This window comes from Streptococcus jiangjianxini (genome assembly GCF_040225085.1).
In the GTDB taxonomy this organism is placed as follows: domain Bacteria; phylum Bacillota; class Bacilli; order Lactobacillales; family Streptococcaceae; genus Streptococcus; species Streptococcus jiangjianxini.
Window position 1 is genome coordinate 57,672 of sequence record NZ_JBEHGL010000003.1, and the last position, 57,671, is coordinate 115,342.

At 40.1% G+C, this 57,671-nt stretch carries 52 protein-coding genes, 1 tRNA gene and 1 pseudogene (2 of these 54 cut by a window edge); 9 read left to right on the forward strand and 45 right to left on the reverse strand.

Features of this window, described 5'->3' with window-relative positions:
• From tkt to ABP870_RS02385, 3 genes are all read right to left on the reverse strand, one after another.
• On the reverse strand, positions 1-1,537 hold the 5' portion of the coding sequence (gene tkt, locus ABP870_RS02375; RefSeq protein ID WP_350013898.1) for a transketolase. The gene continues 449 nt to the left of window position 1, outside the view; only the first 1,537 of its 1,986 coding nucleotides appear in the window; it begins with the start codon at positions 1,535-1,537; the stop codon falls past the left edge of the window.
• A gap of 96 nt (positions 1,538-1,633) precedes the next feature.
• On the reverse strand, positions 1,634-1,843 hold the full coding sequence (locus tag ABP870_RS02380) for an HAD family hydrolase (RefSeq protein WP_350014005.1): 210 nt from the start codon (positions 1,841-1,843) through the stop codon (positions 1,634-1,636).
• A gap of 389 nt (positions 1,844-2,232) precedes the next feature.
• Entirely contained in the window at positions 2,233-2,661 is a 429-nt protein-coding gene (locus tag ABP870_RS02385; protein WP_350013899.1) for a hypothetical protein, read from the reverse strand.
• Positions 2,662-2,837: 176 nt separating this feature from the next.
• On the opposite strand from ABP870_RS02385, the gene ABP870_RS02390 reads away from it, so the two are divergent.
• Positions 2,838-3,023, forward strand: a complete 186-nt coding sequence (locus tag ABP870_RS02390; protein WP_350013900.1) for a hypothetical protein — start codon at positions 2,838-2,840, stop codon at positions 3,021-3,023.
• A gap of 224 nt (positions 3,024-3,247) precedes the next feature.
• Here ABP870_RS02390 and ABP870_RS02395 read toward each other — a convergent pair whose 3' ends face one another.
• The 8 genes from ABP870_RS02395 to ABP870_RS02430 form a co-directional block, all read right to left on the reverse strand.
• On the reverse strand, positions 3,248-3,520 hold the full coding sequence (locus ABP870_RS02395) for a hypothetical protein (RefSeq protein ID WP_405054520.1): 273 nt from the start codon (positions 3,518-3,520) through the stop codon (positions 3,248-3,250).
• A 34-nt stretch (positions 3,521-3,554) separates the two neighbouring features.
• Positions 3,555-5,087 (reverse strand): glycerol kinase GlpK, encoded by a 1,533-nt coding sequence (gene glpK / locus ABP870_RS02400; RefSeq protein ID WP_350013901.1) that lies wholly within the window; start codon positions 5,085-5,087, stop codon positions 3,555-3,557.
• Positions 5,088-5,679: 592 nt separating this feature from the next.
• A complete protein-coding gene (locus tag ABP870_RS02405) occupies positions 5,680-5,937 on the reverse strand; it encodes a DUF896 family protein (RefSeq protein WP_350013902.1) in 258 nt (85 codons plus the stop codon).
• A gap of 171 nt (positions 5,938-6,108) precedes the next feature.
• Entirely contained in the window at positions 6,109-8,145 is a 2,037-nt protein-coding gene (glyS, locus tag ABP870_RS02410) for a glycine--tRNA ligase subunit beta (protein ID WP_350013903.1), read from the reverse strand.
• A 252-nt stretch (positions 8,146-8,397) separates the two neighbouring features.
• Positions 8,398-9,315, reverse strand: coding sequence for a glycine--tRNA ligase subunit alpha (glyQ, locus tag ABP870_RS02415; RefSeq protein WP_350014007.1), 918 nt, complete (start codon positions 9,313-9,315; stop codon positions 8,398-8,400).
• Positions 9,316-9,676: 361 nt separating this feature from the next.
• A complete protein-coding gene (locus ABP870_RS02420; RefSeq protein ID WP_350013904.1) occupies positions 9,677-9,832 on the reverse strand; it encodes a hypothetical protein in 156 nt (51 codons plus the stop codon).
• Between the two features lie 830 nt (positions 9,833-10,662).
• Entirely contained in the window at positions 10,663-11,811 is a 1,149-nt protein-coding gene (gene nagA / locus ABP870_RS02425; protein WP_350014008.1) for an N-acetylglucosamine-6-phosphate deacetylase, read from the reverse strand.
• Between the two features lie 477 nt (positions 11,812-12,288).
• A complete protein-coding gene (locus tag ABP870_RS02430; protein ID WP_350013905.1) occupies positions 12,289-13,920 on the reverse strand; it encodes a Na/Pi cotransporter family protein in 1,632 nt (543 codons plus the stop codon).
• Between the two features lie 168 nt (positions 13,921-14,088).
• Between ABP870_RS02430 and ABP870_RS02435 the strand changes: the two genes are divergently transcribed.
• The gene (locus ABP870_RS02435) at positions 14,089-14,823 is read left to right on the forward strand and encodes a hypothetical protein (RefSeq protein WP_350013906.1); all 735 of its coding nucleotides are present in this window, start codon (positions 14,089-14,091) and stop codon (positions 14,821-14,823) included.
• A 50-nt stretch (positions 14,824-14,873) separates the two neighbouring features.
• On the opposite strand, the gene ABP870_RS02440 is transcribed toward ABP870_RS02435, so the two are convergent.
• Positions 14,874-15,719, reverse strand: a complete 846-nt coding sequence (locus ABP870_RS02440) for a DegV family protein (RefSeq protein WP_350013907.1) — start codon at positions 15,717-15,719, stop codon at positions 14,874-14,876.
• A gap of 118 nt (positions 15,720-15,837) precedes the next feature.
• Here ABP870_RS02440 and ABP870_RS02445 point away from each other — a divergent pair, with 118 nt between their 5' ends.
• Positions 15,838-16,395 (forward strand): TetR/AcrR family transcriptional regulator, encoded by a 558-nt coding sequence (locus tag ABP870_RS02445; RefSeq protein ID WP_350013908.1) that lies wholly within the window; start codon positions 15,838-15,840, stop codon positions 16,393-16,395.
• A 40-nt stretch (positions 16,396-16,435) separates the two neighbouring features.
• On the opposite strand, the gene ABP870_RS02450 is transcribed toward ABP870_RS02445, so the two are convergent.
• The 10 genes from ABP870_RS02450 to ABP870_RS02495 all read right to left on the reverse strand — a co-directional run bounded on the left by ABP870_RS02450 (position 16,436) and on the right by ABP870_RS02495 (position 30,111).
• Complete coding sequence (locus ABP870_RS02450) at positions 16,436-17,272, reverse strand: Cof-type HAD-IIB family hydrolase (RefSeq protein WP_350013909.1); 837 nt, start codon at positions 17,270-17,272, stop codon at positions 16,436-16,438.
• Positions 17,241-18,056, reverse strand: coding sequence for a Cof-type HAD-IIB family hydrolase (locus ABP870_RS02455; protein WP_350013910.1), 816 nt, complete (start codon positions 18,054-18,056; stop codon positions 17,241-17,243). Before ABP870_RS02455 ends, ABP870_RS02450 begins: the two co-directional genes overlap by 32 nt.
• Positions 18,057-18,457: 401 nt before the next feature.
• Entirely contained in the window at positions 18,458-20,473 is a 2,016-nt protein-coding gene (gene recG, locus ABP870_RS02460; protein WP_350013911.1) for an ATP-dependent DNA helicase RecG, read from the reverse strand.
• A gap of 368 nt (positions 20,474-20,841) precedes the next feature.
• Positions 20,842-21,942, reverse strand: coding sequence for an alanine racemase (gene alr, locus ABP870_RS02465; protein WP_350013912.1), 1,101 nt, complete (start codon positions 21,940-21,942; stop codon positions 20,842-20,844).
• 33 nt (positions 21,943-21,975) lie between these two features.
• Positions 21,976-22,326, reverse strand: a complete 351-nt coding sequence (gene acpS / locus ABP870_RS02470) for a holo-ACP synthase (protein ID WP_350013913.1) — start codon at positions 22,324-22,326, stop codon at positions 21,976-21,978.
• 94 nt (positions 22,327-22,420) lie between these two features.
• Entirely contained in the window at positions 22,421-24,955 is a 2,535-nt protein-coding gene (gene secA, locus ABP870_RS02475) for a preprotein translocase subunit SecA (protein WP_350013914.1), read from the reverse strand.
• A gap of 758 nt (positions 24,956-25,713) precedes the next feature.
• Entirely contained in the window at positions 25,714-26,052 is a 339-nt protein-coding gene (locus ABP870_RS02480; RefSeq protein ID WP_350013915.1) for a hypothetical protein, read from the reverse strand.
• On the reverse strand, positions 26,042-27,001 hold the full coding sequence (gene manA / locus ABP870_RS02485; protein ID WP_350013916.1) for a mannose-6-phosphate isomerase, class I: 960 nt from the start codon (positions 26,999-27,001) through the stop codon (positions 26,042-26,044). The genes ABP870_RS02480 and manA overlap by 11 nt, the downstream gene beginning before the upstream one ends.
• A 157-nt stretch (positions 27,002-27,158) precedes the next feature.
• On the reverse strand, positions 27,159-28,061 hold the full coding sequence (gene scrK / locus ABP870_RS02490) for a fructokinase ScrK (RefSeq protein WP_350013917.1): 903 nt from the start codon (positions 28,059-28,061) through the stop codon (positions 27,159-27,161).
• A gap of 136 nt (positions 28,062-28,197) precedes the next feature.
• Positions 28,198-30,111, reverse strand: coding sequence for a sucrose-specific PTS transporter subunit IIBC (locus ABP870_RS02495; RefSeq protein ID WP_350013918.1), 1,914 nt, complete (start codon positions 30,109-30,111; stop codon positions 28,198-28,200).
• A 296-nt stretch (positions 30,112-30,407) separates the two neighbouring features.
• On the opposite strand from ABP870_RS02495, the gene ABP870_RS02500 reads away from it, so the two are divergent.
• Together ABP870_RS02500 and ABP870_RS02505 are read left to right on the forward strand one after the other, a co-directional pair.
• A complete protein-coding gene (locus tag ABP870_RS02500; protein ID WP_350013919.1) occupies positions 30,408-31,847 on the forward strand; it encodes a sucrose-6-phosphate hydrolase in 1,440 nt (479 codons plus the stop codon).
• 1 nt (position 31,848) lies between these two features.
• Entirely contained in the window at positions 31,849-32,814 is a 966-nt protein-coding gene (locus ABP870_RS02505; protein ID WP_350013920.1) for a LacI family DNA-binding transcriptional regulator, read from the forward strand.
• 179 nt (positions 32,815-32,993) lie between these two features.
• Here ABP870_RS02505 and ABP870_RS02510 read toward each other — a convergent pair whose 3' ends face one another.
• The 8 genes from ABP870_RS02510 to uvrA form a co-directional block, all read right to left on the reverse strand.
• Complete coding sequence (locus tag ABP870_RS02510; RefSeq protein ID WP_350013921.1) at positions 32,994-35,378, reverse strand: acyltransferase family protein; 2,385 nt, start codon at positions 35,376-35,378, stop codon at positions 32,994-32,996.
• On the reverse strand, positions 35,375-35,749 hold the full coding sequence (locus tag ABP870_RS02515; RefSeq protein ID WP_350013922.1) for a hypothetical protein: 375 nt from the start codon (positions 35,747-35,749) through the stop codon (positions 35,375-35,377). Before ABP870_RS02515 ends, ABP870_RS02510 begins: the two co-directional genes overlap by 4 nt.
• A 60-nt stretch (positions 35,750-35,809) precedes the next feature.
• On the reverse strand, positions 35,810-36,244 hold the full coding sequence (nusB, locus tag ABP870_RS02520; protein ID WP_350013923.1) for a transcription antitermination factor NusB: 435 nt from the start codon (positions 36,242-36,244) through the stop codon (positions 35,810-35,812).
• Positions 36,231-36,626: an Asp23/Gls24 family envelope stress response protein gene (locus ABP870_RS02525; protein ID WP_350013924.1), complete on the reverse strand. Its 396-nt coding sequence runs from the start codon at positions 36,624-36,626 to the stop codon at positions 36,231-36,233. Before ABP870_RS02525 ends, nusB begins: the two co-directional genes overlap by 14 nt.
• A gap of 80 nt (positions 36,627-36,706) precedes the next feature.
• Positions 36,707-37,267 (reverse strand): elongation factor P, encoded by a 561-nt coding sequence (efp, locus tag ABP870_RS02530; RefSeq protein WP_350013925.1) that lies wholly within the window; start codon positions 37,265-37,267, stop codon positions 36,707-36,709.
• 107 nt (positions 37,268-37,374) lie between these two features.
• Positions 37,375-37,827, reverse strand: a complete 453-nt coding sequence (locus ABP870_RS02535; protein ID WP_350013926.1) for a deoxycytidylate deaminase — start codon at positions 37,825-37,827, stop codon at positions 37,375-37,377.
• Between the two features lie 8 nt (positions 37,828-37,835).
• A complete protein-coding gene (locus ABP870_RS02540; RefSeq protein ID WP_350013927.1) occupies positions 37,836-38,900 on the reverse strand; it encodes a M24 family metallopeptidase in 1,065 nt (354 codons plus the stop codon).
• Positions 38,901-39,510: 610 nt separating this feature from the next.
• Positions 39,511-42,333: an excinuclease ABC subunit UvrA gene (gene uvrA, locus ABP870_RS02545; RefSeq protein WP_350014009.1), complete on the reverse strand. Its 2,823-nt coding sequence runs from the start codon at positions 42,331-42,333 to the stop codon at positions 39,511-39,513.
• 437 nt (positions 42,334-42,770) lie between these two features.
• On the opposite strand from uvrA, the gene ABP870_RS02550 reads away from it, so the two are divergent.
• Together ABP870_RS02550 and ABP870_RS02555 are read left to right on the forward strand one after the other, a co-directional pair.
• A complete protein-coding gene (locus ABP870_RS02550) occupies positions 42,771-43,715 on the forward strand; it encodes a magnesium transporter CorA family protein (protein WP_062711743.1) in 945 nt (314 codons plus the stop codon).
• 186 nt (positions 43,716-43,901) lie between these two features.
• A complete protein-coding gene (locus ABP870_RS02555; protein ID WP_350013928.1) occupies positions 43,902-44,573 on the forward strand; it encodes a DUF1129 domain-containing protein in 672 nt (223 codons plus the stop codon).
• A 525-nt stretch (positions 44,574-45,098) separates the two neighbouring features.
• On the opposite strand, the gene rpsR is transcribed toward ABP870_RS02555, so the two are convergent.
• The 4 genes from rpsR to ABP870_RS02575 all read right to left on the reverse strand — a co-directional run bounded on the left by rpsR (position 45,099) and on the right by ABP870_RS02575 (position 46,569).
• Positions 45,099-45,338: a 30S ribosomal protein S18 gene (gene rpsR, locus ABP870_RS02560; protein ID WP_000068665.1), complete on the reverse strand. Its 240-nt coding sequence runs from the start codon at positions 45,336-45,338 to the stop codon at positions 45,099-45,101.
• 36 nt (positions 45,339-45,374) lie between these two features.
• Positions 45,375-45,860, reverse strand: coding sequence for a single-stranded DNA-binding protein (locus ABP870_RS02565; RefSeq protein WP_350013929.1), 486 nt, complete (start codon positions 45,858-45,860; stop codon positions 45,375-45,377).
• Between the two features lie 11 nt (positions 45,861-45,871).
• Complete coding sequence (gene rpsF, locus ABP870_RS02570) at positions 45,872-46,162, reverse strand: 30S ribosomal protein S6 (protein WP_062711734.1); 291 nt, start codon at positions 46,160-46,162, stop codon at positions 45,872-45,874.
• Positions 46,163-46,496: 334 nt separating this feature from the next.
• Positions 46,497-46,569: transfer RNA gene (locus ABP870_RS02575), tRNA-Thr, on the reverse strand.
• A 1,496-nt stretch (positions 46,570-48,065) separates the two neighbouring features.
• On the opposite strand from ABP870_RS02575, the gene mutY reads away from it, so the two are divergent.
• Positions 48,066-49,214, forward strand: coding sequence for an A/G-specific adenine glycosylase (gene mutY / locus ABP870_RS02580; protein WP_350013930.1), 1,149 nt, complete (start codon positions 48,066-48,068; stop codon positions 49,212-49,214).
• 39 nt (positions 49,215-49,253) lie between these two features.
• Here the strand turns inward: mutY and ABP870_RS02585 are convergent, their stop codons facing one another.
• From ABP870_RS02585 to ABP870_RS02620, 8 genes are all read right to left on the reverse strand, one after another.
• Positions 49,254-49,895 (reverse strand): HAD family hydrolase, encoded by a 642-nt coding sequence (locus ABP870_RS02585; protein WP_350013931.1) that lies wholly within the window; start codon positions 49,893-49,895, stop codon positions 49,254-49,256.
• Positions 49,896-50,020: 125 nt separating this feature from the next.
• Positions 50,021-51,064, reverse strand: a complete 1,044-nt coding sequence (locus tag ABP870_RS02590; protein ID WP_350014010.1) for a zinc-binding dehydrogenase — start codon at positions 51,062-51,064, stop codon at positions 50,021-50,023.
• Between the two features lie 318 nt (positions 51,065-51,382).
• Complete coding sequence (locus ABP870_RS02595) at positions 51,383-52,399, reverse strand: alpha/beta hydrolase (RefSeq protein ID WP_350013932.1); 1,017 nt, start codon at positions 52,397-52,399, stop codon at positions 51,383-51,385.
• A 112-nt stretch (positions 52,400-52,511) separates the two neighbouring features.
• Positions 52,512-52,967, reverse strand: coding sequence for a cyclophilin-like fold protein (locus tag ABP870_RS02600; RefSeq protein ID WP_350013933.1), 456 nt, complete (start codon positions 52,965-52,967; stop codon positions 52,512-52,514).
• Positions 52,964-53,338, reverse strand: coding sequence for a stress response transcriptional regulator NmlR (nmlR, locus tag ABP870_RS02605; protein WP_350013934.1), 375 nt, complete (start codon positions 53,336-53,338; stop codon positions 52,964-52,966). The genes ABP870_RS02600 and nmlR overlap by 4 nt, the downstream gene beginning before the upstream one ends.
• 249 nt (positions 53,339-53,587) lie before the next feature.
• Positions 53,588-53,914 carry a carboxymuconolactone decarboxylase family protein gene (locus ABP870_RS02610; protein WP_350013935.1) on the reverse strand — a complete coding sequence of 109 codons (327 nt, stop codon included), beginning with the start codon at positions 53,912-53,914 and terminating at the stop codon, positions 53,588-53,590.
• A gap of 35 nt (positions 53,915-53,949) precedes the next feature.
• Entirely contained in the window at positions 53,950-54,351 is a 402-nt protein-coding gene (locus tag ABP870_RS02615) for a cupin domain-containing protein (RefSeq protein WP_350013936.1), read from the reverse strand.
• A gap of 56 nt (positions 54,352-54,407) precedes the next feature.
• The gene (locus tag ABP870_RS02620; protein WP_350013937.1) at positions 54,408-54,971 is read right to left on the reverse strand and encodes a DapH/DapD/GlmU-related protein; all 564 of its coding nucleotides are present in this window, start codon (positions 54,969-54,971) and stop codon (positions 54,408-54,410) included.
• 136 nt (positions 54,972-55,107) lie between these two features.
• Between ABP870_RS02620 and ABP870_RS02625 the strand changes: the two genes are divergently transcribed.
• Complete coding sequence (locus tag ABP870_RS02625; RefSeq protein WP_350013938.1) at positions 55,108-55,995, forward strand: LysR family transcriptional regulator; 888 nt, start codon at positions 55,108-55,110, stop codon at positions 55,993-55,995.
• A gap of 286 nt (positions 55,996-56,281) precedes the next feature.
• Here the strand turns inward: ABP870_RS02625 and ABP870_RS02630 are convergent.
• The 3 genes and pseudogenes from ABP870_RS02630 to ABP870_RS02640 form a co-directional block, all read right to left on the reverse strand.
• Positions 56,282-57,103: pseudogene (locus ABP870_RS02630) on the reverse strand (SDR family oxidoreductase).
• Between the two features lie 21 nt (positions 57,104-57,124).
• Positions 57,125-57,643 (reverse strand): DinB family protein, encoded by a 519-nt coding sequence (locus ABP870_RS02635; protein WP_350013939.1) that lies wholly within the window; start codon positions 57,641-57,643, stop codon positions 57,125-57,127.
• A 9-nt stretch (positions 57,644-57,652) separates the two neighbouring features.
• Positions 57,653-57,671 carry the 3' end of an ABC transporter permease/substrate-binding protein gene (locus tag ABP870_RS02640; protein WP_350013940.1) on the reverse strand. Its footprint extends 1,508 nt past the window's final position, so the window shows 19 of its 1,527 coding nt (coding positions 1,509-1,527); its start codon lies off the right edge, out of view — the gene reads right to left on this strand; it ends in the stop codon at positions 57,653-57,655.

Below are 57,671 nucleotides of genomic sequence, written 5' to 3' on the forward strand. Positions count from 1 at the left end.
TGGTTGGCGTTTTAGTTTCGCGAAGGGCACGTTTCCAAGCGGCATTAACCTCGTTACCATCAGCTGGACGAATAACGTTAAGGTTTGGCATTGAACGAACACTTGCCAATTGCTCGATTGGTTCGTGAGTTGGTCCGTCTTCTCCAACAGCAACTGAGTCATGAGTCATGACATAGACAGTTGGCAATTCAGCTAGAGCTGCCATACGAACAGCTGGGAGTAGGTAATTTGAGAAGACGAAGAATGTTCCACCATAAATCCGGCTACCACCGTGAAGAGCTATACCGTTCATCGCTGCAGCCATGGCAAATTCACGAACGCCAAACCAGATGTTACGACCTTTGTAATTATCTGCTTGGAAGTCCGTTTCAACCTTGACCATAGTGTTGTTTGAACCTGAAAGGTCTGCAGAACCACCCCAGAAGTATGATACCTGCTCAGAAATTTGTTGGATGGCTGCTTGACTAGTAACGCGGCTGGCAGAACTTTGGCCAACTTCATGGGCATCAAGTTCTACTTCTACCGGTTTCAATTCAAAGGCTGCTTTATAGTCTGCGGCTAATTCAGGATATTCAGCTTCATACTTAGCAAAGAGTTCGTTCCAAGCTGCTTCTGCTTTTTCACCACGTGCTTGTAGTCCTGTCGCAAATCGCTCAGCTACTTCTTCAGGCACTGTAAAAGCAGGATAGTCATAACCGTAAACTTCTTTAGCGTGTGCAATCCCTTCATCACCAAGTGGGGCACCGTGAACCGCAGATGTTCCTTGATTTTTAGCGCCATAACCAATAATAGTTTTAATTTCGATAATGGTAGGCTTATCTGACTCTGCTTTTGCTTCTTCGATAGCTTTAGCAATAGCTTCTAAATCATTGCCATCTTCGACCAAAAGATGTTGCCAGCCGTAAGCCTCAAAGCGTCCTTTAACGTCTTCTGTGAAAGCCATTGACGTTGGACCGTCAAGTGAAATGTCATTTGAATCATAAAGGAGCACCAATTTACCTAATTTCAAGTGTCCTGCGAGACTAGCAGCTTCTTGAGAAACCCCTTCCATCAAATCACCATCACCATTGAGAGCGAAAGTATAGTGATCGACAATATTAAAATCAGGTTTATTGTATTTAGCAGCCAAGTGCGCTTCAGCCATTGCCATACCGACAGCGTTCGCAATCCCTTGTCCAAGTGGTCCTGTTGTCGCTTCGACACCATCAGTATGGTTTACTTCAGGGTGACCTGGTGTTTTTGAGCCAAACTGACGAAAGTTTTTGATATCTTCCATCGTGACGTCATAACCTGACAAGTGAAGTAAACTATAAATCAAGGCACTTCCATGACCCGCTGATAGGACAAAACGATCACGGTTAGTCCACGAACGGTTTGTTTTAGGGTTTATATTCAAAAATTGATTCCAAAGCACATAGGCCATTGGCGCTGCACCCATAGGAAGCCCTGGATGACCTGAATTGGCTTTTTGGATCATATCCATTGAAAGTGAGCGGATGGTATTTACCGCTAATTGATCAACTGTATCAAAAGTCATAATTCCTCCTTTATGACAAGAAATGGTTTCAGCCATTTCACAAAAATAAGTCTGTAATCGTTTTTATTATACCATAAAAACATCGTTTTTTTCTATCTAATTGATAAAATCTAGCAGCAATTTGCACAAATCATCTAGTGTAGTCACCTGATAATCTGGGAAATACTGAGAAGAAGCCAGGGGTTTATTTCGACGATTAAACCAGATGACATGCCAACCTGCTGACTTTGCACCAACAACATCATTATCAAAGGAATCACCAATATAAAGGCATTCTTTCGGAGAATAAGCATAGGGTTCATTTATTCACCTTTAACATGCTGTAAACCTTGATTTTATAGGCTTTATACTTTTTTGATAGATTTAAAAACTCTTTAATTAGTTAGTAAAAGTTAGCAAATTAGTAAGCAAATTTTAGACGAGTTCAGCAAGCAAGAACTGCGTAGTCACCAGCTACGCTTTTTTTATTATATCATGTTACCGTCTTGCGCGTGAGTAAGAAAAGCCAAGCGAAAGGCTAGGTTTTTCACCTTTTTACCCGTCAAAACCGCATAAAATCAGCGTTCTACTAGTTTCCAAAAATTTCAAAAAGGGAATTTTTTGCACGGAAAGGGGCGGCGTTCTCAAAACCCGAACATTCCTACCCACGATAAAAAAAGATGGGGGTATATCCGAATGATACATGCCCCCCTGCTTTAGTATCGCCCGTTATCTCGGCTCTGATTCACCAACACTTTATCTAATTCAGCCATTGCCTCTTTCTTCAGCCGAAAGAACTTTGAGCGACTTATATCAAGATGTTCTTGTGCTTCAGTCAAGGTTTCAGTGTTCACTATTGCAAACAACACCATCACCAATTCCAAGTCTTTAATCTGTTGAAGAATGTTCAGCAATTGTTTTCGCTCATTGTGTAACTGTTCAATCTGTTTCATCAGATAATTAGATTGGTCTAAATAAGCTACTGTTTTGCTCTCTACTGCATTTGTTTTGCTTATCTGCACTCTTGTATCAGAATAACTTTGAGAACCATAGACAATGCTTAAAGTCGCTTCTCTGTCTTCTTCCAATGTTTGAATCAATTTAGGAATAGACTTTAATTGATTGATTAGTTGTTTAGCGTCCACTTCTGCCCCTCCGTGTATGGTATAATAAGATTGCTAATACTTATTAACACGAGGCTGGCGAGTGCTGGTCTTTTTATCAGATACTTTCTTATATTTTACCACCCTTAGCGTATTAAATTAAGAAACAAAAAGATGAACTCAATAAGGGAATTTTTCCATATTCAAAGGAGTAGAGAATGTCATTTGCTGATTTTTTGAATAAAAAACAAGAGGAATGGAATAAATCTTATCCACTTCCTGACTTTGCTGCAATGTCTGACGAAGAATTGCTAAAACAACCTATGAGCGATGCTTTTGTAGATTATGAATTTGCAAAAAAATTAAGCGAGGAACTCAAAAAACGGCATTTGTGGCCAAAGTAAGAAGTTCAAAACCAGACGGAAAGCTAAGGCTGACCGTCTTTTTTTGTATCATAAAAAGCATAGACGCTCCCACCGCCTCCGCAACAAAACTGCTTCATGGGCGTTAAAAGGTCTATGCTTAGTTGGTAGAGAAACCGCGCTCCAGTGGGTGCTCGACCTCTCTACCTTAGATATATTATATCTCATCCCGTAAAGGATAGCAATAAAATGGCGTTATGTTTTAGTCACCGGTGACTATTCTCCCATTCCTCAACCTCGCTAGGAAAAATATCCCAAAAAATAATTTCAACCCCATCCATTTTTTCCGTATACTCACGAGCTTCTTTTTCCGAGTCAAATTCAGCAAGTAAATGCTTTTCTATAAATTTAGGTGTATATTCTTGCTTCTTTATTTGAAATTTCCCGTCATGGAATTGAACAAACGCAAAAGCAAGATGACTATCTAGATCAGACTTATCTCTTAACTTCAATAATCTTTTCTTTAAAGCATTAGACACTATAATCATGAAACAGATTACCGATCCAGTCACCTTACAACTCTTTTCCTCTTACCTCCTCTTTATCTTCAGCTGCATAGACTTGTGTCGCTCTAACAGCACGCTTCCATCCTTTGTAAAGTTTCTCTCTGCGTGAAGAAGGCATGTGCGCTTGGAACCGTTGACCCGCTTCGTTAAGTTTCTTAATCTCTTCAATGTCTTTCCAATAGCCTACTGCCAATCCTGCTAAGAAGGCTGCACCAAGAGCCGTTGTTTCTAAATTCTTAGCTCGGGTGATGTCTATCCCAAGAATGTCTGCTTGGAATTGCATGAGGTAATTATTCATCGCAGCTCCACCATCCACACGCAATTCAGGAATAGCAATTCCTGAGTCTAGTCGCATGGTATCAATCACATCGCGTACCTGATAAGCAATGGATTGTAGCGTTGCTTTTACAAAATCTTCCTTGCTGCTACCGCGCGTCAAGCCAAAAACTGACCCCCTAGCATCAGAATCCCAATAAGGTGCTCCTAGCCCCGTGAAAGCAGGAACCACGTAAATGTCATCTTCTGCCGTCGACTGTAAAGCCAGCATTTCAGAATCTGCTGACTGTTCAATCATACGAAGTCCATCGCGAAGCCATTGAACAGCAGAACCAGCAATAAAAATAGAACCCTCTAAGGCATAGTAAATATTGCCATTGATGCCATACCCAATCGTCGTCAACAAGTTATTCTGGGATAGTTGCATCTCTTCACCGGTATTCATAATAATGAAAGAGCCAGTTCCGTAAGTATTTTTAATCTTCCCTTTTTCAAAGGCTAACTGTCCAAATAAAGCAGCTTGTTGGTCCCCAGCCATCCCTGAAATTGGAACACTGCCGCCATAGAAATGAAAGGGTGCTGTCACACCATAAATTTCCGAATTGGATTTTACTTCTGGTAGCATAACCTTAGGAATATTAAGAAGGTCTAGAATCTCATCATCCCAGGTTAACTCTTTTATGTTATAAAGCATGGTACGAGCAGCGTTGGAATAATCTGTAATATGAGCCTGACCGTCTGTCAATTTCCAGACTAGCCAAGTGTCAATTGTACCAAATAATAATTCTCCTTTTTCAGCTCGTTCTTGTGCCCCGGGTACTTTGTCCAGAATCCAACGCACCTTTGTTGCAGAGAAATAAGCGTCAATCACCAAACCTGTTTTTTCATGAAACATATCCGTGTAACCGTCGTTTTTCAGCTGCTCTGCCAGAGCAGCTGTTTGACGTGATTGCCACACAATAGCATTATAAATCGGAAGACCAGTATGCTTATCCCACACAACTGTTGTTTCGCGCTGGTTCGTAATCCCAATTGCCTCTATTTGATCGGGTTTAATCCCCGATTCAATGAAAGAACTAGCTATCACTGATTGTACCGAATTCCAAATTTGATTAGCATCGTGTTCAACCCAACCAGCTTTCGGAAAAATCTGTGGAAATTCCTTCTGGCTTGTGCTGACACTCTGTCCTTTTTTATCAAAGATAATAGCCCTTGAACTTGTCGTTCCCTGATCAATAGCCATAATATATTTTTTTTGAGACATTCTCGTCCTCCTCTATTATAACAAGTAAGCGTTTTCCAACTCTTTTACTATATCAAAACTCTAGCAATTCTGCATTTATTTTGCTGCCGTATCGTCTGTTACTAATACTTAGTTAGTTTCAAAAAATAACTTTTTTGGATCTTTTCTTAGGTAGTGCGGACAAAAGCAATCCCCTTTCGGAGTTGCATTCCTAATTTTTGAGCCTAGGTCTCAAAAATTTCGTTATTAGTGACAGCAACACTATCACTAATAATATCACTACGGCGAAAATACCCTTTCAAGCTCACTTCGTTCGCTCTAAATTGCGGAATCTTATTTGGCTATTTAATGCATCGTGTTATTTTTTGATTTTAGATGAGTATATCTATACTACTTAATGTTAAAAAACCTAAAATCATTAATCTAAAGATTTTGATTTTAGGTTTTTTGTTTATTTTATAGCCTTTTGGATTAACTTTGATACATCATCACTCTCGACTTGCCGTAGGCGAGTACTGTCTGCGTCTTTTCTGTTTTTTTGTCTGAAAGCTAATTCATTTGACGATAACAGTCATCGACAAGATTTTAAGGATTTGAAGTTGCCTTTAAGCTATCAAGATTCAGGATCATCCAAACTGCGACCATGCAAGCCTTTTTCACGTTGAACTTGACGGAGTTTTTCTGGCGTTACATCATTACCATCTTCATCAACTAATTTGATGCCTTCGATATGATGACGAAGTGATCGGCGATAACCGTCAATATATTCGCGTCGAAGTTTGTCCTGCTCAACTTTTTCCTCATCAGTGAGGCCAACCGTTTTTTTCTTCTTTGCTAATTCATTAATGCGATTAATTTTAGCTTGGTCCATCTTAAGATATTAAGCCTATGCGTCCCAAGAAAGATAACTATTAAAGCGGATATATCCACATCCAACCAGTGGTTTTCTTTTCTTACGGAGACGTAGTGAGGGTGTTACCTCTGTGGCTTTCCTTTCTTTATTTATTTCAGAGAAACATGGCCCTTATCCGTATTCCTCGTCTTATTTACTATTCAACTGATTGAAAATAGCGACATAACTAGCCTTGTTCGCTAAATTTTTCAAGAGAGCCAGACGGTTAGCTTTGAGCGATTCATCCTCAGCCATAACCATGGTATTGTCAAAAAAGTCTGTAATAGCAGGTGCTAAAGCAAAGAGCGCTTCAACATTGGCAAGCATATCATGGCTAATCTCTAAATCTTCAACAGCTTTATTAAGGGCTTTTTCTTGCTCATTTTCAAAAAGACTAACCGTAATGGCGTTATTCTCAGCTTTTGCAGCTAAGTTGAAAACACGTGACAAACTTTCCACGGCTTCTTTGTAGCCAGCTTCTTTTGATTTTTGGAAAATAGCAGAGCTAGCAGCCAGCTGTTCTGTCACTACGTGGTTAGTGCTATCAAGAACAGCTATACGAATGTCTTTTGGAATAGCCTTATCCATCATTTTATCCACACGTGCACGGATAAAGGTCATAACATCAGCCTTATTTTGATAGTTCAAACTGTCAAATGACAAGGCATAGAGGTCATTGATCAATTCATCTAAGGGCATTTCCCAACCAAAGGCATTCAGGATACGCACAATACCAGCTGTGGCACGTCGAAGGGCATATGGGTCATTAGAGCCTGAAGGAATAAGGCCAACAGAGAAGAATGACAAAAGGGTATCCAACTTATCAGAAAGCGCAAGGACTGCCCCAATTTTCGTTTCTGGCAATTCTCCATCAGCTGAGTTTGGTAGATAGTGTTCACGAATCGCTGTCGCCACAGCAGCTTCCTCACCAGCTAGAAGAGCGTATTTTTCACCCATAAGCCCTTGAAGTTCATCAAATTCGCCAACCATACCAGTCAAAAGATCAAATTTATAAATCTCAGCGGCACGAGCGACTGCTTTACTTTCCTCAGCTGAAAGACCAGCTTTTTCGGTTAAATAGTTGGCGATAACACCACTGCGCTCCATATGTTCAGCCAAAGAACCAATTTTTTCATGGAAGGTAACATCAGCTAACTTAGCTACCAAGTCTTCAATTTTTAGTTTCTGGTCTTCACGCCAGAAGAACTCTCCATCTTCCAAACGCGCGACAAGTACTTTTTCATTGCCTTTAACCACATTTTCAATATGTTGATCATTCCCATTACGAACTGAGATAAAATTAGGTTTCAACTGACCATTTTGATCACGCACCACAAAATAGCGTTGGTGATTTTTCATTGAGGTTACCAATACTTCTTCAGGCACATCAAGGTATTTAGCGTCGAAAGCCCCCATGAAAGCTGTTGGATATTCAACCAAATTAAGCACTTCATTAAGAAGGTCTTCATCGATTTCTACTTGAACATCCTCCGCAGCTTCAATAGCTCTGATTTGGTCAACAATCATATGCTCACGCTCTTTGGCATCAGCGATAACAAATTGTGTACGCAAGTCATCTTCATAAGATGTTGCTGAAGCAATCTCCGTTTCTTGACCAAGAAAACGGTGCCCACGGCTCACTCGATCAGAATGGATATCCAAGAAGTCCATATCTAAAGCTTTATCGTCCAAAAGAACAGTCAAGGTATGAACCGGACGGATATATTCAAAACTATTGTTAGCCCAATGCATATTAACAGGGAAAGTCATCTGATGAAGAACTTTTGGAAGGTCAGCTAAAACCTCTTCTGCTGGTTTACCTGCTTCGTTTTTCGTGACATAGAGGTATTCAACACCCTTAACCTCACGAAACTCGATATCATCAGTGCTTAATCCTTTGCCACGAACGAAACCTTGAGCTGCTTTAGTATAATTTCCCTCATCATCAAGGGCAATTTTCTTAGCAGGACCTTTAAAATCCTCAGTCAAATCAGTTTGCTGATCAGCAAGACCTGTCACACGCGCTGCTAAACGGCGAGGCGTTGAAAACGTTTTGATGTCTTCAAATGAGAGACGATTGTCTTTAAGGAAAGCGGCAAGACGCTCTCCGAGTTGTTGTTCACTTGGTGTGACAACGTAGGCTGGAAGTTCCTCCAAACCAAGTTCCATTAAAAGATTTTTTGTCATTTTTCTTTCCTTTTTTCTTTTTGCCAGTTGTCTTACAAAGCTTAGCACACCAGCAAATCATTGATTTCCTGGCTCAACGAAAAAGCAGGATCCTTTCGTTTACGCCTATCATTTTCAAAATCAATGCTATTCTTGACATAACAACTGTGCTTCTGAAGCGACCCCAAGTCACTCTATACTTACTACGATTGCACTTTTTTGATCGCTTTTATACCTAAACCCACATCTGAAACTGTTTAATAGACTATTTTGCTATTCTGTATCTTCAGCGAGAAGCGCTGCTCTTGTTGCTTCATCCAGCAATGGAAAGCCAAGCTTTTTACGTTCTGCGACAAAGGTTTTCGCCACAAGACGAGCAAGCTTCCGGATACGGGCAATATAGCCAGCACGCTCGGTAACAGAAACGGCGCCACGCGCATCCAATAGATTGAAAGTGTGGGAACATTTGAGGACATAATCATAAGCTGGATGGACTAGACCTTCTTCTAAAGCACGGGCAGCTTCTGTCTCAAATTTCTCAAAATTTTCAAGTAGCATCTCTTGGTTTGAAAGCTCAAAAGAGTATTTTGAATGTTCATACTCGGGTTGCAAGAAGATTTCACCATATTTTACACCTGGAGCCCACTCAATATCATAAACAGAATCGACTTCTTGAATGTAGGAAGCCAATCGTTCCAATCCATAAGTAACCTCAGCAGTTACTGGTGACGTTGCCAGACCTCCCACTTGTTGGAAATAGGTAAACTGTGTGATTTCCATACCATCAAGCCATACTTCCCAACCAAGACCAGCTGAACCAGTTGATGGATTTTCCCAGTTGTCTTCAACGAAACGGATATCATGCTCCAAAGGATTGATGCCTAATTTTTCCAGAGACTCAAGATACAGTTCTTGGATATTTGATGGTGATGGCTTCATAACCACTTGGAATTGGTGGTGTTGGTAAAGGCGGTTAGGATTTTCACCGTAACGACCATCAGCTGGACGACGTGATGGTTCTACGTAAGCAGCATTCCAAGGCTCAGGCCCAATAGCGCGAAGGAAAGTATAAGGACTCATTGTCCCTGCCCCTTTTTCATTGTCATAAGCCTGCATCAGCATGCACCCTTGGTCATTCCAGTATTGTTGTAAGGTTAAAATAATTTCTTGAAATGTCAATTTTTTATTCAATTTCATTTCCTCTTTCTTTTTATAATCTTTTTATGGAAAGCGTGAGTTGAAAAAAGCGTTTTGCTTTCTATGAAAACCGATAGGATGTTCCTAATAATCATTTTCATACATCATAAGTGACTAAAGGTTAAGGTTCTTTCGCCAGTATTTCTTTTTGAATAAGTCAATCCAGTAAAGGTTGAGAATGATTTGTGCTTAGCCATTCTCGATAGCCCTTAAAAACAGCATCAACCGTTCCCATCGTCATGACTGATTCGTCAATAGTAAGGAAGTTTCTCCAATATTCATAAAAAACACTAGCATAATTGCCACCGTAAGTTGCTTGACCAAAATCATTTAATGAGTGTCAACTGCATTGACCTTAAAATAGGTCAACCAAATAGCGATTCACCTGCTTTTCAGCTTCACATTCCTCAGAAGTGAGAAAGTATTTGCGACTAATGTACGCTACCATCCCCTCTTCAAACCAAATAAAACTATCATAATCGTCAAAATCATCTTCGAATAATTCTGACAAATAAGCTAACTCATGACCAACTAGCTGGAGTAGGTAATTTACCCCAATATGTTGGTAATGATTAGTTAGTCACTCTTTAATGGAACTCTCCTCATAACTATCGTGTTGCTTCAAATAAATATCACGCCAAACTGACAGATCAGATGTCATTACGATTCGAGTCTCATTGGTATATGCTGGAGTGGGAATTTGTTTTAACATTTCTGTTGCAGATACTTTATCTGCTCAAATAATAGCTTTAGGTAATGCTTCAATGCAGTAGGTTCTTATCAAAAATGCGGTCTAGTCCTCTAACGCTCTTCCAAAAGTTTTTAAAAATCGCTGATAGGAAACTAATTATTTTTATCTCGAACAAGATAAAAATAATTCATTTTAACGCCTGTAATAACCTAAAAAACCACGTTTCTCCACTCCCATGCCAATCGACATAGGGGCGTTAAAACGCGGTTCCACCCTAATTTATTACTTACTTCATATGCAGTTCTGGTAAACACAACAGAAAGCGCCAAGTCTTTACTTTGTTCCACTTGGCTCTCACTACTCCAAGCTCGCTGTTAGAACGCCCTAAAGCTTTCTTTCTCTCCTAGAAGTATATCAAATTAGAATCTGATTGTCTATTTTTTAGATGACTTACTAGCATTTTAAAGTTAAGAAGCTAGTCAAGTGCTTTAAATCATCGATAACCTAATCCTATCATTCCTGATGATAACTCAAGATAAATTCCTTAGAAGCATTGATTTAGTTACCTTTCTGAGTTTTTTCTTTCTCCAAGGAGACTAAAAGGTTGAAGCAACTCTTTTTTCTTCAACCCAGTCTTTTTTATAGATTTTTTAAGCTTGGTATACTTTTTGACCATCCAGATAAGTTGCTACCAACTCCAAATCATTGTCCAAAACAATAAAATCAGCGGCGTAACCTTCTGTCAACTGACCACATACATCAGCAATACCAACAGATTTAGCTGCTACATAAGAGGCCATTTTAATGGCTTCTTCAGGTGTTGCAATCCCCCATTGGACGACGTTTTTAATCCCGTCTTTTAATTTAAGGATAGATCCAGCTAAACTGCCAGAGCCTTTCAAACGCGCTGTCCCTTTTTCTACGATAACTGGAAATTCACCCAACATATAATCACCATCAGGTTGACCCCCTGCACGCATACAGTCTGTAATTAAGGCAACATGATCATGTCCTTTTTCACGCATGAGAATTTCACTGGCTACTGGTGACACATGGTGACCATCAGTAATGAGTTCGGCATAAGTGTTTGAAATATTGTAGACCGCACCAACCATACCTGGTTCTCGGTGAGTGAGGCCTCTCATCCCATTATAAGCATGAACCCAAACAGAAGCGCCTGCATCCACTGCTGCTTTCGCTTCCTCATAGGTAGCATTAGAATGTCCTAGAGCCACCGTCACTCCTTGTTTGGTTACTGTTGAAACAAACTCTTCAACACCCTGACGTTCTGGAGCTAGGGCAATCTTTTTGATTCGTCCACCTGCTGCTTCTTGCCATTTAGCAAATTCATCTAAACTAGGATCAAACATATAGTCTGGGTTTTGGGCACCCTTGTACTCTTCTGTAAAATAAGGACCCTCGAAATAAATACCTTGAATTTTTGCACCTTTAACGTCATCAGCGACACTGGCAACAGCGGCAGATGCTTTTTCTAAAGCTTCTGATGAGGATGTTAGCGTCGTCGGTAAAAATGATGTCACTCCAGTTGACAAAAGCCCTTCGCTCATTGCATGAATGCCTTCAGGTGAACCATCCATGACGTCCCAGCCAGCAAAACCATGAATGTGAGTGTCTACTAAACCAGGAGCAATTTGATAACCTGAATAATCAAGAATATCACCTTCAGTTGGTTCCTGACTCTGCCAGCTGCCAAAGTGACCATCAATTAGTTGGAGATAGCCTCCTTCCTTTGTTTCATCTACAAAATAAAATCGATCTGCTTTTACATATTGTGTCATGTCTGTACTCGCTTTCATCCTTTTTCTCTTATTATACGCTCTTGAAAAAATTTTTCAACTGGTATATACCAAAAAAAACTTATTAGCTTAAAAAAATTCAAAGTCTTCAGCATCAAGAGGATAGCAAACTAAGATTCCGCAATCTAGAGCGAACGAAGTGAGCTTGAAAAGATATTTTCGTCGTAGCGGTATGATTAGTGACAGTGGTGCTGTCACTAATAACGGAATTTTTGAGCCTAAGCTCAAAAATTAGGGATGAAACCCCGAAGGAGGTTTCTTTTGTCCGCACTACTTAAGAAAAGATCAAAAAAAGTTATTTTATGAAATTAACTGGGTATTAGAAGTCGCTATTAGGTTCACCGGTAACGGATGCAACAGAGAACTGTCACGTCAGATGTACGACATGTCCGTCGTATTCAAAAAGACCTTAGAAAAGGAATTCTAAGATCTTTGTTTTCAGGTTCTATAAACGTTCTTTTAAATGACATCCTCAATCACTTTTTCAACTAAGTTGATGCCATGATCAGAGATACGTGTGTAATGAGATAAGATATCCACATAGCTGATACCTGCTTGCGCTGAACATTCGCCGCGGTTAAGGCGTTTAGTATGAACACGACGATACTTACGCTCTAACTTAACAATATCCTTATGGCGTTCTAAAAGTTCGCCAGCCAATACTTTATCATGGTCGACAACCACACGAATGCTGTCTAAAACCAAGCGATGCGCCATCGTATACATTTTCTTTAGCTCAGCCTGAGCTTCTTCTGAGAAAACGACATTTTTAGACAGTGTTTCTGTCGTCAATTGCGCTAACTCATTAGCATGATCAGCGATACGCTCGAGGTCACGAGAGGAGTCCAGCGAACTGGCAAGCACTTCATTTTCACTCTCATTAAGAGCCTCATTTGAAATAGCAATAAGATAGCTGGTCAATTCTTCATCAATTGTATTAACAGCGTTTTCATATTTTTCAACTTTAGCGGCATACTTACTATCAGATGAGGAAATATAAGCATAGGAAGCTTCCAACGCTTGAACAGAATAAGAAGCCAAATGGACTAATTCACGTTTAGCATTTCCAAGCGCAATAGACGGCGCTGACGTGATAAGACCTCGGTCAAGATAAAGGGCTTCATATTTGACCACTTCATCCTCACCTGGAATGATTTTCGTTACAATGTAAGCCAAGGCTCCGATAAATGGAAATTGAACCACGGTATTGGTAATGTTAAAAGTTCCGTGGGCAAAGGCAATCGTCATTTCTTTTGTCAAGCCCAATTGACCTTGGAACCATGCCACTAAATGTGTAAATGGCGCTAAGAGAATCAAGCAGATAACAGTTCCAATCACATTAAACAGGACGTGAGCACCAGCCACACGCTTGGCAGCAATATTAGCACCTAAAGCCGCTAAGACAGCTGTGATGGTTGTTCCAATATTATCACCAAAAAGGATTGGCAGAGCACCATTCAAATCAAGCAAACCACCCGCATAAAGACTTTGCAAAATACCAATTGTCGCTGATGATGACTGTATCAGAACTGTCAAAACAGTTCCGATGAACACACCTTGAAGTGGCTTATCGCTCAAACTGACCATATAATCGCGAAAGGCTTGAATGTCTTTCAATGGGGCCATGGCATCCCCCATAAGATTCAAGGCGAAGAAAAGACCACCAAGACCAAAGAGAATTTTTCCTAAATTATTGAGTTTTCGATTTTTCACAAATAGAAGCAATACCGCACCGACAAACAAAATAGGAAGTCCATAGTCTCCTAATTTGAAACCAATCAAAAAAGAAGTAACTGTCGTTCCAATATTGGCACCCATAACAATACCAATAGCTTGTCGCAGCCCAAGAAGACCTGCTGATACCAAACCAACCGCAATCGCAGTCACACCTGAACTCGATTGAATCAATCCAGTAATGATAATACCAATCAAGACTCCCAAGAAAGGATTGCTAGTGTATCTGTCAATATAGTCACGTAATTTATCCCCTGCAGCTTGTTGCAAGCCATCTCCCATATATTTAATACTAAAAAGGAAGAGACCTAGACCGCCTAGGAAGGTAAAGGCAATTTCTTGCCAGTTGATAGACATATGCTTATCCCCAAACTTTTTTATTTTGTCTACTAGACAACACTTCTATTTTAATAGAATATGATAAAGGGCACAAGGATTTTTTAAAAGAAATTATGGGTTTAGGTTGGCATTTTAACAATTGTCCTTTATAATAGTTAAAGAATAAGACGATATGAAGGAAATCAAATGTTAAAATCAAAAAGTGAAACGCTCTTTATGCTCTTGTCTGTATTGCTCCTCATCGTTATTGGGGGAATTTATATGCTAGCTAATAAGTCTACTCAAGAACAAAGCCCTAGCCAAGTAACAAGAACAAGCCAGTCGAGTTCATCTGAAACTATTAAAAATCAAGAAGCGGCCGAAAAAGCGGTTAAAGCATTAGAGGATAAGCCTAATGATGACCATTTAAAAAAAGCTAAAGAAGCTCTGGCTAAGCTGCCGAAAGGTGACTTGAAAGATAAACTTCAAAAACGTATCGATGCGGTTGAAGCTGTCTTAAAACAAGAAAAAGCTACCGAAAAAGCGGTTAAACAAGCTAGAGAAACGCTTTCGGCAACTGATATTGATCTTGCGCAAACAGAAATCGACAAATTAAAAGATAGCGATAAAAAGACAGCCTTGCAAAAGCAACTCGATGACATTCGCCAACGTTTAAATGCTGAATTACCAGGTGATCCGTCCCTTTCTACTGAAGAAATAGACCCGGAAACAGAAACTGAAGACAACGATAGTGCTAATCAGTCCGGAGCAGTTGAAGCTCCCCAAAGCCGACCTAACATCTATACACCAGTGACGCCAGCCCCAGCCGTTCCCGCTACTCCAGCGGCTCCATCAGCTGAGGCAAATCAACCTGAACCAGCAGCCCCTGCCTCATCTGATTCTGCATCAGCTGAACCTGCTGATAATGTTGATACCCCATAGATAGAGTCTATTAAAAAATCGGTAAGCTACAACTTTAGCTTACCGATTTTTTATTGGATTTCGTATCCCATGAGAATGCCACCATCTTCCGCATAAAAGCTACACAAACCAGAAGTGGGTACGACCTGAACGTCAGCGGCAGGATAATCTTTCTTAATAAAGTCATTCAGCTGCTGGCAAATCTTATCGTTATGACAATGGGCTATCAACACACGACCTCCTTGATAACCAGCTTTGACCATTTCTTGATAAGAAGCTGATACCGCTTTTTTTTGCCCCTTGGCCTTTTGCAAGAGCTCCAACTTTCCTTCTGAGCTGGCTTTACCAACCATACGAATGTTTAGCAGTCCGATAACCTTCCCAAGTACCTTATTCAAACGTCCATTTTTAACTAAATTATCCACCTTGGCAAGAACAAAAATCAATTTTGTCTTTTCTTGATAATCTGTTATTTGCGAAACAACATCATCAAATGATAATCCCGCTTCAGTCAATTCCTGAATTTTTTGCACTAAAAGATCCATTTCACCGCCGGCTGATAAACTGTCAATGACATGAATATTCGTATTAGGATGGTCTTCAAGATACATCTCTTTAGCTATCTGAGCACTATTTTGACTACCAGATAACCCGCCTGTTATGGTAACAACCACAATATTATCTGCCCCTTCAAATGCCTTCATATAAGCATCTGGACTAGGACAAGCCGAGGTAGCTGCTGCCTTTGTTTCTTTAAGAATATCAAGCATATGCTCGATATCTAGTCCTTCATCATCAATAAACAATTGGTTTCCAACCTGTAATGTTAAAGGAACTCGTACAAAATTAACATCTTCTGCTAGATCTTGTAACGCTTTCAGATCGCACCCAGAATCTGCGACAATTTTCCAAGTCATACCTTATCTCCTTGTACTTTATTTTGACATACAAACTACTTTATAATAAAATTATATCATTAAACATCCCAAAAATACGCAATTTTTAGTCGGATGTCACAAAAAGAAAGGATTTGTCATGGCTACACAAGTTATTCCTGAACCATCTCTTAAGCCGTTACAAATAGCCAACCAAGAAGCTAAACAAGTCACCAAGGAAGCTATCGAAGAAGCCCTTATCCTCCTCATGGAAGAAAAACCCTTGAAAAATATCTCTATTTCAGAACTTACAAAAAAGGCAGGGGTCTCTCGTAATGCCTTCTACCGCCATTACCAAACCAAAGAAGCATTGTTTCATAAAATGATTAAGCGGGCAACATTAAAAGTGGTTAAAGGCTTACAACGCTTTAATTTTCAGACCGAACGTTACCAGGCCTGGCTATATCTCTTTAAACAGGCTAAGAAAAACGCTCGCCTTCTTAAAATAATCCTTAAATACAACATGCTGCAATGGATTTACGATATCATTATCAACCGCTTGAGTAAATTTAGAAAACAAAATGATAGCAAACAAAATCAGTATCGGCATTCCTTTTGGAGCCAAGCTGTTCTTTCTGTTCTAGGTCGCTGGATTAACGAAGGCATGGTTGTGCCAGAAGAAGAAATGGCAGCAATGGATTTACCCCTGTTAGTCTAAAGCATAAAAGCTAGTTGCATGAGGCAGCTAGCTTATTTTTTTATAAAATATGATCATAAATAGCTTTGGCAACCCCTGATTCTTGGTTGGAATGCGTCACAAAATCAGCTTGTGCTTTAACAGCATCTGAAGCATTTGCCATAGCTACGGCAAGCCCAGCAAAATCAAACATTTCTAAATCATTATTACCATCACCAAGTACCATAATTTCTTCTGGTGATAACTTCAAATCTTCTGCTAAATCTTTCAACCCACGCCCCTTATTAACACCGACTGGTAGGGCTTCGTAGGCATAGTCCATACTACGTACTGTCGCTACTTGTTCAGATAAAAGAGCATCTGCTCTGTCTTCAAAGGCATCCATGACTGTCTCTTCTCCCATAAAGACTGCAACAGCTACTGGGATATTCAGGTCTAAAAATGCCTCAAAAGTGGTGTGGTATAGCTTAGAATTTTCAATCTCAGCATCACGGATAGCTGCTGGATAGAGGTCTTTCCCCAAGGCATAATTGGCTTCTTGGGTGAAGAAAACCAGATTAATTCCTGGGGTATTGTCGAAGATAGTGACTATATGTTCCAAAGCTTCACGAGAGAGACTATGAGAGGCTAGCGGTGACCAGTCATTGGTCTTAAAAAGCCAAGATCCGTTGTTGGCAATTACATAATCATCTTCTAAACCAAGTTCCTGAGCGTAAGATAAAATACCTGACTTTGGACGCCCCGTACAAATAACAATATGGACCCCAGCTTGACGCGCCTTTCTAATGGCTTCTTTATTCTCTGCAGTTAATTGTTTAGCCTCATCCAAAAGGGTGCCATCCATATCAATGGCAACTAACTTAATGTTAGGATTTAAGGACAAATTCTCTGATAGCATAGGCAACTCCTGCTTGATCGTTGTTTAGGGTTATTTTATCGGCATGACCTTTAACAGCCTCTGAGGCATTTTCCATAGCAACTGCAAATCCTGAAAAATCCAGCATCTCAATATCATTGTTGCCATCGCCAATAGTCATGATTTGACTGGGATCCAATCCTAAACGTTTGACAAGTTCTGCTAAACCAGTAGCTTTATTAGAATGTTGAGGTAAGACTTCATAGAGAAAGTCTTGACTACGCACGCCGGTATAAGCGTTCACAATTTCAATTTCGTATTGGTTCTGAAAGGCATCGATAGCTTCTTGGGTTCCCATATACATGGCATTGTATACAGGCTCTTCAATCGTTGACAGAGCTTCTTTTTTGATTGGCAATAAGTTAGTAAAGACTGAGTCAGCATCAGCCTGAGCAATCTCAGAAGGCTTTTCTCCAACAAAGTAATAATCCTTATTAGTTGCTAACACCAGATCAACTTCCAAATGATCATCCACGTAAGACTGTAAATCCAATATATCAGAATGACTTAAAGACTTTCCATAAAGTGTTGACCAGTTGAGCGTTTCATGAAGCGAACAACCATTATTTAAAATAACATACTCCTCTTCGTGAAGACCTAGTTGATCAAAATATGGCTTCACCCCAGCCTGAGAACGACCAGTACAAATAACAATTTTAATACCAGCAGCAACAGCTTCTTGAATAGCGTTGATGTTTTCTTGGGGTAATTTTTTTTGACTATCTAATAGCGTGCCATCCATATCGATAGCGATTAACTGAATCATCCTAAACCTCTTTCTACTTTATCACTTACTATTAGCATAGCAAAATTCTTAAAAAATCAAAAGCCTAGCCTGCAAACAAAAAAGAACCCGATGAGTTCTTTTTAAGCAATTATCAAAATAATCTTTTTCCATTAGAAATTTTTAGACTCAATGACAATCAAAAGCAGACTAGGCGACGCCGAGGCCGATAGAACTGAAGGTCATCAAATCAGGTCAACAAAGTCTATCTTTGATTGTCGAACCGTATTCACACGAGATAAGCATTTCCGACTTCCCATTATTTTCCAGCATCTAACCTTTTAGGACGGCAAGAAAGACAACCTTCTTTTCTAGCAAAGCCACATTAAATAAAAAAAGACACCAACCAGACCATTTAAGGACTCAGTCATGTCTTCATGTGTTTAATCAAACTGACCTTCTTTTTTCAACTCCGTCAGAAGGACTTCCCATCTTGGATCTAGCATCCATTTTGGATCTTTTACAATTTCTGCTGAAACACGTCTGGCTTCTTCTAAGATAGGAAAGTCTTCGACAATGTCAGCTGTTTTAAATTCTGGTAAACCTGATTGGCGGGTACCAAATATCTCTCCCGAACCACGCATTTTCAAATCTTTTTCTGCCAAGATAAAACCATCATTAGTCTCGCACATGGCAAGCATGCGGTCTTTTCCGGTATCAGTTTTAGGATTGGCAATAAGCACAGCGTAGGATTGTTTATGGCCTCGACCAACACGGCCTCGAAGTTGGTGCAACTGGCTAAGCCCAAAACGATCTGCATCCATGATTACCATAATCGTAGCATTGGGAACATTGACCCCAACTTCGATAACAGTCGTTGATACCAATACGTGACTTTTTGCGGCTTTAAAGGCCAACATAGTTGCTTCTTTTTCATCAGCTTTCATGCGACCATGCATCAAGTCTACCCGAAAATCTTCTCCGAAGAATGCTGCCAACTCAGCATGTAAAGCCACAGCATTTTTCAAGTCCAGGGCTTCCGACTCTTCAATCAAGGGAGAAATAACATAAGCCTGAGCCCCCTTAATCAACTCATCTTTCATCCATGTTAAGACCGTATTCAACTGCTCGTGCTTGACCCATCTGGTCACGATTGGTTTTCTCCCTGCCGGCAATTCATCAATGATAGAAACGTCCATCTCGCCAAAGGTCGTGATGGCAAGCGTGCGGGGAATTGGTGTGGCTGTCATCATCAGAACATCGGGATTCTCCCCTTTTTCTCGAAAAACGCGACGCTGATTAACACCAAAACGATGCTGTTCATCCGTGATAACCAAACCTAACTTATGGTAGGTCACAGCATCTTGAATTAAGGCATGCGTTCCTACAATCATATCCATAGAACCATCAGCAATGGCTGCTAAAGCAGCACGCTTGACCGATGCCTTCATACCAGACGTTAAGAGAGCCACATTGAGGTCTGGAAACAATTCTGTCAAACTGGCAAAGTGCTGTTCAGCTAGAATTTCTGTTGGCACCATAAGCGCTGACTGATACCCAGCAGTGTAGCTAGCGTACATGGCTAAACTGGCAATAACGGTTTTCCCAGAACCCACATCTCCCTGTAAGAGACGGTTCATGTGGGCACCTGATTTCATATCTCCTAAAATGTCAATCAGACTTCTGGATTGGGCACCTGTTAAAGGAAATGGCAGTGCTTTGACTTTTTCATCGACCATTGCTTGGTCAAAATGAAGAGCTAAGCCACTAGTCTCAGACTTATTTTCTGCCTTTAAGACTTGTAAATTAAGCTGAAAATAGAATAGTTCTTCGAACTTAATTCGTCGTAGAGCTTGCTTGTAAGCTGCCAAATCTTTTGGAAAATGCATAGCTGCCACTGCTTCCTGCCTAGTCATCAAGCGATACCTTTGAAGTAAAACTTGAGGTAAATTTTCTCTAATCGATCCCAGCAATTGGCTGTCAAAAGCAGATTTGATAGCTTTTACCAAAGCGGATTGAGAGACGCCTTGGACAACATGATAGACTGGCTGCATGTCGTCTTCAACCTGTGCTAATATTTTCATACCTGTTAGGGCAGATTTTTTAGCATCCCACTTTCCGAAAACAGCGATGTCACTGCCCACCTCAATCTTATCAGCAAGATAGGGTTGGTTAAAAAAACTCACAGCGATAACCGCTTCCTCTTGTTTGATTTTAAAGGATAAACGATTTCGTTTAAAACCATAATACTGGACATTAGCCGGTGTTACTACCTGACCGGTAACGACAGCCTTCTCACCATCCATAAGGTCAAAAATAGAACGACTTTTAAAATCCTCATAACGGAAGGGATAATACAAAAAGAGATCTTCAATCGTGTATAAGCCTAATTTGGCAAACTTTTCCGCAGACTTAGGTCCAAAACCTTTCAATGCTGCAATCGGTGATTGTAAATTCATATATCTATTATAACAAAGGGAGCCTCGATTGGCTCCCTTTAATCTTTCTATCTTATACTCATCCAAAATCAAAAAATAACACGATGTATCACATAGCAAAATAAGATTCCGCAGTTTAGAGCGAACGAAGTGAGCTTGAAAGGATAGTTTCGCCGTAGTGGTATGATTAGTGACACTGTTCTATCACTAATAACGGAATTTTTGAGACCTAGGCTCAAAAATTAGGAATGAAACTCCGAAGGAGGTTGCTTCGGCCCGCACTACTTAGGATAAGATCAAAAAAGTTATTTTTTGAAATTAACTGAGTATTAATTTAGCGCCATACTGCCTTGTTTAATTGACCCTAACAGTATTCCATTCAAATAGTATCAATATTCTCTCGGCACACGGTCACTGATTAAACAGAGAACTTCATAATTAATGGTGCCACGCTTTTCGGCGATATCAGTTGCTGAAATCGACTGGTCACCGCTCTTTCCAATGAGAGTAACTTTAGTTCCCAAGGGGTATTTTTTCGGTAAACGAATGGTAGCCTGATCCATAGAAACACGTCCAACCATTTGACAAAACTGACCATCTACTAAAACGTCAAAATCTTGCATATCACGCGTCCAACCATCTGCATACCCAATTGGCAAAGTTCCTATCCATTCAGCTGTTGGCGAATGATAAGTCCCTCCATAACCAACTGAAGCTCCTGCTGGAACTTCCTTAACATGGACTAAGGCTGATTCTAGGCGTAGCGCTGGTTCAATATCATAAGGCAGTTCTAAAGCGGTACCACTTGGATTAAGACCATAGATGACCACGCCCAGACGAACGGCGTTAAACACTGTATCGGCATGCCAAATACTGGTTGCAGAATTACTAGCATGAACGACGCAAGGGCAATTGTCCAATGACGTTACGACCGCTTTAAAGAAGGCTAACTGTTCTTCAAATTGATCTTGATCTGCTTCATCTGCTGTTGCAAAATGGGTGAAAATCCCTTCAACAAAAGCACCTTGTTCTTGTAATTCAGCAATCAATGTTGCCGTTTCTGCTTGACTTCTCAAACCAATTCGCCCCATGCCTGAATCAATCTTAATGTGGCAGGTGAGACCCTTCAAGTCAATCTCTAAGCTTTTAGCCAAACTCATCCATTCCAGACTGGCAATGGTTAAGGTCAGCTGGTAATCAATTGCCAGATAAACTTCCTCTGGCAAAACAACTCCCAAGATAAGAATTGATTTTGTTACGCCCGCCTGACGTAGTTCAATTGCTTCATCCATGTTGGAAACACAAAAGCCGTCCACTTGTCCTTCTATATGACGAGCAACAGCAATCGCCCCATGGCCGTATGCATTAGCTTTGACAACTGCCCAAACCTTAGGCTGACTGGGAATATGGTCAACAACGGTACGAATATTGGCTGAAATAGCATCCAGATTAACCTTAGCCCTTGTTGGCCTATGTAAACTTGATATCATAAAAGCACTCCTTTTCCTCCTAGAACAGTGACTTTAATCTTCTAGAATCACACTTGCTTGAACAAAGCCCCCACTGTGTGAAATCGAAAGATGACTCTGCCCCTCAAAAGGTGATTTATTGACATAGGGTTTACCAAGTTGATCTGATAAGATTTCGATGTCTTGAAAAGAAACCTTTCCAATGCCAGTTCCATAGGCTTTGGAAAAAGCTTCCTTGGCAGACCACCGTCCGGCTAAAAATTCTATTTGACGCTTACCTTTTAAAGCATTAAAACTCATCAGTTCATTTGGAGTTAATACACGATCGGCGAAGCTCTTTTTCTTATGATAAGCCTGTTCTATCGCTGAAATATCTTGCAAATCAATGCCATGTCCTACTATCATCTGAAATCTTCCTAAAAAGAGAGTAAGCACTCTCCAGTCTCCTGTCAAATCCTTACTCCACCTTATTGTTTAAACAGCTTGTTTCACAATACCATTAAAATCGAGATCGACCGTGGCAATTTTTAAATTTCTTGCCTGAACCACATGGGCACAACTCATTACGTCCAACATTGTTAAAGTCAATCGCTTCCATTTGAGCAACATCCGTTCCTTGTTTGGCAGCGATATTCTTAACAGCAGTTGTTGTCGCATGCTCTTGAGTTTGCTCGCGTTCTTGCTCATGAATTTGAGCTTTCATCATCGTTCTGGTAACATCAAATTCAATGGCACCAACCATATCGTTGAACATACGAAAACCTTCTGTTTGATATTCAACAATAGGATTATTTTGGGCATAACCACGAAGACCTACTGAGTTACGCAACTGATCCAAAGCATCAATATGGTCTGTCCATTTATTGTCCACAACCATCAGAATCAAAACTTTTTGGAATTCAATAATAGCCTGTTCATCTGGCAACTTGGCAATCTGTTGGTTGTAAATGCGGAGAGCATGGTCATAAAGGTTTTCTTTGATGACACTAAATTTTTCGCCTTCCAAATCAGATAGACTAATGGCTTCTTCTGGCAAAATGTTATTTTGAGCGAATGTCAGAATACCTTCATAAGCCTCATCTTTTGGCATGCGACTATGACCATCAACGGCACGAGCAATGGTCCGCTTAATCATGGCTTTAATTTCTGGTCCAAGATCACGTGTTGATGTAATGACATCATAACGGTCAGCATAGATGATTTCACGTTGCTCACGCATCACATCATCGTATTGGAGAACTTGCTTACGGGTGTCGTAGTTATTACCTTCAACACGTTTTTGCGCAGCTTCCACTTGACTAGTGAAGACACGTGATTTAATGACAAGGTCCTCATCTTGATCAGCATTGAAACGCTCTAGGAAGTTTTTGATACGATCAGTACCAAAGCGGCGAAGCAATTCATCCTCTAGTGACAGATAGAATTGTGACTCACCTGGGTCACCTTGTCGACCTGAACGACCACGGAGCTGATTATCAATACGACGACTTTCGTGACGTTCTGTCCCAATAACACAGAGCCCGCCTAGTTCACGGACACCTTCACCAAGCTTAATATCGGTTCCACGACCAGCCATGTTGGTAGCGATAGTAACTGCTCCGCGTTGACCAGCATTCATGATGATTTGAGCTTCTTTAAAGTGGTTTTTGGCATTCAACACTTCATGAGGGATACCAGCTGCAACCAAATTTTTTGAAATCAATTCACTGGTTTCAACAGCAACTGTACCAACCAAGATGGGTTGTCCTTTAGCATGACGTTCCTTGATATCTGTAATAACAGCACGGAATTTGGATTCTAATGTTGGATAGAGTAAATCCGGATTATCAATACGTTGAATAGGGCGGTTAGTTGGAATCGGAATAATACGCATGTTATAAATCTCGCGGAATTCCTCTTCCTCAGTTTTACCAGTACCAGTCATACCTGCCAATTTTTTGTACATACGAAACATATTTTGGTAGGTAATAGAAGCTGATGTCTTAGATTCATCCTGAATAGGTACATCTTCTTTGGCTTCAATCGCTTGGTGAAGACCGTCAGAGAAGCGCCGACCTTCCATCGTACGACCGGTAAATTGGTCAACAATTAAGATTTCTTGATCTTCGCTAACCACATAGTCGATATCCAAAAGCATAATGTAGTTGGCACGAAGGGCATTATCAATAAAGTGAGTTAGAGCAACATTTTCTAAATCATACAAGTTGTCAAGTTTGAAAAATTTCTCTGCCTTATCAATCCCTGAATCCATAAGACCAATTGTCTTACTTGGCACATCAATGGCATAATCATCTCGATTCAACGTCTTTACAAAGCGATCTGCCATATAATAAAGCTGGTTAGTTTCTGAACTTGCTGGACTAGACACAATCAATGGGGTTCTAGCTTCATCAATCAAGACAGAGTCCACCTCGTCAACTAGAGCAAAGTTCAACGGACGTTGTACCATATCTTCTTGACGAACCACCATGTTGTCACGAAGATAGTCAAACCCAACCTCTGAGTTGGTAGAGTAGGTGATGTCGCAAGCGTAGGCTTCACGTTTTTCAAAAGAAGATTTTGCTGCAAGGTTAATCCCTACTGAAAGTCCCAACCAGCTATACAATTCTCCCATCTCAGTCGCATCACGTGTTGAAAGGTATTCATTAACTGTGATAACATGAACCCCCTCACCAGCAAGAGCATTGAGGTAGACAGGCATAGTCGCTGTCAGAGTTTTCCCTTCACCAGTACGCATTTCTGGTACGTCACCATGGTGGAGAACAATCCCACCCATGATTTGGACGTGGTAAGGATAGAGTCCCAACACACGCTTAGCACCTTCGCGGACAACTGCAAAAGCTTCTGGAAGGAGATCGTCTAAAGTTTCTCCACTTTGATAACGTTTCTTAAATTCTTCGGTTTTAGCTTGTAAGTCAGGATCGCTAAGAGCCGCCATCTCATCAGCATAGCTCTCAACTTTTTTGGCTAGTTTATCAAGTTTTTTTAATTCACCTTTATCATTTTCAATGATGTCTCGGATTATATTTGCCATCTTTTTCCCTTTCGATAGTCTTATCTTCTCATTTTAGCATAATACAGGGGTAAATTCAACGAAATAAAAAGAAGGAAAACGACTATTAATCAAGTAAATAGTAGCAATATCCATCCCACAAAAAAACTATGATAAACAGTATCCGCTTTGGAAGTTAAACAAAACTCTATAAAAGGTAGCGACATTAAAAGGTGATACTTAACTGTAAATAACAAAATTCTTAGGAATCTTGATTTAGTAACTTTTCTGAGACAGGGAACCGATTGACAAGGCAATACTCATCCGAATTCAAAAATAGCGCAGCCAGTCTCTGTGTACAAACGATTTAGTTGGGAAGAAGTACGTTTTTTGCCACAACATTATGAAACTGCCATTTCTAAATTTTGCTAAGTATAAATACCTCAGAACATGGTCAACCCCTCTCCAACATGAAAATGTCGAAGCATTAACCTTTACATCACGAAATCATAAACCTCTTAGAGGCATTGATATGACAGTGTCTTTAGAAGATTCTTGTTTCCCAACATAAAGAAAAAAAGATTGAAGAAAATAGTCCGAAATGGACTTTTTCTTCAATCTGCTGACTTACCAATAAATACCTTCGTCCCATCCGCTGACTAGCTAAACTTCGTTCATCACGATTGTTTGAAATAGCTTTCGCCGATTTCATATCTCAGTTCAAACACTAAGGCAGTAAGGCAGCTTTTAATAAACTACCTTAAAAATATAAAGGAGAACACAAGATCGAAAGCTTCGAGTTAACGATTTTGCTTCTGCTCTTCCTTGGGAAATACTGCTATAAATTCAGAGACTATTGCGCCCATTTTTTCCTTGAAAAACGGAAGATTTTCTGGTCTTGCTGAAACTGTTACCATAGGGCTTGCGACAAAATCTGCAAAATAGCTATAGGCTAACTGACGATCCTGATAATGAAATTTCAACAATGGATGTGGGGTTTTATCACCACAAGGACCCGGTTCTGAAATGGAAAGCGCATAGTGATTGCTATCATAACGCTTCACTTGAAAATAACGCCCCTGATAAAAGATAGCTTCCTCAGGAAAATGATCAATCAGCCAATCCAGATCAGTCATCATTTTTTTCTCCTACATGACTGACAATCATATCAAGTTTACCATCAAACTCCCACGATTCAACTTGATTAGGAATAATGAAATGATCTCCTTTTCGAATGCAGAAAATGCCATTGTCTACTGTAATGTGGCCTTCACCATCGATAACACTAACTAATAGATACGGTGCCGTTTGTTGCATAACAACGGATCGGCTAACTTTCCAGTTATAGACCGTAAAGAAAGGATTAGCAACCAAGAGTGTTGACGCAAGCCCTCCAACTGCAAGCTTAGCAGGTGTGCTATTTTGCGGTTGTCCAATCGTCATCACATCGACGGATTCTTTCAAATGAAGTTGCCGAAGATTACCTTGAGCATCTTTTCTATCAAAATCATAAACACGATAGGTCGTATCACTTGATTGTTGGGTTTCTAAAATCATGATTCCCTTACCGATGGCATGCATAGTACCACTTGGGACATAGTAAAAATCACCTGCTTTTACTGGAATACGAGTCAAGAGGTGTTCCCAATCAGCTGATTCAATCATCTGAGCCAACTCCTCTTTGGACTTAGCATTGTGACCATAGATGATCTCAGCTCCCTCTTCAGCCGAAAGAATGTACCAACATTCTGTTTTGCCTAGTTCTCCTTCATGAATCATGGCATAATCATCATCTGGGTGAACTTGGACACTCAACCAATCATTAGCATCAAGAATTTTGGTTAACAATGGAAAAACACCACTATCTGGATTGCCAAAAACATCTGGATGATTTTGGTAAAGTTCATCCAATCCCATACCCTTGAATTTACCATTTTTAATTGTAGACACACCATTTGGATGCGCTGAAATAGCCCAACATTCACCGGTATGATCCGATGGAATCTCATAACCATATTCTTGTGCTAGGCGACTACCGCCCCAAATTTTCTCTTGCATCACTGGTGCTAAAAATAAAGGCTTAGCCATATCCATTTCCTTTCAAGTTTCTTCATTTTAGAAGCAAATTAGAGTCATTATACCCCTTTTTAGAAGGCGGTTCAAGACAAAGTCAACTTATCTCCAAAAATCTCTGCCCAAGACTAACCATTTAGAACAGAAAAAATCTGGCCGCAACCAGATTTTTTTACTGTAGTCCATAGCTAGCTTTTCGATCAGCAACATCTTTGGCAAGCGCAAAGTTACCCAATGTCGCTGAGCCATTTTCCGCAACAGCCGGTGTTACGATATACTCTGTCACATCAGGGACTGGAAGATAGCCGTTGAGTAAGGCGGTGAATTTTTCGCGAACACGACGCAACATATGCTCCTGTGCCATAACCCCTCCGCCAAAAACAATCACTTGTGGTCGATAGAGAACTGTCGCTTGAACAGCTGCTTGAGCGATATAGTAGGCCTGAATATCCCAAACATCTGAATTTTGGTCAATCAATTCACCACGAATTCCTGTACGGGCTTCAAGGGACGGACCAGCAGCTAAACCTTCTAAACAACCCTTGTGGAAAGGACAAACTCCTTGAAATTCATTGGCATAATCGCGGGGATGACGAGGAACATAGACATGGCCTGCTTCTGTGTGGCCAACGCCACCAACAAATTCACCTCGTTGGATAGCACCAGCTCCGATACCCGTACCGATAGTATAATAAACCAAGCTATCGACACCTTTACGTGCCATAACTTCCCCATAAGCAGAACTGTTTACATCTGTTGTAAAGTAAAAAGGTATGTTGAATTCTTTCGAAATCAACCCAACCAAGTCAACATTCGCCCAATGCTCTTTTGGTGTTGTTGTGATATAGCCGTAGGTATCAGAATTTTGGTCAATATCAATCGGACCAAACGAACCAATGGCAATACCTTTCAAATCCTCTTCATAACGTTTGAAGAATGCCACCGTACGTTCAATGGTTTCATAAGGTGTTGTCGTTGGAAATTGTGTTTTTTCAACCACTTGAAACTGTTCATCACCGATAGCACAAACAAACTTTGTCCCACCAGCTTCCAAACTCCCGTATAATTTAGGCATAATATCTCCTTTTTTCTGTCTCGCATTGTTATCTTTATTATAAGTAAATTTAGTGCTTCTCGCAAGAAATGTCCTGTCGTCTCTCAATAAGAAAATACTCTAATCTAAGACTAGAGCATTTCTCGAGAGTGTTGGATTATTTGACCGCAACCAAAGCATCACCTTTAGCAACTGTTCCTGTTGCTAGGGTATTGATCTCAGCGTAATCCGCCGTATTTGTCACGATAATCATAGTTGTGCTATCAAGACCTGCTGCTGCAATTTCATCGAGATCAAACGTTCCAAGAACATCACCTTTTTTAACGGTTTGATTGGCTTTCACTTTTTGGTCAAATCCTTTACCATCCATCGAAACGGTGTCAATACCGATATGGATAAGAATCTCTGCTCCATCATTCGATTTAATCCCATAAGCGTGCCCCGTTTCAAAAGCAATTTGGATAACACCGTCAACTGGAGAGTAAACCGTATTGTTAGTTGGTTTGATGGCAATCCCTTTACCCATCGCTTCTGAGGCAAACACTGGATCATTAACAGACGTTAAGGCAACAACTTCACCATGAAGAGGTGACACAATCGTTTCCTCTGAAAGTGCTACAGGAGCAGCTACTACAGATTCTGATTTGACGTCTTCAGTAGAGGTAGGTGCCACTTGTTGGGCAACCGTTTCTTCATCTTTGTAGCCGAAGAAGTAAGTCAGCACGAAGGCAAGAGCAGTTGTTCCAAGAACCATGATGACATATTTAAGTACTTGACCGTTGAGGTAAAGTAGCGTACCTGGAATGATTGTGATTCCAAAACCAGTACCAGCAAGATTGAAGATTGATGCCAACCATCCACCAGCTGCACCGGCGATAAGACCCATGATAAATGGTTTACCAAAACGTAGGTTAACCCCAAAGATAGCAGGTTCAGTAATACCAAGACCAGCTGAAAGAGCTGCAGGGAAAGCAAGAGCTTTCAATTTTTTGTTTTTCGTTTTAACACCAACTGCAAGCGTTGCACCAGCTTGTGCTGTCATCGCTGCTGTGATAATGGCGTTGAATGGGTCTTTACCATCAGCCGCAATTAATTGTGACTCAAGGAGGTTAAAGATATGGTGAACACCAGTAACAACGATGATTTGGTGAAGACCACCAAGGATAAGACCTGAAAGACCAAGCGGCAAGTTAAGAATAAATTTAGTACCAGCTAGAACATAGTTTTCAACGCTATGGAAGACTGGGCCAATAACAAAGAGTGCCAAAGCTGACATAATGGTAAATGTCAAGAATGGGACAACTAGAAGGTCAAGAACGTCGGGAATCACTTTATGTAGTTTTTTCTCAAGTTTAGCACCCAAAAGACCTACGAAGAAGGCTGGGAGAACTGAGTTTTGGTAACCAACAACAGGAATAAATCCGAAGAATTCAATTGGCTTAGCTGCTCTTGAGGCAACATCCCAAGCATTTGGAAGGGCTGAGTTTACCATCATAAGACCCAAGACCAAACCGATAACTGGATTACCACCAAATACTCGGAAGGCTGACCATGAGATCAAGGCTGGGAAGAAGGCAAAAGCTGTATCAGTTAAAACAACGGTATAAGTATAGAAGTTTGTTGATGAGAAGGCTTCTGAAGTTGTTCCAAACATCCCCAAAATCGTATCGTTGTTGATAGCACCACGGATACCCATGAAAAGACCAGTTGCAACGATAGCTGGAAGCAAGGGAACAAAGACATCACCAAAAGTACGAATAGCACGCTGGAAAGCATTTCCTTGTTTAGCAGCTTCTTCTTTTTGTTCACCAGTTGATGAGGTTGGAAGACCTAAGGCAACCACTTCATCATAAATTTTATTGACGGTACCTGTACCAAAGATGATTTGGTATTGACCTGAATTAAAGAAAGCTCCCTGTACTTTTTCAATTTCTTCAGTTCTGGCTTTATCGATTTTTGATTCATCGTTAACCATCACACGAAGACGCGTGGCACAGTGTGCAACACTTTTAACGTTATCGCGACCACCAAGAGCAACGATGACTTCTTCTGCAATTTGCTTGTTATCCATTTGCAAAAAGACTCCTTTTATCATTTTCTATTAAGTTTAGTGAAAGCGTTTCACATCACACCATCATTTTATCAGGTTTTTAAAATATGTCAAGCGTTTTGCAGAAAATATTATATTTAGACAGTAAACCATTGATTTTTAGTGAGAAAACGTTTACTATATAATTGACATCTTTTGACAGAAAAAGTGTTTTTTCTGCCTATTACTAACACAATAGAAAGGACGTGTTCAGTTGGTAATCGTCAGCTGAACACGGAGCTACTCACATATTTGCTTAGCTCTGATGTATCATATTTATGAAGTTATCTACAGAAATTCGCTATCGCCGTTATGAGGATTGGACAGAAGACGACAAAAACAAGGTTGCTGAAAATAAGGCAAAATCGCCATGGCTCACTAGCTATCACTTAGAACCAAAAACCGGCTTATTAAACGACCCAAATGGCTTTTCTTACTTTAATGGCAAGTTTCAACTCTTCTACCAAAATTGGCCATTTGGTGCCGCTCACGGCTTAAAACAATGGGTTCACACTGAATCAAGTGACCTTGTCCATTTTAAAGAGACAGGAATTACTCTAGAGCCTGATCATGTCAACGATAGTCACGGGGCATACTCAGGTTCTGCCTATGAGATTGATGGTAAGCTTTTTCTCTTTTATACTGGCAACGTCCGTGATGACAACTGGATTCGTGACCCGCTTCAAGTCGGAGCTTGGATGGATCAGGATGGTCATATTGAAAAATGTGACAAGGTTCTTATTCCACAACCAGATGATGTGACCGAACATTTTCGTGATCCGCAAATCTTTAACTATCAAGGACAATTCTATGCCATTGTAGGTGCCCAAAACTTTGATAAACAAGGTTTTATCAAACTTTATAAGGCTACTAACAATGATGTTCATCACTGGGAATTTGTTGGAAATCTTGAATTTGGTGGAACTGGATCAGAATACATGATTGAATGCCCAAATCTTGTCTTCGTTGATGAGCACCCTGTTCTCCTTTATAGCCCACAAGGTTTAGATAAATCTGAACTCAATTATGACAATATTTACCCTAATACCTATAAAATATGTCAATCGTTTGACACAGAAACGGCTAAACTGCTGGGGGCATCTCCCATCTATAATCTAGATTATGGGTTCGAAGCCTATGCAACACAAGGTTTTAATGCTCCTGACGGTAACGTTTATGCGATCAGTTGGATTGGATTGCCAGACATAGACTACCCTACTGACCAGTATGATTACCAAGGAGCTATGAGTTTGGTTAAGAAACTATCCATCAGAGACGGTAAACTCTATCAATACCCTGTCTCAGCTATGAAGGATTTACGATTGGAAGCTAAAGCGCTATCCAATCTATCTAGCAGTCAAAACACTTATGAACTGGAAGTCACCGTCCCTGCTGACGATAAATCCCAACTAGTTTTATTCTCTGATGAAGAGTTAAATGGCCTAAACATCACAATTGATACTATCAAAGGACAAATTCTTGTAGACCGTTCTTCTGCTGGTCAACAGTATGCTATCGATTTTGGTAGCACACGGCAATGTGACATTGATAAAGCAGAAACAAAACTTAATATTTTTGTCGACAAATCAATCTTTGAAATTTTTGTTAACGATGGTGAAAAAGTCTTTACCGGCCGTGTCTTCCCAAGTCAAGACCAATCTGGAATTTATATTAAAGAAGGGCAAATTAGCGGTAGCTACTTTGAATTAAGGGGCTAACATGGTCGCAAAACTCACAGATGTTGCACAACTCGCTGGCGTTAGTCCTACTACAGTGTCACGCGTTATCAATAAAAAAGGCTATCTCTCACAAAAAACCATCGACAAAGTCCATCAAGCCATGCGTGATTTGGGCTACAAACCAAATAATTTAGCCCGTAGCCTGCAAGGAAAATCTCCTCAATTGGTTGGCTTGATTTTTCCTAACATTTCCAATATCTTCTTTGCACAATTGATTGAACATTTGGAAATTCAACTTTTTGAAAAAGGCTACAAAACCATTATTTGTAATAGTCAGCACAATCCCATCAAAGAAAAAGAATATTTAGAAATGCTCGCTGCTAACCAAGTAGATGGCATTATCTCATCCAGCCATAATCTAGGAATCAAAGACTACGAAAAAGTAGAAGCCCCCATCGTTGCTTTCGACCGTAACCTCGCTCCTCACATCCCCATCGTTTCCTCTGATAATTTCGAAGGTGGCAAGCTAGCAGGGCAACTCCTTAAAAAAGCTGGATGTACACATAGTATCATGATCACAGGTAATGATAATTCTAACTCCCCAACTGGATTACGCCAGCTAGGATTTAGCTCTGAACTAGGTAAAGATACGCCAGTTCATCACATTCCGCGGGAGTTATCAACCTTAAGACGTGAAATGGAGATCCGCTCTATCATTGCCAAAGAAAATCCTGACGGCATTTTTACCTCTGATGACTTAACAGCCGTACAGGTAATCAAAGTGGCACAAGAAATGGGCAAACGCATTCCTGACGATCTAAAACTGATTGGGTATGATGGAACGGACTTTATTGAACAATATTTCCCACACCTAACAACGATTAAACAACCTATTGAAGATTTAGCTAGCCTCATTGTAGATGTTTTAATCAAGAAAATTTCTGGACAAGAAACCAGTCGAGACTATGTCCTACCAATTAGTTACTCCGCTGGTAGAACCGTCTAAACAAGATTAGGTTGCCCAAATCGACCATCCAAAAACTTCGTTATTGATAACACCAACTCCGAAAAAGTCAAATTCACCAAAACGCTTGAATCGGAAAATGAATGGAACACATCCACTCAAGCACCAAATTGTTCCTAAATAAAACTCTAAAAAAGAAGCTAGGCTATCTAGCTTCTTTTTCACTCCCCTTTCGCAGGTTGGTTTTGAACCTTCTCAAGAGCTTTCATGATAGTATCTGTGTAATAGCCAGATGCCTTAGCTAATAACTCATAATCCAGCAAACCATCCGTTCGTTCAAAGTGAACGGAATCAGTTCCTTCCCAGATTTCGGGATGAGCTTCTGCTGTTTTTTTCCAATCCGCTACTGCGATAAAGTCATATTTTTTAGCTAGTTTCATTTCATTTTGTCTAGTATCATAAACATTTGATCCTTTAACATTACTGTATGACCCATTATAAGGTGTCACAAGGACCAATCGACGATTAGCAGGTAAACTAGCGACCAAGTCATCCAAAACTTCTTTGCTATTGGTTACTTCGTTCACTCCAACGGCCACAATAATATTTTTGGGCAGGGCGCCATTATCAGCGTAGTTCCTGATAATATTAACAGCTTCAACCAAATTCCTATTACTTTTAGAGTCAATAATGGCTCCTGGAAAACGAGCATTGATACTTTCTCCAGCATGGACTGCGACAGAATCTCCGATAAATAGGAGATCATCTGTCGCTCTTGCTCCAGCAGAATCATAACGTTGTTTGAAGTCATCCAACTTAGCCGTAATACCCTCTAGGTACAACTGTGCACCCAAACGACTCGTTTCAACAGTATGAGAGAAATGAGTTCCGTCAGAGCCTGACCATAATTCGGTGCGTTCTGATGCTATCTTGTACCAGTCCACTACTGATACCCTGTCATCTTTCTCAGCCAACTTCAGTTCATAATCACGGATAGCCTTAATGCTTTCTACCGCTTCTGTTTGACTATAAGGCGTTACAAAGATCAAATGATGATCTTTTGGTAATTTAGATAAGAAGGCTTGGATATATTCTTGATAGTTATAGGGTGAATTAATACCGACTGCAACCACTGTATAGGCTGGTAAATTGCCAGAATCAATATAATTTTGATAAATGTCAAAGGCTTGATCAAAACGCCTACTGTCTGCCACATCAACAGTTGCCAATTTCAGTTTTTCTGGCATGGTATGGACGGAATCAAGGGCAACGGAATCGCCTATCACAAGGACGTTGTCATACGACTCGCTAACAGCCCTCTGCCCAGAAGAGGAGTTTTTAGTGCCACCGACAGCTAATTGCTTAGTTGTCCTCATCCCTATATCAAATTGCTGAAGATTCTTTTCAAGCATATTTTGCTCAAAAGGCCCCAAAACCGGGGCAGCTTTGGCAATTTGAACCGTATAACCCCCCAAAATTATAAAGTAAATCAAGGCAACTCCATAAGCTAAACGTAACAAAATAGCTTGTCTCCTATTACTTTGAATATGTCCCATGAGCATTGGTTCTAAAAGATAGAAGGAAATCGTTGATAAAACAACCGAGGCTAGAGTCGTCACTAGAACAGCCACGTGATCAGAAAATAAATCCTTTGTGATTTGTAAAATAGGCCAATGATAGAGGTAGACACTATAGCTGATATTAGCTAAAAATGAAATCAAGACAGGCTCTGTTTTACCAGAAAATTGATCATGCAAAACACGACACAAAACAATACTAAAGCCAGTTAGAACAGTAGCTAACACAAAACCGAAGCGGTAAGTAAATACACTATCAAAATATAGGCATTTAGCTAATACCAATAGTAGGCTTGTTAACCCTAAAACCAAGCCTAACGTTTGAGTTGACTTTACATTTTTCTTGATACAATCATGTAAGCTGCCCACATACTTAATCCCTGATAAAGCACCAAAGCAACTACCCACAAAAAGAGGAAAAGCATGACTGAAAGTAGAAAAGTAAAGAACAGAATCTTCAACATCCATGAAACTGCCAACCATCATCACCAAAGCACTTGCAAGACCCAAACCAGCTGATAAGCATACAACACCCTTGCGAAAGCTCTCCGGCTTAGGAAGATACTTAACCAAAAGCCATAAGGCAATTCCCCAAAAGAGATAGTATTGAAACTCTATGGCTAAACTCCAAGTGTGCAAAAACAGATGTGGCGAAAACTGATTTTCGTAGTGACTGCCTAGAAGTATTTCATAAATATTAGTCACAAAACCAAGAGCCGCTTTGATTTGATGACCAATTGATGCCAGAAAATCACTACGAATCAATAGGGCAAACGGCATAACTTGCAAAATCATAAAGAGCAACGGTGGCAAAATACGATAAAATCTACGCCTCAAGTAATCGACCAAATCGATTTTCTTTTTCTCATAAACCGCATCTATTAAAAGAGCTGTGATCAAATAACCAGAAAAAGTAAAGAAGATATCTACTCCAATAAAACCACCTGGTAATAGGTCTTTATAAAAATGGTATAACAAGACAAAAAGTAAGCCTAGAACCCTAATAAAGGAAAACCATTGTATCCTCATTTTTGATAAATCCCCTGTTTAAACTTTCCTTGATATTGCTTGCCATCAGGTAATTTCAATCGTCCATGTCCATTGGCCTGTCCTTTTTTAAACTCACCAGTATAAGACCAACCTTCGTGAGAGTAAAAAGTGCCCTGACCATCAAACGCACCGTCTTTAAACTGGCCGACATAGCGATCTTTATTATCATAAGTCAGCGTTCCTTTTCCATCTAGACGTCCATTTCGAAGGACACCATTGTAAGTCATCTTATTATTAGCCAGCGATAAAACCGCCTTCTTGGGATAGGTTGAGTAGATAGTCCAGCCTGCAAAAGTTAAAACCAGCAAGGTAGCCAACGCTTCTAGCAACCTCTTCATTAAAATTTTCATTAGTAACTCCACTGATAAAAACCTTCCAAGACTAACTTGAAAGGTCATTTTACTATTTAATTATTCAACAACAAATTGACTCAAGAGACCATTAATAAACTTAGCTGATGTTTCATCTGAATACTTCTTAGCAATCTCGATAATTTCATTTAAGGCAACGCGCTCAGGTGTTTCCTCAAAAAACTTAATCTCAAACAAGCCAAGACGAAGCATAGTCTTGTCCGTCAAGGTCAGACGCTCGATAGACCAACCCTTACGCAGCTTTTCAGAAATCAAAGCATCTAATTCATCCCTATGGCTTTCAACACCATTAACAAGATTCAACAAGAAAGCTGGAACTTCAACAGTTTCTTCACCATCGACTGTCTTATCATGAAGATATGCCGATTCAGATGCTTGCAAACATTCGCCTCCAAACTCCATGCTAAACAAGGCTTGAAAAGCACGTTCGCGGAGGTCGCGTCTTGAGCCAGTATGGATACTAGTCTTGTACATTCAAAAAATCCTCGCTGAAGAGACTGTTCAAATCAGGTTTTGGAGTCTTTTCAGGGACAATTCCAACTACATGAACATTTACTTGAGCAACTGTTACTTCAGCCATATCATAAACAGCTGCTTTAACAGCTTTCTGTACAGCAATCGAAACCGTTGGCACATTGACACCATATTGAAGATAGACATAAATATCGGCAACAACGTCACCATCCTCGTTATTCTTCAAGTAAACACCACGACCAAGACTTGCTTTACTTAGCGTATCTGCTGCTTTTTTGTTATGCAATGAATGAACACCATCAACTTTAGTTGCAGCAATCCCTGTAATAACTTCCAATACGCGCGGCGAAATAACAATTTCACCAATATTTTCAGTAATCATAGCTTTTCCTTTCGTCATTATAGTTTAAGTCAGTTTTTTCATGTTTGAAAAAACACAACTATAAGTTTCTTTATCTTGGCTTAGGCACGTGAAACGTATGTACCTTCTGCAGTGTTAACAACAAGTTTTTGTCCAACTTCAATGAAGTCAGGAACGTTAACCACAAGACCTGTTTCAAGAGTTGCCGGTTTACCTGAACCAGTAACTGTTGCTCCTTTAATCGATGGCTGTGTTTCAACGACAGTCAATTCAACAGTTGTTGGTACCGTCACACCGATAACTTCTGTCCCATAGAATTGAATCTTAACTTCTTCATTTTCTAACATGTAGAGCAACTCATTTTCCACGTTTGCTACTGGGATTTCGTATTGGTCGTAGCTTTCAGTATCCATGAAGAATGCTGTATCATCCATTTTGTAAAGGTATTGAGCAGGGCGTGTTTCAATGATTGCTTGCTCAAATTTTTCATCTGGACGGTAAGTTGTGTCAAAGGTTGATCCTGAACGCACGTCGCGCAATTTCATACGCATGATAGTGTTACCTTTACCAGGTTTATGGTGACTGGCATCCAAGACCTTAATCAATTTGCCATCAGATGTTACAAAAGTCATACCTGCTCTAAGCTTACTTGCTTCAATCATTCTTTTATTACCTCTTTGTAAAAATTATTTATCACTTCATTTTAGCATAAATACTAGCTTTTGTAAAAAGCCAAACTATTTTTCATGACTTCTCTTCACATTCGCAACTATTCTTGGGTTCCTAGGGTCATGGCAGGTACATCGTGTTGAATATAAGCAACACCTTTTTTCTCCAAGAGTTCAATAGCAAAACGATGTGGCCGGTAGTTAGCCTTATAAGTGATTTTTTTTATCCCTGCTTGTAGAAGGGCTTTGGTACAGTTTAAGCAGGGAAAATGCGTCACATAGATCTCAGTGCCATCTGTTGAGATCCCTTCTTTGGCACACTGGATCAGAGCATTCATCTCCGCATGAACGGTTCTAATACAATGGCCATCTTCCATATAGTGTCCGACTTCATTACAGTTATCCGTTGCTGAAACACCGCCATTATAACCAGTCGCAATAATGCGATTATTTTTCACTAAAACAGCACCTACAAAAGCCCTATCACAAGTGGAACGCTTGGAAATCAACTCAGCATTGGCCATAAAATAATCTTGCCAGGATAATCTCTCCATACTCTCTCCTATTTTAATACGATCAATTCTTTAGGGGCTTGGGTCAATACTTCGCACCCATTTGTTGTAATAACTAAATCATCTTCAATACGGAGCCCGTATTTATTTGGCAAATAGATACCTGGTTCATCCGTCACTACCATACCAGCTTCCAACTTATCCTCACTACCACGGAAAAATGGATTTTCATGAATATCCAAACCAATACCATGACCGATACCATGTGTGAAGAATTCTCCATAACCCGCATTCTCTAAAACCTGACGAGGAATGGCATCAAAGTCTTTATAAGTCATCCCTGCTTTTGCTTGGTCAATCAAGGTTTGATTCGCTCTTAGGACAATATCGTAAATCTCACGTTCTTCATCCGTCACGTGGCCGATATGAATGGTCCGCGTCATATCACTGACGTAATGCTTGTAGTAACAACCGAAGTCCAGGGTTAACGATTCTCCTGACTGAATGATCTTGTCACTGGCTACACCGTGAGGCATAGCAGAGCGATATCCCGAAGCTGCGATAGTCTCAAAAGATACTCCCGAAGCACCGTAGTGACGCATGCGAAAATCAAGGAAATTAGCCACTTGCAACTCTGTCGTTTGACCAGGTTTGATAAAATCAAGCACATCTAGAAAAGCCTTATCAGAAATTTGACAGGCCTGACGGATAGTCTCAATCTCTGATTTGTCTTTTACCACGCGCAAGGTTTCTACAAAATCTGTCTGAGGCAGCCACTGCGTCTGAGGCGACAAGCTTGTCAGTTGCTCATAAAAAGCATAAGAAACCTGACTATCAAAACCGACTCTGGCAAGCTGATCAGCCTTGATTATTTTAGAAACTTCAGCCAAAGCCGTACGTGTCTCAATAATGTCAAATCCTTCAACCACTTCCTTGGCAATCAATGTATAGCGAGCATCCGTCATAAAGATGCGACGATTGCGAGTGATGAAAACGGTACTCTCAGTTCCCCAAAAACCAGTCAGATAGTAAATATTATTTTGCCCTGTCACTAAAAAAGCATCTAAATTTGATTGAGCCAATTTTTCTTCAAAACGAATAACCCTAGAATTCATTACAACCTCCTGAATGAAACATTAAACTTACCTTATTTTAACAAAAAATCCCCGAAAAACGGGGAATAATTCATTATTTAAAAGTAAAGACAATCAAAACAAACTCTACTGACCTGAAACATCTCTTTATCACTTTCCCCATCAAAATTACGATAGCCGCTGACAACATAGTATTTGTACTATTTTCTTGGACACTTCCAATGAAAAGTATCGCTGCCTCTTTAACTCTGTCAAAATAAGCCTAATTATCTTTTATGGTAGTTCCCAAACCAACAAAGGCTGCATCGGCAACAGTTATGCTACCGAGTGAATTCAGATGAAATTGGTAGGTATTAAACGCAGCAACGGTAAAATACAGATATAGTCTTTTGAATTAACGTCCAGCAAATCAAGGCAACAAGGTCTGAATTTAATTTGCTTTTGAAAAAGGATAATACTCAACAAAATTCATAAATAGCGGAATCGTAATGTTATAACAAAATAAGTCATTCCTTTCCAACTAAAATCGTTTGAACACAGAGAATGGATCTCAGCTATTTTTGATTTTACATTAGTATAAGTAGCTATTCTAAAGAAAAACCAAACCCTTCAAGTGGGCTTGGTTATCATGTTATAATTTATTTTTTAAATACTGTCCTGTATAAGAAGCTTCCACTTGTGCCAATTCTTCTGGTGTTCCTGTTGCGATGATCGTACCGCCCCCGACACCACCTTCTGGACCAAGGTCAATGATGTGATCTGCTGTCTTGATCACATCGAGATTGTGTTCGATGACAAGAACAGTGTTCCCTTCGTCCACAAAACGATTCAAAACAGTAATTAATCGGGCAATATCATCCGTATGAAGCCCAGTTGTTGGTTCATCCAAGATATAGAAGGATTTTCCAGTTGATCGTTTATGCAGTTCACTAGCCAGCTTCATCCGTTGAGCTTCCCCACCAGATAGAGTAGTTGCTGGCTGACCGAGTGTCACATAGCCTAGACCAACGTCTTTAATGGTCTGGATTTTACGAGCAATCTTCGGGATGGCTGCGAAAAATTCCACTGCATCATCTACGGTCATTTCTAAAATGTCTGCAATCGTTTTGCCTTTGTAATGCACTTCCAAAGTTTCAGAATTGTAACGTGTGCCATGGCAAACCTCACAAGGAACATAAACATCTGGTAAGAAGTGCATCTCAATCTTGATAATACCATCACCAGAACAAGCCTCGCAGCGACCACCTTTGACGTTAAAGGAGAAGCGGCCCTTTTTATAACCACGAATTTTTGCTTCATTTGTTTGGGCAAACAAGTCTCGAATATCATCAAAAACACCTGTATAAGTCGCTGGGTTGGAGCGAGGTGTACGCCCAATCGGACTTTGGTCAATATCAATCAAGCGCTCAATATGCTCAATGCCTTCCACAGACTGATGCTTACCTGGTTTATCAGAATTGCGATTTAATTTTTGGGCGATAGCTTTTTTGAGAATGCTATTGACTAAAGTTGATTTTCCAGAACCTGAAACACCTGTAACTGCAATAAATTTGCCAAGCGGAAATTTGACATCAATAGTTTGAAGATTATGCTCACTAGCACCTTTAACTTTGATAAAACGTCCATTTCCTTGACGGCGTTTTTCTGGGATAGGGATTGATTTTCGGCCGGATAGGTATTGACCGGTGATTGATTTTTTCGATTTAGCAACTTGTTTAGGCGTTCCCGAAGCGACAATCTCACCACCAAGCGCCCCCGCTCCTGGACCTACGTCAATCAACCAGTCCGCTTCCATCATGGTATCTTCATCGTGTTCCACAACGATCAAGGTATTTCCAAGATCACGCATCTTTTTCAAACTGGAAATTAAACGGTCATTATCCCTCTGATGAAGTCCGATAGAAGGCTCGTCAAGAACATAAAGGACTCCGCTAAGATTCGAACCGATTTGTGTCGCCAAGCGAATACGTTGACTTTCGCCACCTGATAGGGTTCCAGCCATTCGAGATAAGGTTAGGTAATTAAGACCGACATTATTCAAGAAAGTCAAACGATCAGTGATTTCTTTTAGAATTGGACGGGCAATCATTTCGTCATTTTGCCCGAGGGTTAACTGCGAGATTTGCTTTAGATGATCTTCGATGGACAGCTCTGAAATCTGTCCGATATTCATCCCATCCGCTCCTCCAACACGCACCGACAGTGCAGCATCATTGAGGCGATAGCCATGACAGGTCGAGCAAGTCAACTCATTCATGTACTCACGCATAACACTGCGTGTATACTCCGAGTTAGTTTCGTGGTAACGGCGATTAACATTAGTCACCACTCCCTCAAAGGGGAGGTCAATATCACGCACCCCACCAAAGTCATTTTTATAATGAAAATGAAATTCACGGTCTCCAGAACCATAGAGAATCAAGTTCTTATCCGCATCAGACAAATCCTTCCAAGGAGTATCCATGTCAACACCAAAGCTTGTCATGGCTTGCTCAAGCATAGTTGGATAGTAATTGGACGAAATTGGGTTCCATGGCGCTAGAGCGCCTTCTCTGAGAGTCTTTGTCCCATCTGGTACAATCAAATCCAAGTCCACAACCAATTTCATTCCCAAACCATCACAAGTTGGACAAGAACCAAATGGCGCATTAAATGAGAAGAGTCGTGGTTCTAACTCAGGGACAGTAAAGCCACAAACAGGACAGGAGTAATGTTCTGAATATAGCAATTCATTACCATCCATGGTATCGATCATAAGATACCCATCGCCTAGACGCAGAGCAGCCTCAACAGAATCAAAAAGACGTGAGCGAATGCCTTCTTTATTAACCAAACGATCAATGACCACTTCGATATTATGCATTTTACTCTTAGACAACTCAGGAACTTCTGTCACATCAAAGATCTCACCATCTACACGAACCCGAACATAACCATCTTTTTGGATTCGTTCAAAAATCGTTTTATGCTGGCCTTTTTTACGACGAACAACGGGAGCAAGAATTTGCATCCGAGTACGTTCAGGCAATTCTAAAACCTCGTCAACAATCTGTTCAACAGAAGATGCTGAAATAGCACCATGCCCATTAATACAGTATGGCGTTCCTACACGCGCATACAGCAAACGGAGATAGTCGTTGATCTCTGTTGCCGTACCAACGGTCGAACGTGGGTTATTACTAGTTGTTTTTTGGTCAATCGAAATGGCGGGGCTAAGTCCATCAATAGAGTCAACATCGGGCTTTTCCATATTTCCCAGAAATTGACGAGCATAGGCTGAAAGACTTTCCACATAGCGTCTTTGTCCTTCAGCATAAATGGTATCAAAAGCCAATGAAGATTTCCCAGAACCAGACAAGCCTGTCACAACAACCAACTTATCTCGTGGAATCTCCACATCAATATTTTTTAAATTATGGGCGCGTGCCCCATGAATCACTAACTTATCTTGCATAATATTAAGATACAAAACCCAGCTCATGCTTCACCAAAAAAGTAAACGACTAAAAGGGACTTCCTTTCAAATTGTTTTTTCTTTTTTATTGCATTTAGGGCGTATGTCATTCCTTTCATCCTCATTTAGAAGTGTATCCAGTCTTTATCAAAACTTGGTAACAGAGAATTTTCTGCCAACAGTCTAAAAAAGCACTAATCATTTCAAAACTCTTAGAAGTTTTAATTTTTTTAACCATTTAAAACGGCTTTTGATAACTGATTTAACCCCACTTTAAAACGTCATAATTGCTAAGAAACTTCTTAAGGTTACTCTATTATAACAAAATCAGATTTTTTTACTGTAAAAAGAATCGTTAGACTCTGCTTTTTTTTGAAGCTAAAATAGAGTATAATAGGTGAGTATGGCTAAATTCTAACTTACAGGAGGGAATGTACATGAAACAAATGTTTCTGTCAACAGGAATTGACTTCAAAGAAATTGATACGTTCGAGCCCGGTGCTTGGATTAATTTGGTCAATCCTTCCCAGGAAGAATCCCATCAAATAGCTGAGCGCTTCAATATTGACATTTCTGATTTACGAGCTCCCCTTGATATTGAAGAAACTTCTCGTATCACTGTTGAAGATGATTATACTTTGATTCTCGTCGACGTTCCTATTTATGAAGAGCGTAACAATAAAAACTACTACATGACTATTCCTCTGGGAATCATCGTCGCTGAAAATGCTGTAATTACGACTTGTCTAGAAGAATTATCTATTTTTGACCAATTTAAAAATCACCGAGTCAAAGGCTTCTATACTTTTATGAAGACACGATTCATCTTTCAACTTCTCTACCGCAATGCCATCTTATACCTAACTGCCCTACGTTCCATTGATCGACAAAGCGACCGTATCGAAGCCCAACTGGAAGATGCCACTCGTAACGAACAACTAATCGACATGATGGAGCTGGAAAAATCCATCGTCTATCTAAAGGCTTCACTCAAGATGAATGAGCGAATCGTTAAAAAACTTTCCAGCAATACCTCAAGTCTCAAAAAATACGTTGAGGATGAAGACCTGCTGGAAGATACCTTAATTGAAACCCAACAGGCTATTGAGATGGCAGGTATTTATGAAAATGTCTTAAATGCAATGGCGGAAACCTCTGCAGCTATCATCAATAACAACCAGAACACCATTATGAAAACCTTGGCGCTGATGACTATGGCATTAGATATCCCAACCGTAATCTTCTCAGCTTACGGCATGAACTTCCAAAACAATTGGTTACCTCTAAATGGGCTGCCACACGCCTTCTGGTACATTGTTTTTATCGCTTCTGTACTCAGTATGTTGGTCGTGCTTTACTTTATCAGGAAAAAGTGGTTTTGATGCTTTATAATTGGCAGTCACAAAACTACTTTTAGGATTCTCCGCACAAACCAATCCTAAAAGCTAATTAGATAAGATTATTGAGCAAATTTATACTTAGGTACCTTAACCCTGTTAACAATTTGGTACTTTCTAAACCTTCTACAAAGGCGACGATTAACTATTCCCATTTCTGAAAGGATTATCATGGATTTAAACAATCTCACTCACAAAAACCAAGAATTTATTCACATTGCTACTAAACAATTGATACAAGACGGTAAATCAGATACTGAAATTAAATCTATTTTAGAAGGTATTTTACCAAGCATCGAAGAAAATCAAAAAAATGGCGTCCCCGCTCGCTCTTTCCTCGGGGCTCCAACAACGTGGGCTGCGCAATTCACTAAATCAGAAGCAGAGATAAAAGCAGAAGCTCAAGAAGCTAAAAATACAAACCCTTGGCTCATGTGGACAGACGCTTCACTCTTTTGGCTTGGTTTCCTTGGCGTCATCACAGGTCTTCTTGCTCTCACCAATAACCAAACCCAATCTTACGGTTTGTTATCACTAATAGTTGTTGGACTGGGTGGGGGAGCCTTTCTCTATGCCACTTATTACTATATCTACCGTCATATGGGTAAAGAAAAAACCCAACGCCCCAATTTTTGGAAAAGCATTGGTCTCTTGGGGCTGCTTATGGTTGGTTGGTTAATTCTGTTTAGTGCCACTACCTTTTTACCAGCAGCTATCAACCCACAACTACCTCCACTTTTACTCATTCTAATAGGCGCAATCGCTTTTGCTGTCCGCTACTACCTCAAGAAAAAATACAATATTTTGAGTGCTATGTCAGCACAAGCGACACCTCGAAGATAACTATTAAAACCAAACATCAAAACGGATGTTTGGTTTTTTGAGTATACGACTGGAAAAACTTATTCAATAAACTAATGCATTCACACAATGACTCCCATTTAAAATGGCAAGAACTTTTATCATCGATTGAACTAATGTTTTGAGTTCTAAACTCACCAACCTTACAATCTCAACTGGGACTTCACTATTACCCTTGTACAGTTAAGCTTGTGATTCTATGAAAAGACAACTCCTTTTCGTTGTAACACACAGTCTCTTACAAATCCCCGATACCATACTCCTCGAAACCTATTAGAACATGACGTTTAAAGTTTTTTTCGTCTATAAAAAACTGGATAACCGTTACCTCCAAAACTCTCACCTATCATTATATGACGGTTAAAGGTTAACAAAATAGATACGATAATAACATCTTTTTGGTGTTTTAGGAGTTTCATATCACTTCAAAGCGAATTTGATCACAGAATGACTATTAGATATTATAAAACAAAAAACCACTCCCCTTTCGGAAAGCGGTCTAACGAATTAGTCTTCGTTTACGTAAGGCATAAGAGCCATAACGCGAGCACGTTTGATTGCTGTTGTTACTTTACGTTGGTTTTTAGCTGAAGTTCCTGTTACGCGACGAGGAAGAATTTTTCCACGTTCTGAAACGAAACGGCTAAGAAGTTCAGTATCTTTGTAATCAACGTATTCAATTTTATTAGCTGCGATATAATCAACTTTTTTACGGCGTTTAAATCCGCCACGACGTTGTTGAGCCATGTTATTTTCTCCTTATATTATAGTATTAAGTCCGTCCTAGAACGGTAGATCGTCATCTGAGATATCCATTGGGTTCGAATTACCAAACGGGCTCTCATCTCGACCAAAGTTTGGTGTTTGCGATGAAGATGAAAAACTGTTATTTGATGATTGGTTATTATAACCACCATTATAAGAATTTTGTGAACCACCTTCACGTGTAGCACGACTTTCCAACATTTGGAAATTTTCCGCAACAACTTCCGTCACATAAACACGTTGGCCTTGTTGATTTTCATAATTACGTGTCTGGATACGTCCAGTGATACCAATTAAAGCACCTTTTTTAGCCCAATTAGCCAAATTCTCAGCTGACTGACGCCAAATCACACAGTTAATGAAATCAGCTTCACGTTCACCATTTTGACTCTTGAAGTTACGGTTAACTGCAAGAGAGAAAGTGGCAACAGCAACATTGCTTGGTGTGTAGCGAAGTTCTGCGTCTCTGGTCATACGACCAACAAGTACTACATTATTAATCATAAACTACCTTCTTACGCTTCGAGGTTAACGATCATGTGACGAAGAATGTCATTGTTGATTTTTGAAAGACGGTCAAACTCATTAAGAGCGAAAGCATCTTCAGTTTCAACAGTAACGATGTGGTAAAGACCTTCGCGGAAATCTTTGATTTCGTAGGCAAAGCGACGTTTTTCCCAATCTTTTGATTCAACGATAGTAGCACCGTTATCAGTCAAGATAGAATCAAAACGTTCTACCAAAGCCGTTTTTGCTTCTTCTTCAATGTTCGGACGAATAATATAAAGAATTTCGTATTTAGCCATTGATATTTCCTCCTTTTGGACTAATGACCCCAAGACCTAGCAAGGGGTAAGTGAGGTATTCTCACAATTTACTATTATACCATTTCAAAACGAAATAGCAAGGATTTTCTTTGATTAGAAACACCATTTATCATTCGAAAGTGAAAATGTCCTATTCTGTTAAACTAGAAAGATGAGGAAAATGGAATTAACGATGACAGAGTCAAAGAAATACTTAGTGATTAAAGCCGTATGTGATGGAAAAAAACTAAAAAATAAGGCCCGTGTAGAGTTGACCCTATTTTGGTTTCAATTTTAAAAGCCCTTTTTCAAGAGCTTTTGTCTTATCTTTGGATGCCGATTGCAGGGATCGAACCTGTGACCTACGCGTTACGAGTGCGTTGCTCTACCAACTGAGCTAAATCGGCTTAACATGATTATTTTAGCACTTTAACTGATTCTGTCAAGTCCTTCACAAAATTAAAAAAGATACTTACTGCACGCTTGTAAGTACCTTTTTAATGTGTAAAATATTCGTCTAAAATATAGTTCTCCTTTCATATGTACGATTTCATAAGGAGTATATAGCGTCATTAAAGTTTTTATTAATTTCGTTATTTATATTCTGAATAATATCGTCCTCCTTTAATTCTTCAGTAAAGAGGATTGTCTCCGTTTTTATAACGGCTAATGTTAAATCTTAGCATCGTTCACCTCATTTTAATTATCCATTAACCTGAGTGACTATAACTTCTGACTTAATTGTCACCGTTCTTGTAACGTCCAATATCAAATGTTAGCATAGGCGTTCCTCCATATTGTCTTTAAACAAGTCTGAATTTACGTTTTTTATATATGCACAACCTAAGTGACATTAACAATAGTTCATTTTTTAGCACACCCTGAGTGACGCGACGACTTTATTGAGCTCAATCGGTGATTAATCACCATGTTATCAAAATAAAACTAATCTTTATTTCTCATCGTGAGAAATAAACAATACTTATTGACATCGGATTTGCCTTTAAGTTATTGGTTGCAATAACTTAAGCTGTCTCCGTTTTTATAGCGTCCTTTGTTGAATTCCATCATGAGCATTACCTCCTAATTGAAAACAAGTTCTAGAAACTTTGTCAGTAAAATGTTTTAGCCATTTCTTATACTAAAGGTTTTATCAGTGATCACTTTGATATGCAAAATGTAAAGTTATAAGGTGTAAAGTTTGCCTACTATTTATCCGAAGACTTAACTATCTCCGTTCTTGTACCGTGCGACATGTGGTTTCATCATAAGATTACCTCCTATAAATCTGTTTCTTCTGTCATCCTTTCTTGTACTTTAATTATATTGTATGCGCTTTCTTTTGTCAAGAAAAAAATATTCTTAAACACCTTTTTTATCATTCGAAAGTGATAATGCCTTGCTTAAATTGAAGCGAAAAATATCCATTTCTGAAGCCAGTATCCTTAAAGGAATTGTGTCTTAGCAGATCTGACTAAAAAATATCTCATCTTTGTCATTTCCGATGAAAAAAGAAAAACAGTACCTCTGTGAAGCTAGACTTATCCAATCGACCAGTGAAGCGCCCAATCATGACTTATACGCGGTAAAAAGTAGCTTTTAGATGACAATCAATACCGAAAGGCTATGAACGCTAGCCCATAAGGCACCGAACTACTCACCATTGATAAATAGCAATTCTTATAAACCTCATAACTCCAGATATCCTTACCAGCTTTGAACTGTCAATAAAAGATAATGGCTGCCACTATACCAACACAAGCATTAGAAATCTCTTCCACGGGAAAGCTTGGTATCCTTAAAGATTAGAAAAAACCTTCAATAGTTAAGCTATTCCTCAAATTTTCTAGTGTCTTAGGGGCTTTTTTCTGTTCAAAAGACACTTCTTTGTTACAATAGAAATATGTTAGATTTAAAAGATTACGGTATCAAAATGTGGGATGATGACAAGATTGCTTCCTTTCGTCGCACACTCTTAACATGGTATGACCAAGAAAAGCGGGATTTGCCTTGGCGGCGTACGAGCAATCCTTACTGCATTTGGATTAGTGAAATCATGTTACAACAAACACAAGTCGTTACGGTGATCCCTTATTACGAGCGTTTTTTAGAATGGTTCCCGACAGTGGCTGATTTGGCTAATGCTCCAGAAGAAAAATTATTAAAAGCTTGGGAAGGATTAGGCTACTACTCTCGCGTACGAAACATGCAAAAGGCTGCCCAGCAAATCATGTCAGACTTTGACGAAACTTTCCCATCACGATATGAGGACATCCTTTCCCTCAAAGGAATCGGACCTTACACGGCTGGCGCAATTGCTAGCATTGCTTTTCAACTGCCTGAACCAGCCGTTGATGGCAATGTTATGCGTGTCGTGGCTAGGCTTTTTGAAGTAGATTATGATATTGGCGACCCAAAGAATCGGAAAATTTTCCAAGCTATTATGGAAAGGTTAATTGATCCAGAGAGACCAGGCGATTTCAATCAGGCTTTGATGGACTTGGGAACAGATATTGAATCCGCTAAAAACCCTCGACCTGATGAATCCCCTATTCGTTTTTTTAACGCTGCTTATCTAAATGGCACTTATGATAAATACCCTATCAAGTTGCCCAAGAAGAAACCAAAACCCTTGGAATGCCAAGCTTTTATCATCCGAAATCAAGAGGGAGAATTACTCCTTGAAAAAAAGATGCAGGGACGATTATTGGGCGGCTTCTGGTCTTTTCCTATTATAGAAACGTCACTTATCGGTCAACAAACCAGTCTTTTTGAAGACACAACTCCCCTTTTAAAACCTCTTTCACAAAAAGCTAATTTTGAAAAAAGCTATGCCATAAAACCAACCTGGACCAATCGAAGTTTCAAGCAAATCAAACATACTTTTAGTCATCAAAAATGGACAATGACTTTGGTTGAAGGCCTTATTAAAAAAGAAGATCGACCAGAAGGAGAACATCTTCATTGGGTTAGCATCGATGATTTGGATAACTACCCTATGGCAACTCCTCAAAAAAAGATGTTAGCAGAATATCTGAGCAAAGAAAGATAAACAAAACAGCCTCCACACAAAAGGCTGTTTTTCTAGTCTCTATTTTAGAAAATCAAGCAATTGCTCTAAGTCGTTGATAAAAGCATCTGCTCGGCTTTGATCAATACCGAAGCGATCATCTTTCAGGGCGACCACTCTCAAGCCAGCTCCCTTTCCGGCTGCGATCCCTTTTTGGCTATCTTCGATGACTAAGGCTTGATTTTTCTCAACTCCTAACTGAGCAATAGCTTCTTGGTAGATAGCTGGGTGAGGTTTACTTTCTGGAAAATCTTCACCCGACAAGATAATCTCAAAAGCATCATACAAATCTGAACCTTTAAGAGCCCGTTCAATATCAACAATAGCCGAACTTGAAGCCAAAACCAGACGATAACCCTCCGCCCTCAAACCATGGATAACGGTTTTTGCTCCAGGCATGATGAGTTCAGGGTAAGGGGCAGGCTGTTCTTCTTTTTTCTGGCGATAAGCCTCTTCCAGTTTGGGAATATCCCAGTTATCATAATCATCACCTAGGACTAGTTGCCAAGATTGCTTGACATTGCCACCAATAAAATCTTTTGGTGCTAGATGTTCTATATTAATCCCTAGTTGCGATAAAAATTTTTTTCGACGCTCAAAGTAAAATATTTCAGTATCAAAAAGGACACCGTCCATATCAAAAATCACTGCTTTTATAGCCATAAAAATCACCTCACACCTATTGTAACACAAGAAAACCAGACAGCCGAGCCATCTGGTTTTAGGAGATTATGAAAAAGAAAAGTTTTAGGATGTTTAGAGTATATCTAACATAGCTTAAAGTTTTCTTAAGAAACAACAAGCATAGACTTAATCGTTTGTCGATCAGCCATGTCTTGATAGGCTTGGTTAATATCTTCTAATTGATAAGTATCAGTGAAGACTCTTCCTGGATTAATGTCCCCATCTAAAACGGCTTTAAGGAGAAATTCCTTGTCGTAAGTGGTGACGGAAGCCGATCCTCCACCAAACGAAATGTTCTGGGCAAACGTTGATCCAATGGGGCGGCCACTGTAATGGGGCACGCCAACATAGCCAACGCGACCTCCGTTATGAAGAACACCAATAGCCTGTTCAAGGGCAGCTTCGGTTCCGACACACTCTAAAGCAGCATCTGCTCCACCACCTAGAATGTCACGAACTTTAGCAATACCTTCTTGGCCACGTTCAGCTACTACTGCAGTGGCACCAAATTCAAACGCCAATCGTTGCCGATCTTCATAGCGGCTCATTAGGATAATTTGAGAAGCACCTCGCATTTTAGCAGCTATGACAGCACACTGCCCAACAGCACCATCTCCAATCACGACAACCTTATCTCCTTTTTGAACATTGGCACAACGAGCAGCATGATAGCCTGTAGGCATGACATCGGCTAAGGTAAGTAGAGACTTGATCATCCCTTCTGAATAGTCACTCGGCTGACCAGGAACTTTTATGAGTGCCCAATTGGCATAATGGAAGCGAATGTACTCTGATTGGAAGCCACTTGACCAGTTAGTTGGCGCTTCATGCTTGTCACAAGTTCCATCAAAACCAGCACGACAGGCATCACATTCTCCACAACCATGTGTAAAAGGTACGATGACAAAATCTCCTGGCAATACTGTCGTGATGTCAGCACCAACTGCTTCCACAATTCCTAAAGCTTCGTGACCAGAATTTTCGGAATGGCTTCCCTTGTCATCGCCATGAGAGTAGGACCATAAATCAGATCCACAAACACAGGCACGAACTACCTTGATAATCACATCATCGGCAGCTTGAATAGAGGGTTTTGTTACCTCTTCAATAATCATCTGACCAGCAGATTCAAAAATAGCAGTTTTCATTTTCATAAATTATACCTAGCCCACAACCGTCACATCAAAATAGAAAAGTCAATAGCGATGCTAAATCACCTAGCTAGTTTGACCTTCTTATAGAGATGGTCGGCGAGCTTAGTCACGTCAGTGACCAAATTATCCTTTCTGTATTTATAAATAGTGGCGCTTACATTTAGCTGCAAGCTTTTTCATTTACAACTTTTTAGACTCCATGCACTGTTTTGTATTAATGTCCCGGCTTCTTCTTTAATCGCCTGAATAGCATTAAGCACATTAGCTACAATACTGGCTTCTACCTTATAGCAACACAATCAGTTTAGAAAGTTATTTCTCCAGTGACAAGTGTTGAGCAAAGAAGTCAACCAATCTATCAAAGGGAATCTTATCCTTTTGATCATAAAGGTCTACATGGTCTGCCTCTGGAACAATCAGTAACTCTTTAGGCTCATTAGCAAGGGCGTAAGCTTCCTCAGAATGATATAGCGAGTGGGCATTTTCACCAGCGACAAAAAGAATAGGCCTTGGTGAAATATCCTTGATATTAGCATAGAGTGGAAATTGATAAAAAGACATAGGCGTCGTTGCTGTCCAAGCAGCAGTAGAGTTAGTCGAACGTTCATGGTAACCACGAGGTGTGCGATAGTAATCAAAAAAAGCTTTGGCAATAGGATCAGCATCTTCTGGCAATTGTTCAGGGAAGAGATTATCATCTGTCATAACGTTTCCAGCTGCATCAAAACCAAGCTCGTGATAGCCAAGAGAGTAATGACCAGTTTCTGTAGCCCCCTTATCCACATCTATCCAGCGTTGCTGACTAACATGAGCACGAAGTTTTGCTTTTTGATCATCGTTGTAGCTATTTTTATAGCCGAGATACATAGACTTAGACATATCGTACATGGAAGCTGTCGCCACCGCCTTGATACGAGTATCTGTCCCAGCTGCGGTCAATGCCATGCCAGACAAGCCACAGATGGCCTGGGCACCAATGCGGTCACGATTCACGTAAGGCAGGCTACCGAGATAATCAACGGCTGCGCTATAATCCTCCGTAAAAATAGCTGGTTCTGCTACGTTGCGAACAGCGCCTCCTGATTCACCTGTAAATGATGGGTCGAAGGCTAGCGCAACAAAGCCATTTTTAGCAAATTCTTGAGCATATAGGCCTGAGGCTTGCTCCTTAACGGCACCAAAAGGACCAGAGACCACTATGGCCGGCCACTGCTTGTCTTCATAGTTCTCAGGTAGGTACAAATCTGCAGCTACCTCAATCCCAAAACGATTGTTAAAATGAATCTTTTGTGTTTGGATAGTCGAATAAATGTCAAATGTTTTTGTCATCGTAAACCTCTTTTTCTAATGACTAGCTGCTAATTGTAAATTTCGTTAGACTCATTTCCAACGGTAATAGTAGTTTACCACTTAGAGTCTACTCCAAATCAAGTGCTTTATTTCATTTTCTGGTTGATAACGTCACTAAAACTTGCGGTTTATCCAATAACTCTACTAGGTCTGAATGATCACCTGAGAGTTTGCCTAACTTGGTATAAGCCCAAGAATGTTGACCGTGAAAGATTACCAGTTTGTCACTGTTATAAAGCATGATATCCCCAGTCTTAGCAGTTTGTGGCTTATCTTGACTAGGGAGTTCAATCCCTAAAGGGCCAACTTGTTCAAAGCGACCATAAGCGGTTAAACGTAACTCAAGCTCCCCTTCCAACAAGCGTTTCTCAAGTTCTTCAACTGCTGCATTCTTCTCCCAAGTGACTTCTACGGGTTTTTGGTCAATCTTTAATTGAATCTTTTGCACAGCAACCATATCTTTTTCTACCTCACTATTTCTCTGACTACAAGAAGCTAATAGTAAGATTGGTGGGATGATTACCATTAGTCTCAATAATAATTTCATCTATTTTTTATCTCTGTTTCAAATGTAGGAGATCGGTAATGTTGGATTTTAAGGTCTAAACGATCAAGTGCTTGACCAAGTTCATCATAGCGCTCCTGCATTTTTTGATGTTCTTCTTGTAACATTTCTAGGCGTGCTTGGCGTGTTTCATCTCCTTGTTGATAAAGTGCCATATACTCAATCAAACTTTCTACAGAAACACCTGCCCCTCGAAAACATTTTACAAATGCTAAAGCATCTAAATCAGTCTGTTGAAAATCACGAATGCCTGAAGCAGTTCTTGGTATCGCTGGTACCAGACCAATACGTTCATAATAGCGAATGGTACCCGCGCTTAAGCCTACAAGTTCTGCTGCCTTTTTGATATTCATAAGATGCTCTTTTTGTCGTTTGTTTTCAAATACCTTTTCTGTTGCCATATAAGGTTTTAACAGGCATCAATTCAAGTTCCTAGTCACATTCCATTCAAAATAGCCTAATGACTAGTCACTAGCGAGACTTGACTAGCTAAACAGACTTTTCAGATTTCCTCTAAAAAACATATGGACTTACAACCAAGGGGAAAATAATGATGACTGTCTGATAGCTTGCTGCTCTCCCAGAATGTGATGATAGGCTTCTTAGTCTGCCCAAACTTCCTTCGCTAAACGAAAGACTGCCCATGCTTTTGGCCATCCTGCATAGAAGGCCACATGTGTTACGGTAGCTGTGATTTCTTCTTTAGTGACACCATGATTTTTAGCATTTTGCAAATGATAGGTTAGCGAACCATCTATCACACCAGATGACATGAGAGCAACTACTGTAATAAGGCAACGAGTTTTGAGGTCTATGTCTTGATTATTCCAATTTTCACCAAATAACACATCATCATTGAAGTGGGCAAAGTCTGGTGCAAAGTCGCCAAGCTGGTCGCGTCCAGCCGTTTGTTTGATTGTTTCTACCATATTGAAACTCCTTTCTTATTTCTAGATCATTTCGGTTATTTTGCTTGTGCAGCGATATACTCTTGATCACTCACAGGTTCAAACCATTCAGCTCTACCAGCAGTTATCGCCACATGACTGAACCAGCTGTTTGATTTAGCGCCATGCCAATGTTTGACACCTGCCTGTGTAACAACAACATCTCCGGCCTTTAATTCTTGAGCTGGTTTTCCCTCTTCCTGATACAAGCCCTCACCATCGGTCACTAACAGTAGTTGATACCCGTCCTGGTGGGCATGCCAGTTATTGCGACAACCTGGTTCAAAAGTAACATTGTCAATAGCAAATTGCTTATCTGGCGCCTGAGCAAGCGCTGCTAGATAAGATTGTCCAGTAAATACCGAAGCATAGGCTTCGTTAGGTTCCCCTTTTGGGAAAATTGGTTTAAAGGCTACCATTTTATCTTCTCCTTTTCTCTTAGGATACACCTTGAAGTCAACTCTAAGTCAAGTGTTTACAGCTGTTTGATGACTCTGGCAGGAATACCTGCCACAAGTGTATTGTCCGGAACGTTCTTAGTGACCAATGCGCCTGCTGCAACGACTGCATTTTCACCAACGGTCACACCTGGCATGATCGTTGCGTCAGCGCCTATCCAGCAATTTCGCTTGAGTGTCACCGACTTGAGCTCCAATTTATGCCGATCACTAGGTTTCAAAGGATGGTTAACCGTCAAAATCTTAGCACGAGGGGCAATGAGAACATCATCTTCAATGGTAATCCCACCTAAGTCTGTCATAAAAACATCCATATTGACGTAAACATGTTTACCAAAGCTAATGTGGCGTCCAAAGTCTGTCTGAAAAGGGACATTAATGATTGTAGTTGGATTAATCTTATCTTGAGTTATTTTTTCAACGAGAAGACGTGCTGAGTCATAAGTTTGAACCTGTGTATTAAGCTCTTGGATCAAGGGTTTGTTTTCTTCTTGAATCTGACTAATAATGGTGCGCAAACCATCTGTCTCAGGCACCAATTTACCAGTATTTAAAAAGGGTTTAAAGCTCTGATCAATCATAAGGATCTCCTTTTTTAGATGTTAGGATTAGTGTACCAAACAAGAACAACCATAACAAATACTTATATAAAATACTTTATATGCCTAAAAAGCATGGTATAATAACTATCAAAAAAAGGACCTTTAATACTGAACAATGGATATTCGTGTACTAACTTATTTCGTAGCACTTGTGCAAACTAAATCGATTTCTAACGCTGCCGCTACCCTCCACATTACCCAACCCACCCTATCGCGTCAACTTAAGGACCTAGAAAATGAGTTGGGAACTGTTTTGTTTTACCGGGGTAGTCGGGAAATTCAATTAACAGATGATGGGCAATACCTTTATAATCGAGCCATAGAAATTCTCAATTTAGTTGATAAAACACAATATCATCTCCAGCAAAAAGAAGGCATCTCTGGTGAACTGACCATCGGAGCTGCTGAAAGCCAGTCGCTTGATGTCATTGCCAAGGCTATCACCAAATTAACAAGCGATTATTCCTCAACTAGCATCCACATTCGTAGCGGAAACGCTGACCAAGTCTACGAAGATTTGGACCAAGGGCTACTGGATTTTGGGATTACTATAGGAGACTTTGATAGTCGTAAATACAATCATATCTCGCTGACTAACAGAGACCGTTGGGGGGTCCTTATGCCACGACAACATCCCTTGGCTGAAAAAGGTATCGTCAATCTACGGGATATTCTTTCTTACCCACTATTAGTCTCTGCACAATCCTCTATTGATCGCAGTATATTTGCTGGGTTGGGTGATTATCGCATTGTCGGTAGCTACAACCTTATCTATAACGCAGCTCTGCTTGTAAAAGCAGGGGCTGGTATTGCACTAGCCCTAGATGGCCTTATTGACACCTCCTCTGAACATAGTGACTTGACCTTTCGATACCTTAATCATGACAACCATGATGGGATCCAAATACTTTGGAAAAAACAGGCTATCTTATCCCCAGTCGCCAAAGGATTTTTAGAAATCCTCAGAGTAGACATCCTAGATGAGAAAGAAGTGCCGCATTAACAGATAATATGCTGGAATAAAGGACCCAATAGCCCATTTATGAGATAACTGTTACCTCTTTTCCCTACTCACCTAAGTGCAAGCCCATTGAAAAGACAGAAAAAGCGCAAATTAAAAACCCTCAAGAAATCATCGGCCAATGGCGATAGTTTTCTTGAGGGTATTTTGTTCTAGTCTTACTTCAAATCATTATAACTAACCATCGAACCAATGGACTTGATGGGTGACTTAGTATAGTCTTCTTAATTTCCTACTCAAGAAACTTCTCCCTGAAGTAGGTATTTTATCAATGAGTTAAACTCATTGATGAACCCAAAAATTCTGTTAAAGAAGTTGCTGGTCGTCCTAGAACACGTTCGATGTCACTAGAGACAGCTTCGAGTTCTCCTTTTGCAATGGCAGTGTAGGTTGACACCCAGCTATCGTATTCCCAATCTTCTGCTGGCCAAGCTTTTCTAGAATCATAGGCTTCTTCGACTGTCTCTTCCACATATGAGATTTCTTTTTGCCAAGCTCTGCCGACTATTTCAGCAATTTCAGCCATAGACAAGCTCTCAGGACCCGTCATATCAAGGATTTGATTTTCAAAGTTTTGAGGATTTTGCAAAACCTTAGAAACAACTGCCGAAACTTTTCCACTACCAGCTGGGCCCTTGATTTCGCCATAGTCTTGACATAGTGCTACGAAGAAATCCATGTAAAAATTATCGCGAATAAAGGTATAGGTGAAACCTAGTTCTTTAATATAGGCTTCTGTCGCCGCATGGTCACGCGACAAAGTAAAGGTGGCATCCGCTGCTGCTTGGTAGAAACTAGTGTAAACAATATGCTTAACACCTGCACTCTTCGCAGCATCTAGCAAAGCCGTGTGCTCAGCCACACGATCAAAAGATTCACGCGCCGACACCATAAATAGAATATCAACACCTGTCAAAGCATCAATCGTTGTCCGACTCTTGTCATAGTAAGATTCGTAAACAGTCATGTGTGGCAAAGTCTCAACTGCTTGCGGACGACGAGCCAACAGTCGTGCAGGTATTCCTTTTTGTGATAAATTTCAGGCTAAAAGCGAACCTAACTTTCCTGTCACACCTGTGATTGCTAACATTTGCCTTCTCCTTTAACTTACCTAATCCTTTAATCCCAACAATCGTCTTGCATAAAAGACTTGTCCCGAGTGCATGGTGACATCGTCTAAAGTAGACACTAACCGTACGCCGCGGGTGACAGCTGGTGTCCATGACTCATCAACAATATCGTTCAGATCCCTTTCTTGTAGCGACTGAATATACTCCACGGCGGCAGCTTGGGCTTCTTTAAAATAAGTCAATAAATCATCAAGATTATCAACTCGAATCTGCTGCGCCTCATCTAGAGTATGACGCCAGCTTGGACTGGAACTTGATGGTAGTTTTTGCTCCCAACCGTTTGTCTTAAGTAGCCATTCTTGGTCTGCCAATTCAGCAATCTGAATATCCAAGACTAAGGCTGTGTGCCAGAGCAACCAAGTCATGGACTTAATCTGTGGCGCTTCATCAGCAGCTGGAAAACTATTAGCTTGTTCTAGGCTGACACCTTGAAAAGCCCGTTCAAATCGAGCCACTGCACGGTTTAAATCATCAATCAATAAATCTTTAAAGGTTGTCATCTGATTCTCCTATTTTTTTAGTAATCCT

Excerpts from the sequence above, each read along its gene's own strand:
- nmlR (WP_350013934.1), bottom strand. The coding sequence starts at position 53,338 with ATGAATATCAAAAAGGCAGCAGAACTTGTAGGCTTAAGCGCGGGTACC.
- ABP870_RS02510 (WP_350013921.1), bottom strand. The coding sequence starts at position 35,378 with ATGAGGATACAATGGTTTTCCTTTATTAGGGTTCTAGGCTTACTTTTT.
- ABP870_RS02405 (WP_350013902.1), bottom strand. The coding sequence starts at position 5,937 with ATGGACCAAGCTAAAATTAATCGCATTAATGAATTAGCAAAGAAGAAA.
- ABP870_RS02430 (WP_350013905.1), bottom strand. The coding sequence starts at position 13,920 with ATGTCTATCAACTGGCAAGAAATTGCCTTTACCTTCCTAGGCGGTCTA.
- ABP870_RS02635 (WP_350013939.1), bottom strand. The coding sequence starts at position 57,643 with ATGACAACCTTTAAAGATTTATTGATTGATGATTTAAACCGTGCAGTG.
- glyS (WP_350013903.1), bottom strand. The coding sequence starts at position 8,145 with ATGACAAAAAATCTTTTAATGGAACTTGGTTTGGAGGAACTTCCAGCC.
- ABP870_RS02440 (WP_350013907.1), bottom strand. The coding sequence starts at position 15,719 with ATGACTTGGAAAATTGTCGCAGATTCTGGGTGCGATCTGAAAGCGTTA.
- ABP870_RS02550 (WP_062711743.1), top strand. The coding sequence starts at position 42,771 with ATGAAACAAATGTTTCTGTCAACAGGAATTGACTTCAAAGAAATTGAT.
- nusB (WP_350013923.1), bottom strand. The coding sequence starts at position 36,244 with ATGTACAAGACTAGTATCCATACTGGCTCAAGACGCGACCTCCGCGAA.
- ABP870_RS02610 (WP_350013935.1), bottom strand. The coding sequence starts at position 53,914 with ATGGTAGAAACAATCAAACAAACGGCTGGACGCGACCAGCTTGGCGAC.
- ABP870_RS02585 (WP_350013931.1), bottom strand. The coding sequence starts at position 49,895 with ATGGCTATAAAAGCAGTGATTTTTGATATGGACGGTGTCCTTTTTGAT.
- recG (WP_350013911.1), bottom strand. The coding sequence starts at position 20,473 with ATGAATTTACAATCACCGATTGCAGCATTGAAAGGTTTTGGACCTAAG.
- nagA (WP_350014008.1), bottom strand. The coding sequence starts at position 11,811 with ATGACACAATATGTAAAAGCAGATCGATTTTATTTTGTAGATGAAACA.
- uvrA (WP_350014009.1), bottom strand. The coding sequence starts at position 42,333 with ATGCAAGATAAGTTAGTGATTCATGGGGCACGCGCCCATAATTTAAAA.
- ABP870_RS02495 (WP_350013918.1), bottom strand. The coding sequence starts at position 30,111 with ATGGATAACAAGCAAATTGCAGAAGAAGTCATCGTTGCTCTTGGTGGT.
- rpsF (WP_062711734.1), bottom strand. The coding sequence starts at position 46,162 with ATGGCTAAATACGAAATTCTTTATATTATTCGTCCGAACATTGAAGAA.
- ABP870_RS02500 (WP_350013919.1), top strand. The coding sequence starts at position 30,408 with ATGAAGTTATCTACAGAAATTCGCTATCGCCGTTATGAGGATTGGACA.
- ABP870_RS02505 (WP_350013920.1), top strand. The coding sequence starts at position 31,849 with ATGGTCGCAAAACTCACAGATGTTGCACAACTCGCTGGCGTTAGTCCT.
- rpsR (WP_000068665.1), bottom strand. The coding sequence starts at position 45,338 with ATGGCTCAACAACGTCGTGGCGGATTTAAACGCCGTAAAAAAGTTGAT.
- ABP870_RS02480 (WP_350013915.1), bottom strand. The coding sequence starts at position 26,052 with ATGATGACTGATCTGGATTGGCTGATTGATCATTTTCCTGAGGAAGCT.
- ABP870_RS02555 (WP_350013928.1), top strand. The coding sequence starts at position 43,902 with ATGGATTTAAACAATCTCACTCACAAAAACCAAGAATTTATTCACATT.
- ABP870_RS02565 (WP_350013929.1), bottom strand. The coding sequence starts at position 45,860 with ATGATTAATAATGTAGTACTTGTTGGTCGTATGACCAGAGACGCAGAA.
- ABP870_RS02535 (WP_350013926.1), bottom strand. The coding sequence starts at position 37,827 with ATGGAGAGATTATCCTGGCAAGATTATTTTATGGCCAATGCTGAGTTG.
- ABP870_RS02515 (WP_350013922.1), bottom strand. The coding sequence starts at position 35,749 with ATGAAAATTTTAATGAAGAGGTTGCTAGAAGCGTTGGCTACCTTGCTG.
- ABP870_RS02435 (WP_350013906.1), top strand. The coding sequence starts at position 14,089 with ATGTTAAAATCAAAAAGTGAAACGCTCTTTATGCTCTTGTCTGTATTG.
- ABP870_RS02600 (WP_350013933.1), bottom strand. The coding sequence starts at position 52,967 with ATGAAATTATTATTGAGACTAATGGTAATCATCCCACCAATCTTACTA.
- ABP870_RS02595 (WP_350013932.1), bottom strand. The coding sequence starts at position 52,399 with ATGACAAAAACATTTGACATTTATTCGACTATCCAAACACAAAAGATT.
- ABP870_RS02445 (WP_350013908.1), top strand. The coding sequence starts at position 15,838 with ATGGCTACACAAGTTATTCCTGAACCATCTCTTAAGCCGTTACAAATA.
- ABP870_RS02525 (WP_350013924.1), bottom strand. The coding sequence starts at position 36,626 with ATGATTACTGAAAATATTGGTGAAATTGTTATTTCGCCGCGCGTATTG.
- acpS (WP_350013913.1), bottom strand. The coding sequence starts at position 22,326 with ATGATAGTAGGACATGGCATTGATTTGCAAGATATTTCAGCGATAGAA.
- efp (WP_350013925.1), bottom strand. The coding sequence starts at position 37,267 with ATGATTGAAGCAAGTAAGCTTAGAGCAGGTATGACTTTTGTAACATCT.
- scrK (WP_350013917.1), bottom strand. The coding sequence starts at position 28,061 with ATGCCTAAATTATACGGGAGTTTGGAAGCTGGTGGGACAAAGTTTGTT.
- ABP870_RS02390 (WP_350013900.1), top strand. The coding sequence starts at position 2,838 with ATGTCATTTGCTGATTTTTTGAATAAAAAACAAGAGGAATGGAATAAA.
- ABP870_RS02620 (WP_350013937.1), bottom strand. The coding sequence starts at position 54,971 with ATGATTGATCAGAGCTTTAAACCCTTTTTAAATACTGGTAAATTGGTG.
- ABP870_RS02590 (WP_350014010.1), bottom strand. The coding sequence starts at position 51,064 with ATGAAAACTGCTATTTTTGAATCTGCTGGTCAGATGATTATTGAAGAG.
- ABP870_RS02615 (WP_350013936.1), bottom strand. The coding sequence starts at position 54,351 with ATGGTAGCCTTTAAACCAATTTTCCCAAAAGGGGAACCTAACGAAGCC.
- ABP870_RS02540 (WP_350013927.1), bottom strand. The coding sequence starts at position 38,900 with ATGAATTCTAGGGTTATTCGTTTTGAAGAAAAATTGGCTCAATCAAAT.
- ABP870_RS02450 (WP_350013909.1), bottom strand. The coding sequence starts at position 17,272 with ATGCTATCAGAGAATTTGTCCTTAAATCCTAACATTAAGTTAGTTGCC.
- mutY (WP_350013930.1), top strand. The coding sequence starts at position 48,066 with ATGTTAGATTTAAAAGATTACGGTATCAAAATGTGGGATGATGACAAG.
- ABP870_RS02625 (WP_350013938.1), top strand. The coding sequence starts at position 55,108 with ATGGATATTCGTGTACTAACTTATTTCGTAGCACTTGTGCAAACTAAA.
- alr (WP_350013912.1), bottom strand. The coding sequence starts at position 21,942 with ATGATATCAAGTTTACATAGGCCAACAAGGGCTAAGGTTAATCTGGAT.
- manA (WP_350013916.1), bottom strand. The coding sequence starts at position 27,001 with ATGGCTAAGCCTTTATTTTTAGCACCAGTGATGCAAGAGAAAATTTGG.
- glpK (WP_350013901.1), bottom strand. The coding sequence starts at position 5,087 with ATGTCTCAAAAAAAATATATTATGGCTATTGATCAGGGAACGACAAGT.
- ABP870_RS02455 (WP_350013910.1), bottom strand. The coding sequence starts at position 18,056 with ATGATTCAGTTAATCGCTATCGATATGGATGGCACGCTATTAGATAGT.
- secA (WP_350013914.1), bottom strand. The coding sequence starts at position 24,955 with ATGGCAAATATAATCCGAGACATCATTGAAAATGATAAAGGTGAATTA.